The organism is Thiofaba sp. EF100 (genome assembly GCF_039822285.1).
In the GTDB taxonomy this organism is placed as follows: Bacteria; Pseudomonadota; Gammaproteobacteria; order Halothiobacillales; family Halothiobacillaceae; genus Thiofaba.
Genome location: NZ_JBAJEY010000004.1, coordinates 1 through 53759 on the forward strand (window position 1 = coordinate 1; position 53759 = coordinate 53759).

The 53759-nt window shown below is 64.0% G+C and carries 66 protein-coding genes; 60 read left to right on the forward strand and 6 right to left on the reverse strand.

Going from position 1 to position 53759, the window contains the following annotated elements; genetic code table 11:
• The 28 genes from tuf to rplQ form a co-directional block, all read left to right on the forward strand.
• A partial coding sequence (gene tuf / locus V6D91_RS07875) for an elongation factor Tu (protein ID WP_347319319.1) occupies positions 1–866 on the forward strand: 866 nt, incomplete at its 5' end.
• A gap of 6 nt (positions 867–872) precedes the next feature.
• Complete coding sequence (gene rpsJ, locus V6D91_RS07880; RefSeq protein WP_347319321.1) at positions 873–1184, forward strand: 30S ribosomal protein S10; 312 nt, start codon at positions 873–875, stop codon at positions 1182–1184.
• A 136-nt stretch (positions 1185–1320) separates the two neighbouring features.
• Positions 1321–1971, forward strand: a complete 651-nt coding sequence (gene rplC, locus V6D91_RS07885) for a 50S ribosomal protein L3 (RefSeq protein ID WP_347319323.1) — start codon at positions 1321–1323, stop codon at positions 1969–1971.
• Complete coding sequence (gene rplD / locus V6D91_RS07890) at positions 1971–2576, forward strand: 50S ribosomal protein L4 (RefSeq protein WP_347319325.1); 606 nt, start codon at positions 1971–1973, stop codon at positions 2574–2576. Before rplC ends, rplD begins: the two co-directional genes overlap by 1 nt.
• On the forward strand, positions 2573–2869 hold the full coding sequence (gene rplW, locus V6D91_RS07895) for a 50S ribosomal protein L23 (RefSeq protein ID WP_347319327.1): 297 nt from the start codon (positions 2573–2575) through the stop codon (positions 2867–2869). Before rplD ends, rplW begins: the two co-directional genes overlap by 4 nt.
• Positions 2870–2889: 20 nt before the next feature.
• Positions 2890–3714, forward strand: coding sequence for a 50S ribosomal protein L2 (gene rplB / locus V6D91_RS07900; protein ID WP_347319328.1), 825 nt, complete (start codon positions 2890–2892; stop codon positions 3712–3714).
• A 15-nt stretch (positions 3715–3729) separates the two neighbouring features.
• Positions 3730–4005 (forward strand): 30S ribosomal protein S19, encoded by a 276-nt coding sequence (rpsS, locus tag V6D91_RS07905; protein WP_347319329.1) that lies wholly within the window; start codon positions 3730–3732, stop codon positions 4003–4005.
• Between the two features lie 11 nt (positions 4006–4016).
• Positions 4017–4349, forward strand: a complete 333-nt coding sequence (rplV, locus tag V6D91_RS07910; protein WP_347319330.1) for a 50S ribosomal protein L22 — start codon at positions 4017–4019, stop codon at positions 4347–4349.
• Positions 4350–4362: 13 nt separating this feature from the next.
• Positions 4363–5037 carry a 30S ribosomal protein S3 gene (gene rpsC / locus V6D91_RS07915; protein WP_347319331.1) on the forward strand — a complete coding sequence of 225 codons (675 nt, stop codon included), beginning with the start codon at positions 4363–4365 and terminating at the stop codon, positions 5035–5037.
• A 14-nt stretch (positions 5038–5051) separates the two neighbouring features.
• Positions 5052–5465 (forward strand): 50S ribosomal protein L16, encoded by a 414-nt coding sequence (gene rplP / locus V6D91_RS07920; protein ID WP_347319332.1) that lies wholly within the window; start codon positions 5052–5054, stop codon positions 5463–5465.
• Entirely contained in the window at positions 5465–5656 is a 192-nt protein-coding gene (rpmC, locus tag V6D91_RS07925) for a 50S ribosomal protein L29 (RefSeq protein ID WP_347319333.1), read from the forward strand. The genes rplP and rpmC overlap by 1 nt, the downstream gene beginning before the upstream one ends.
• A gap of 2 nt (positions 5657–5658) precedes the next feature.
• Complete coding sequence (gene rpsQ, locus V6D91_RS07930) at positions 5659–5919, forward strand: 30S ribosomal protein S17 (RefSeq protein ID WP_347319334.1); 261 nt, start codon at positions 5659–5661, stop codon at positions 5917–5919.
• Between the two features lie 10 nt (positions 5920–5929).
• On the forward strand, positions 5930–6298 hold the full coding sequence (rplN, locus tag V6D91_RS07935) for a 50S ribosomal protein L14 (protein WP_347319335.1): 369 nt from the start codon (positions 5930–5932) through the stop codon (positions 6296–6298).
• A gap of 15 nt (positions 6299–6313) precedes the next feature.
• The gene (rplX, locus tag V6D91_RS07940) at positions 6314–6631 is read left to right on the forward strand and encodes a 50S ribosomal protein L24 (RefSeq protein WP_347319337.1); all 318 of its coding nucleotides are present in this window, start codon (positions 6314–6316) and stop codon (positions 6629–6631) included.
• Positions 6632–6641: 10 nt separating this feature from the next.
• Positions 6642–7181: a 50S ribosomal protein L5 gene (gene rplE / locus V6D91_RS07945; RefSeq protein WP_347319338.1), complete on the forward strand. Its 540-nt coding sequence runs from the start codon at positions 6642–6644 to the stop codon at positions 7179–7181.
• Between the two features lie 10 nt (positions 7182–7191).
• Positions 7192–7497, forward strand: a complete 306-nt coding sequence (gene rpsN / locus V6D91_RS07950; protein ID WP_347319340.1) for a 30S ribosomal protein S14 — start codon at positions 7192–7194, stop codon at positions 7495–7497.
• Between the two features lie 16 nt (positions 7498–7513).
• Positions 7514–7906, forward strand: a complete 393-nt coding sequence (gene rpsH / locus V6D91_RS07955) for a 30S ribosomal protein S8 (protein ID WP_347319342.1) — start codon at positions 7514–7516, stop codon at positions 7904–7906.
• A 19-nt stretch (positions 7907–7925) separates the two neighbouring features.
• Entirely contained in the window at positions 7926–8459 is a 534-nt protein-coding gene (gene rplF / locus V6D91_RS07960) for a 50S ribosomal protein L6 (RefSeq protein WP_347319344.1), read from the forward strand.
• Between the two features lie 9 nt (positions 8460–8468).
• Complete coding sequence (gene rplR / locus V6D91_RS07965; RefSeq protein ID WP_347319346.1) at positions 8469–8825, forward strand: 50S ribosomal protein L18; 357 nt, start codon at positions 8469–8471, stop codon at positions 8823–8825.
• Positions 8826–8836: 11 nt separating this feature from the next.
• Positions 8837–9343: a 30S ribosomal protein S5 gene (gene rpsE / locus V6D91_RS07970; protein ID WP_347319347.1), complete on the forward strand. Its 507-nt coding sequence runs from the start codon at positions 8837–8839 to the stop codon at positions 9341–9343.
• A gap of 4 nt (positions 9344–9347) precedes the next feature.
• Entirely contained in the window at positions 9348–9536 is a 189-nt protein-coding gene (gene rpmD / locus V6D91_RS07975; protein WP_347319349.1) for a 50S ribosomal protein L30, read from the forward strand.
• Between the two features lies 1 nt (position 9537).
• Positions 9538–9966 carry a 50S ribosomal protein L15 gene (gene rplO / locus V6D91_RS07980; protein ID WP_347319351.1) on the forward strand — a complete coding sequence of 143 codons (429 nt, stop codon included), beginning with the start codon at positions 9538–9540 and terminating at the stop codon, positions 9964–9966.
• Between the two features lie 3 nt (positions 9967–9969).
• The gene (secY, locus tag V6D91_RS07985; RefSeq protein WP_347319353.1) at positions 9970–11316 is read left to right on the forward strand and encodes a preprotein translocase subunit SecY; all 1347 of its coding nucleotides are present in this window, start codon (positions 9970–9972) and stop codon (positions 11314–11316) included.
• An 83-nt stretch (positions 11317–11399) separates the two neighbouring features.
• Complete coding sequence (gene rpsM, locus V6D91_RS07990) at positions 11400–11756, forward strand: 30S ribosomal protein S13 (RefSeq protein WP_347319355.1); 357 nt, start codon at positions 11400–11402, stop codon at positions 11754–11756.
• Between the two features lie 37 nt (positions 11757–11793).
• Entirely contained in the window at positions 11794–12183 is a 390-nt protein-coding gene (rpsK, locus tag V6D91_RS07995; protein ID WP_347319356.1) for a 30S ribosomal protein S11, read from the forward strand.
• Between the two features lie 14 nt (positions 12184–12197).
• A complete protein-coding gene (gene rpsD, locus V6D91_RS08000) occupies positions 12198–12827 on the forward strand; it encodes a 30S ribosomal protein S4 (protein ID WP_347319358.1) in 630 nt (209 codons plus the stop codon).
• Positions 12828–12844: 17 nt separating this feature from the next.
• Positions 12845–13846, forward strand: a complete 1002-nt coding sequence (rpoA, locus tag V6D91_RS08005; protein ID WP_347319360.1) for a DNA-directed RNA polymerase subunit alpha — start codon at positions 12845–12847, stop codon at positions 13844–13846.
• Between the two features lie 32 nt (positions 13847–13878).
• On the forward strand, positions 13879–14262 hold the full coding sequence (gene rplQ, locus V6D91_RS08010; protein WP_347319362.1) for a 50S ribosomal protein L17: 384 nt from the start codon (positions 13879–13881) through the stop codon (positions 14260–14262).
• Positions 14263–14407: 145 nt separating this feature from the next.
• Here the strand turns inward: rplQ and rpsT are convergent, their stop codons facing one another.
• Positions 14408–14671 (reverse strand): 30S ribosomal protein S20, encoded by a 264-nt coding sequence (gene rpsT / locus V6D91_RS08015; protein ID WP_347319364.1) that lies wholly within the window; start codon positions 14669–14671, stop codon positions 14408–14410.
• A gap of 118 nt (positions 14672–14789) precedes the next feature.
• Here rpsT and V6D91_RS08020 point away from each other — a divergent pair, with 118 nt between their 5' ends.
• The 3 genes from V6D91_RS08020 to V6D91_RS08030 all read left to right on the forward strand — a co-directional run bounded on the left by V6D91_RS08020 (position 14790) and on the right by V6D91_RS08030 (position 19490).
• On the forward strand, positions 14790–16979 hold the full coding sequence (locus tag V6D91_RS08020; RefSeq protein WP_347319366.1) for a primosomal protein N': 2190 nt from the start codon (positions 14790–14792) through the stop codon (positions 16977–16979).
• 78 nt (positions 16980–17057) lie between these two features.
• The gene (argS, locus tag V6D91_RS08025) at positions 17058–18818 is read left to right on the forward strand and encodes an arginine--tRNA ligase (protein ID WP_347319368.1); all 1761 of its coding nucleotides are present in this window, start codon (positions 17058–17060) and stop codon (positions 18816–18818) included.
• Positions 18819–18833: 15 nt separating this feature from the next.
• Complete coding sequence (locus tag V6D91_RS08030) at positions 18834–19490, forward strand: SPOR domain-containing protein (RefSeq protein ID WP_347319370.1); 657 nt, start codon at positions 18834–18836, stop codon at positions 19488–19490.
• Here the strand turns inward: V6D91_RS08030 and V6D91_RS08035 are convergent.
• On the reverse strand, positions 19487–19711 hold the full coding sequence (locus V6D91_RS08035) for a cupin domain-containing protein (protein ID WP_347319721.1): 225 nt from the start codon (positions 19709–19711) through the stop codon (positions 19487–19489). The genes V6D91_RS08030 and V6D91_RS08035 overlap by 4 nt on opposite strands.
• A gap of 132 nt (positions 19712–19843) precedes the next feature.
• Between V6D91_RS08035 and V6D91_RS08040 the strand changes: the two genes are divergently transcribed.
• Entirely contained in the window at positions 19844–20647 is an 804-nt protein-coding gene (locus V6D91_RS08040) for a UDP-2,3-diacylglucosamine diphosphatase (protein ID WP_347319372.1), read from the forward strand.
• An 8-nt stretch (positions 20648–20655) separates the two neighbouring features.
• Here V6D91_RS08040 and V6D91_RS08045 read toward each other — a convergent pair whose 3' ends face one another.
• From V6D91_RS08045 to V6D91_RS08055, 3 genes are read right to left on the reverse strand one after another with little or no spacing between them, the layout of a single operon-like run.
• A complete protein-coding gene (locus V6D91_RS08045) occupies positions 20656–22032 on the reverse strand; it encodes a sigma-54 dependent transcriptional regulator (protein WP_347319374.1) in 1377 nt (458 codons plus the stop codon).
• Complete coding sequence (locus V6D91_RS08050; protein ID WP_347319376.1) at positions 22029–23717, reverse strand: ATP-binding protein; 1689 nt, start codon at positions 23715–23717, stop codon at positions 22029–22031. The genes V6D91_RS08045 and V6D91_RS08050 overlap by 4 nt, the downstream gene beginning before the upstream one ends.
• Complete coding sequence (locus V6D91_RS08055) at positions 23714–23965, reverse strand: PP0621 family protein (protein WP_347319378.1); 252 nt, start codon at positions 23963–23965, stop codon at positions 23714–23716. The genes V6D91_RS08050 and V6D91_RS08055 overlap by 4 nt, the downstream gene beginning before the upstream one ends.
• Positions 23966–24064: 99 nt before the next feature.
• Between V6D91_RS08055 and sucC the strand changes: the two genes are divergently transcribed.
• The 22 genes from sucC (at position 24065) to V6D91_RS08165 (ending at position 45650) form a co-directional block, all read left to right on the forward strand.
• Positions 24065–25234: an ADP-forming succinate--CoA ligase subunit beta gene (sucC, locus tag V6D91_RS08060; RefSeq protein ID WP_347319380.1), complete on the forward strand. Its 1170-nt coding sequence runs from the start codon at positions 24065–24067 to the stop codon at positions 25232–25234.
• A gap of 1 nt (position 25235) precedes the next feature.
• Positions 25236–26114, forward strand: coding sequence for a succinate--CoA ligase subunit alpha (gene sucD, locus V6D91_RS08065; protein WP_347319382.1), 879 nt, complete (start codon positions 25236–25238; stop codon positions 26112–26114).
• 90 nt (positions 26115–26204) lie between these two features.
• Positions 26205–27887: an NAD+ synthase gene (locus V6D91_RS08070; protein WP_347319723.1), complete on the forward strand. Its 1683-nt coding sequence runs from the start codon at positions 26205–26207 to the stop codon at positions 27885–27887.
• A gap of 98 nt (positions 27888–27985) precedes the next feature.
• Positions 27986–29680, forward strand: a complete 1695-nt coding sequence (locus V6D91_RS08075) for a hypothetical protein (protein ID WP_347319384.1) — start codon at positions 27986–27988, stop codon at positions 29678–29680.
• Between the two features lie 135 nt (positions 29681–29815).
• A complete protein-coding gene (locus tag V6D91_RS08080; RefSeq protein ID WP_347319386.1) occupies positions 29816–31342 on the forward strand; it encodes a glycosyltransferase family 39 protein in 1527 nt (508 codons plus the stop codon).
• Positions 31339–31746 (forward strand): GtrA family protein, encoded by a 408-nt coding sequence (locus tag V6D91_RS08085; protein ID WP_347319388.1) that lies wholly within the window; start codon positions 31339–31341, stop codon positions 31744–31746. The genes V6D91_RS08080 and V6D91_RS08085 overlap by 4 nt, the downstream gene beginning before the upstream one ends.
• Entirely contained in the window at positions 31733–32698 is a 966-nt protein-coding gene (locus tag V6D91_RS08090; protein ID WP_347319390.1) for a glycosyltransferase family 2 protein, read from the forward strand. The genes V6D91_RS08085 and V6D91_RS08090 overlap by 14 nt, the downstream gene beginning before the upstream one ends.
• On the forward strand, positions 32695–34224 hold the full coding sequence (locus V6D91_RS08095; RefSeq protein WP_347319391.1) for a hypothetical protein: 1530 nt from the start codon (positions 32695–32697) through the stop codon (positions 34222–34224). The genes V6D91_RS08090 and V6D91_RS08095 overlap by 4 nt, the downstream gene beginning before the upstream one ends.
• Before the next feature lie 100 nt (positions 34225–34324).
• Positions 34325–34492, forward strand: a complete 168-nt coding sequence (locus V6D91_RS08100; RefSeq protein ID WP_347319393.1) for a Flp family type IVb pilin — start codon at positions 34325–34327, stop codon at positions 34490–34492.
• A gap of 68 nt (positions 34493–34560) precedes the next feature.
• Positions 34561–34728 carry a Flp family type IVb pilin gene (locus V6D91_RS08105; RefSeq protein ID WP_347319395.1) on the forward strand — a complete coding sequence of 56 codons (168 nt, stop codon included), beginning with the start codon at positions 34561–34563 and terminating at the stop codon, positions 34726–34728.
• A 113-nt stretch (positions 34729–34841) separates the two neighbouring features.
• A complete protein-coding gene (locus V6D91_RS08110; RefSeq protein WP_347319396.1) occupies positions 34842–35369 on the forward strand; it encodes a prepilin peptidase in 528 nt (175 codons plus the stop codon).
• A gap of 72 nt (positions 35370–35441) precedes the next feature.
• Entirely contained in the window at positions 35442–35837 is a 396-nt protein-coding gene (locus V6D91_RS08115; RefSeq protein WP_347319398.1) for a hypothetical protein, read from the forward strand.
• Positions 35838–36075: 238 nt separating this feature from the next.
• A complete protein-coding gene (locus tag V6D91_RS08120) occupies positions 36076–36357 on the forward strand; it encodes a hypothetical protein (protein WP_347319400.1) in 282 nt (93 codons plus the stop codon).
• Positions 36358–36407: 50 nt separating this feature from the next.
• Positions 36408–38036, forward strand: a complete 1629-nt coding sequence (locus V6D91_RS08125) for a Tad domain-containing protein (protein WP_347319402.1) — start codon at positions 36408–36410, stop codon at positions 38034–38036.
• A 31-nt stretch (positions 38037–38067) separates the two neighbouring features.
• Positions 38068–38499, forward strand: a complete 432-nt coding sequence (locus V6D91_RS08130; protein ID WP_347319404.1) for a TadE family protein — start codon at positions 38068–38070, stop codon at positions 38497–38499.
• Positions 38492–39043: a TadE/TadG family type IV pilus assembly protein gene (locus V6D91_RS08135; protein WP_347319406.1), complete on the forward strand. Its 552-nt coding sequence runs from the start codon at positions 38492–38494 to the stop codon at positions 39041–39043. The genes V6D91_RS08130 and V6D91_RS08135 overlap by 8 nt, the downstream gene beginning before the upstream one ends.
• Before the next feature lie 81 nt (positions 39044–39124).
• Positions 39125–40324 carry an AAA family ATPase gene (locus V6D91_RS08140; RefSeq protein ID WP_347319408.1) on the forward strand — a complete coding sequence of 400 codons (1200 nt, stop codon included), beginning with the start codon at positions 39125–39127 and terminating at the stop codon, positions 40322–40324.
• Between the two features lie 23 nt (positions 40325–40347).
• Positions 40348–41682, forward strand: a complete 1335-nt coding sequence (locus V6D91_RS08145) for a CpaF family protein (RefSeq protein WP_347319409.1) — start codon at positions 40348–40350, stop codon at positions 41680–41682.
• A gap of 8 nt (positions 41683–41690) precedes the next feature.
• The gene (locus V6D91_RS08150; RefSeq protein WP_347319411.1) at positions 41691–42680 is read left to right on the forward strand and encodes a type II secretion system F family protein; all 990 of its coding nucleotides are present in this window, start codon (positions 41691–41693) and stop codon (positions 42678–42680) included.
• Positions 42681–42692: 12 nt separating this feature from the next.
• Positions 42693–43685 (forward strand): type II secretion system F family protein, encoded by a 993-nt coding sequence (locus tag V6D91_RS08155; protein WP_347319413.1) that lies wholly within the window; start codon positions 42693–42695, stop codon positions 43683–43685.
• 26 nt (positions 43686–43711) lie between these two features.
• Complete coding sequence (locus tag V6D91_RS08160) at positions 43712–44743, forward strand: tetratricopeptide repeat protein (RefSeq protein WP_347319415.1); 1032 nt, start codon at positions 43712–43714, stop codon at positions 44741–44743.
• A gap of 1 nt (position 44744) precedes the next feature.
• Complete coding sequence (locus V6D91_RS08165; RefSeq protein ID WP_347319417.1) at positions 44745–45650, forward strand: tetratricopeptide repeat protein; 906 nt, start codon at positions 44745–44747, stop codon at positions 45648–45650.
• Between the two features lie 127 nt (positions 45651–45777).
• Here the strand turns inward: V6D91_RS08165 and uvrA are convergent, their stop codons facing one another.
• On the reverse strand, positions 45778–48609 hold the full coding sequence (gene uvrA, locus V6D91_RS08170; protein ID WP_347319419.1) for an excinuclease ABC subunit UvrA: 2832 nt from the start codon (positions 48607–48609) through the stop codon (positions 45778–45780).
• Between the two features lie 95 nt (positions 48610–48704).
• On the opposite strand from uvrA, the gene ssb reads away from it, so the two are divergent.
• The 6 genes from ssb (at position 48705) to V6D91_RS08200 (ending at position 53432) form a co-directional block, all read left to right on the forward strand.
• Positions 48705–49190, forward strand: a complete 486-nt coding sequence (gene ssb, locus V6D91_RS08175) for a single-stranded DNA-binding protein (RefSeq protein ID WP_347319421.1) — start codon at positions 48705–48707, stop codon at positions 49188–49190.
• A gap of 62 nt (positions 49191–49252) precedes the next feature.
• On the forward strand, positions 49253–49714 hold the full coding sequence (locus tag V6D91_RS08180; protein WP_347319423.1) for a glycine zipper 2TM domain-containing protein: 462 nt from the start codon (positions 49253–49255) through the stop codon (positions 49712–49714).
• Positions 49715–49765: 51 nt separating this feature from the next.
• Complete coding sequence (gene gmk, locus V6D91_RS08185; RefSeq protein WP_347319425.1) at positions 49766–50377, forward strand: guanylate kinase; 612 nt, start codon at positions 49766–49768, stop codon at positions 50375–50377.
• A gap of 57 nt (positions 50378–50434) precedes the next feature.
• Complete coding sequence (gene rpoZ / locus V6D91_RS08190) at positions 50435–50752, forward strand: DNA-directed RNA polymerase subunit omega (protein ID WP_347319427.1); 318 nt, start codon at positions 50435–50437, stop codon at positions 50750–50752.
• A 71-nt stretch (positions 50753–50823) separates the two neighbouring features.
• A complete protein-coding gene (spoT, locus tag V6D91_RS08195; protein ID WP_347319725.1) occupies positions 50824–52941 on the forward strand; it encodes a bifunctional GTP diphosphokinase/guanosine-3',5'-bis pyrophosphate 3'-pyrophosphohydrolase in 2118 nt (705 codons plus the stop codon).
• Between the two features lie 83 nt (positions 52942–53024).
• Complete coding sequence (locus V6D91_RS08200; protein WP_347319429.1) at positions 53025–53432, forward strand: RidA family protein; 408 nt, start codon at positions 53025–53027, stop codon at positions 53430–53432.
• Positions 53433–53759: the final 327 nt, after the last annotated feature.

A 53759-nucleotide genomic window follows, 5' to 3' on the forward strand; every position in this document is an offset into this window, starting at 1 on the left:
CGGACGGCCCGATGCCGCAGACCCGTGAGCACATCCTGCTGTCCCGTCAGGTGGGCGTACCCTACATCGTCGTCTTCCTGAACAAGGCCGACATGGTGGACGACCCCGAGCTGCTCGAGCTGGTGGAGATGGAAATCCGCGACCTGCTGTCCAGCTACGACTTCCCGGGCGACGACACTCCGATCATCGTGGGCTCTGCACTGAAGGCCCTCGAGGGCGACCAGTCCGAGATCGGCGTGAAGTCCGTTCTGCGCCTGCTGGAAGCTCTGGACACCTACATCCCCGAGCCGGAGCGTGCGGTGGATGGTGCCTTCCTGATGCCGGTGGAAGACGTCTTCTCCATCTCCGGTCGCGGCACCGTGGTCACTGGTCGTATCGAGCGCGGTGTGATCAAGGTCGGTGAAGAAGTCGAGATCGTCGGTATTCGTCCGACCGTCAAGACCACCGTCACCGGCGTTGAAATGTTCCGCAAGCTGCTGGACCAGGGTCAGGCGGGCGACAACGTCGGTCTGCTGCTGCGCGGCACCAAGCGCGACGAAGTCGAGCGCGGCCAGGTGCTGTGCAAGCCGGGCAGCGTCAAGCCGCACACCAAGTTCGAGTGTGAAGTGTACGTGCTGAGCAAGGACGAAGGTGGTCGTCACACCCCGTTCTTCAACAACTACCGTCCGCAGTTCTACTTCCGTACCACCGACGTGACCGGTGCGGTGCAGCTGCCGGAAGGGGTTGAGATGGTGATGCCGGGTGACAACGTGGCCATGACCGTCACCCTGATCAACCCGATCGCCATGGAAGAAGGCCTGCGTTTCGCGATCCGCGAAGGTGGCCGTACCGTCGGCGCCGGCGTTGTCTCCAAGATCATCGAGTAATTGAGCATGGCGAAGCAGACCATCCGTATCCGTCTGAAGTCGTTCGATCATCGCCTGATCGATCGTTCGGCCAGCGAGATTGTGGATTCCGCCAAGCGTAGCGGTGCGCGTGTGAAGGGGCCGATCCCCCTTCCCACTAAGACCGAGCGCTTCACGGTCCTTGTCTCCCCGCACGTCAACAAGGATGCGCGTGACCAGTACGAACTGCTGACGCACAAGCGCCTGCTGGAAATCGTGGATCCGACCGACAAGACGGTCGATGCACTGATGAAGCTGGATCTTGCTGCGGGCGTGGACGTACAGATCAAGCTTAACTAACAGAAAAAACTCTGTTATAGTGCGCGACTCGCTCGACCTGGAGGGTTAAGCCCCTCCGGGTCGATGCATTTTTTGTTGCATGAATTTTGGCTTGGCGCCGGTCAATCGTAATCGGCGCTGTAACGAGGAAAAAAACATGTCGCTAGGTGTTGTCGGTCGTAAGGTCGGCATGACCCGCGTCTTTGATGATGCGGGCGTGTCCGTCCCCGTCACCGTGATCGAGGTGGCACCCAACCGTGTGACCCAGGTGAAGACCATCGAAAACGATGGCTACACCGCCCTTCAGGTCACCACTGGTGTTCGTCGCGCGACCCGCGTGACCAGCGCCGCTGCCGGGCACTTTGCCAAGGCGGGCGTCGAGGCTGGTCGCGGTTTGTGGGAGTTTCGCGTCGATTCGGATGTGCTGTCCCAGTACGCCCCGGGGGCCGAGATCTCCGTCGATCTGTTCGCGGCCGGGCAGGCTGTGGATGTCACGGGTACCAGTATTGGTAAAGGTTTTGCCGGTACGGTGAAGCGTCACAACTTCCGTACCCAGGATGCCACCCATGGTAACTCCCGTTCGCACCGTGTGCCGGGTTCCATCGGTCAGCGCCAGACCCCGGGTCGTGTGTGGAAGAACAAGCGCATGGCGGGGCACATGGGTGATGAGCGCGTCACTGCGCAGAATCTGACTGTGGTTCGTGTGGATGTCGAGCGTGGTCTCCTGTTGGTCAAGGGGGCGGTTCCGGGCTCAGACGGTGGCGATCTGATCGTGCGTCCGTCCATCAAGGCGAAAGGGGCGAAGTAATGGAGATCAAACTTCAGAATGGTGGCTCCGTTCAGGTCGCTGATGGCGTCTTCGCCCGTGACTTCAACGAGGGTCTGGTGCATCAGGCGGTCGTGGCCTACATGGCGGCTGCTCGCGCCGGCACCAAGGCGCAGAAAACCCGTGCCGAAGTGCGTGGCGGCAACGTTAAGCCGTGGCGCCAGAAGGGCACCGGTCGTGCGCGTCACGGCTCGACCCGTACTCCGATCTGGCGTACCGGTGGCCGCGCCTTTGCGGCCCAGCCGCGTGATTACGAGCAGAAGATCAACCGCAAGGCCTATCGCGCGGCGATGAGCTCGATTTTCTCCGAGCTGGTGCGCCAGGGGCGTCTGGTTGTGGTTGATGCGATCGACGTCGAGGCGCCGAAGACCAAGCTTGTTGCCTCCATGCTCCAGGGTATGGGCCTGAAGGGCGTCACCCTGCTGGTTCCGGAGGTCGTGAGCGAAAACCTGTACCTCGCTGCCCGCAACCTGGGTGACGTGGGTGTGCTGGATCCGAGTGCGCTTGATCCTGTGAGCCTGGTGGGCTCGGATCAGGTGGTCATCACCGTGGGCGCACTGAAGATGGTTGAGGAGTGGCTGTCATGAATGCTGAGCGCATCCTGCAGGTCCTGCGTGCCCCGCACGTGACCGAAAAGGCTTCCCTGGTGAACGCCGTTGCCGGCCAGCACGTCTTCAAGGTTGCCACTGATGCAACCAAGCCGGAGATCAAGCAGGCCGTTGAAACCCTGTTCAAGGTCACTGTCGAGCAGGTCCGTGTGGTCAACGTCAAGCCCAAGCGCAAGCGCTTCCGTTTCAAGGAAGGCTCCCGCAAGGCCTGGAAAAAGGCCTACGTGAAGCTGGCTGCCGGTCAGACCATTGATTACGGCGTTGGCGCCTAAGCTTGCGAGGTTCGAAAGTCATGGCACTCAAGAAAGCAAAACCGACATCGCCGGGCCGTCGTGGCGCGGTGATGATCGACAAGTCCCACCTGTGGAAAGGGGCCCCCTGGGCCGCCCTGGTGGAGAAAAAGACCAAGACCGGCGGTCGTAACCACTTCGGTCGCATCACCACCCGTCACATCGGCGGTGGCCACAAGCAGCAGTACCGGATCATCGACTTCAAGCGCGACAAGGACGGTATTCCCGCGGTCGTCGAGCGTCTGGAGCACGATCCCAACCGTACGGCGCACATCGCGCTGCTGAAGTATGCCGACGGTGAGCGTCGTTACATTCTTGCGCCGAAAGGTGTGAGCGTGGGTGATGCGGTCGCCTCCGGTGTCGATGCGCCGATCAAGCCGGGCAATTGCATGCCGCTGCGCAACATGCCGGTCGGTTCCACCGTGCACGCCATCGAGCTCAAGCCGGGCCGTGGCGCCCAGCTGGCCCGCAGCGCCGGTGCATCGGCCCAGCTAGTCGCGCGTGAGGGCAGCTACGCCACCCTGCGCCTGCGTTCCGGTGAGATGCGCAAAGTGCACGTCGAGTGCCGCGCCACCCTGGGCGAAGTGAGCAACCACGAGCACAACCTGCGTAACTACGGTAAGGCGGGTGCCAAGCGTTGGCTGGGTGTGCGCCCGACCGTCCGTGGCGTGGTCATGAACCCGGTCGATCACCCGCACGGCGGTGGTGAGGGCCGTACCTCCGGTGGCCGTCATCCGGTCACCCCGTGGGGTATTCCGACCAAGGGTTACAAGACGCGCAACAACAAGCGTACTGACAAGTTCATCGTGCGTCGCCGCACGAAGTAATCGAGGGATTCCAAGGTGCCGCGTTCATTGAAAAAAGGTCCCTTCGTGGACCACCACCTTTTCAAGAAGGTTGAGGACGCCGTCCAGTCGGGCAACAAGCGTCCCATTAAAACCTGGTCCCGTCGCTCCATGATTCTGCCGAACATGGTGGGTCTGACCATTGCCGTACACAACGGCAAGCAGCATGTGCCGGTCCTGGTGACCGAGCAGATGGTGGGCCACAAGCTCGGTGAGTTCTCCCCCACGCGTACCTTCAAGGGCCACGTGGCGGACAAGAAGGCCAAGCGCTAAGGGGTGATGTGATGCAAGCTTATGCCGTACACAAATATGCGCATGTGTCGCCCCAAAAGGCCCGCCTGGTGGCGGACCTGGTGCGTGGCAAGCATGTCGCCGAGGCGCTGCAGATCCTCAAGTTCACCAACAAGAAGGCCGCTGGCCTGGTGCGCAAGGTGATCGAGTCCGCCATTGCCAATGCCGAACACAATGCCGGTGCCGATGTCGACGCCCTGCGCGTCGCCGCCATCTGCGTTGATGAAGGTCCCGTGATGAAGCGTCTGCACGCCCGTGCCAAGGGTCGTGCCAACCGCATCGTGAAGCGCACCAGTCACATCCGTGTGACGGTCGCCGAGAAATAAGGGAGTACTCGTTATGGGTCAGAAAGTACATCCGACGGGGTTCCGTCTCGGCGTATCCACGCAGTGGACATCCACCTGGTTCGCTGACAGCAAGTCGTTTCCGAAGTATCTCAACAACGACATCAAGGTCCGTGACTACCTCAAGAAGAAGCTTGCCCACGCCTCCGTGAGCAAGATCCAGATCGAGCGTCCGGCACGTTCCGCCTTCATTACCATTCACACTGCCCGTCCGGGGATCGTGATTGGCAAGAAGGGTGAGGACATCGAGCGCCTGCGCGCCGAAGTCGCCCCGATGCTGGGTCTGGACGTCGCCAATGTGAAGGTCAACGTCGAAGAGATCCGCAAGCCGGAGATGGACGCTCAGCTGGTGGCCGAGAGCATCACCCAGCAGCTCGAGAAGCGCATCATGTTCCGTCGCGCGATGAAGCGTGCTGCGCAGAACACCATGCGTCTTGGCGCCCAGGGCATCAAGATCATCATGTCCGGCCGTCTGGGGGGCGCGGAGATCGCGCGTACCGAGTGGATGCGCGAAGGGCGCGTGCCGCTGCACACCCTGCGTGCCGATATCGACTACGGCTTCGCCGAGGCGAAGACCACCTATGGTGTGATCGGCGTGAAGGTGCTGGTCTACAAGGGCGAGGTCTTTGGCGTCCAGGACGCGGCCGCAGCCAAGAAGGCCAAGGGCTGATTGAGGTTTAAGCCATGTTGATGCCAAAACGAACCAAATTCCGTAAGCAATTCAAGGGCAAGAACCGCGGCCTGGCGCAGAACGGCAACGAAGTCAGCTTCGGCGAGTTCGGTCTGAAGTCCATCGAGCGCGGCAACCTGACCTCCCGTCAGATTGAGGCCGCTCGTCGTGCCATCACCCGCCGCGTGAAGCGTGGCGGCAAGCTGTGGATTCGCGTGTTCCCGGACACCCCGATCACCCAGAAGCCGCTCGAGGTGCGTATGGGTAAGGGCAAGGGGAGCGTCGAGTACTGGGTGGCGAAGATCCAGCCCGGCAAGATGCTGTACGAAATCGAAGGTGTGACCGAGGAGATCGCGCGCGAGGCCTTCAGCCTGGCCGCCGCCAAGCTCCCGGTCAAGACCACCTTTGTGACCCGGACGGTGATGTGATGAATGTTAAAGAACTTCGTGGCAAGTCTGTGGACGAGCTGAATCAGGAACTCCTCGCGCTGCGCAAGGAGCAATTCAATCTGCGCATGCAGGCGGGCCTTTCCCAGGCCGTCAAGCCTCACCAGGTGCGCCAGGTGCGTCGCGACATCGCGCGCATCAAGATGGTGCTCGGCGAGAAGGCGGAGGGTTGATCATGACCGAAAATACCAAGCGAACCCTCACGGGAACCGTCGTAAGCGACAAGATGGACAAGTCCATCACTGTCCTGATCGAGCGTCGTGTCAAGCACCCGATCTACGGCAAGTACATGACCCGTTCCACCAAGCTGCACGTGCACGACGAGAACAACGAGTGCCGCACGGGTGACAAGGTGGAGATCGTCGAGTGCCGTCCGGTCTCCAAGACCAAGGCATGGAACCTGGTGCGCGTGATCGAACGCGCGACCGCAGGTTGAGGATAGATCCATGATTCAGATGCAAACCGTGCTGGATGCTGCTGACAACAGCGGCGCCAAGAAAGTGCAGTGTATCAAGGTGATCGGTGGCTCCCACCGCCGTTATGCTGGCGTGGGCGACATCATCAAGGTGAGCGTCAAGGACGCGATCCCGCGTGGCAAGGTCAAGAAGGGTGACGTGTACAACGCCGTCGTCGTGCGTACCGCCAAGGGCGTGCGCCGTCCCGACGGTTCCGTCATCCGCTTTGACGGCAATGCCGCCGTACTGCTGAACAACAAGCTCGAGCCCATCGGCACCCGTATCTTCGGACCGGTCACCCGCGAACTGCGTGGTGAGAAGTTCATGAAGATCGTGTCCCTGGCGCCTGAAGTGCTCTGAGCGGGGTGGCGATAGATGAATAAGATTCGCAAAGGTGACGAAATCATCGTCATCACCGGCAAGGACAAGGGCCGTCGCGGTACCGTCCTCAAGGTGGGGGCGGACAACCGCATCGTCGTGCAGGGCATCAACCTGGTGAAAAAGCACCAGAAACCCAACCCGATGGTCGGCATCCCCGGCGGCATCGTCGAGAAAGAGATGCCAATTGATATTTCCAATGTGATGCTGTTTAATCCCGCGACCCAAAAAGGGGACCGGGTGGGCTTCCGTACGCTGGACGACGGCCGCAAGGTCCGTTTCTTCAAGTCCAACGGCGAAGTCGTTGACGCATAAGGTGCGCCCCATGGCCAGACTTCAAGACTACTACCGCCAGACCGTTGTGAAGCAGCTTCAGGAGAAGCTGGGTATCACCAACGTCATGGCTGTTCCGCGCCTGGAGAAAATCACGCTCAATATGGGCCTGGGTGAATCCGCGCGCGACAAGAAAGTGATCGAAAACGCGGTCGCCGAGCTTGCCGCCATCACCGGCCAGAAGCCGGTGGTGACCTATGCACGCAAGTCCATCGCAGGGTTCAAGCTGCGTGAGGGCATGCCGCTCGGCGTCAAGGTGACGCTGCGCCGCGAGCGCATGTACGAATTCCTCGATCGCCTGATCTCCATCGCCACCCCCCGCATCCGTGACTTCCGCGGTCTGAACCCGAAGTCCTTCGACGGTCGCGGCAACTACAGCATGGGCGTGCGCGAGCAGATCATCTTCCCGGAAATCGATTACGACAAGATCGATGCCCTGCGCGGGATGGACATCACCATCACCACCTCCGCGCGTTCGGATGATCATGCCCGTGCGCTGCTCGAGGCTTTCGAATTCCCGTTCCGTCGCTGAGGGTTGAACGATGGCAAAGACTTCTATGCTGATGCGCGAGAAAAAGCGTCAACAGCTGGTTAATAAATACGCCGCCAAGCGTGCCGAGCTGAAGAAAATCATCGCCGACGAGTCGACCTCGTTCGAAGATCGCATGGCCGCCATGGCCAAGCTGAGCGCGCTTCCGCGCGACTCCAGCAAGTGCCGCCTGCGCAACCGCTGCGAGGTGACCGGTCGTCCGAAGGGTGTCTACCGCAAGTTCGGCCTCGCCCGCAACAAGCTGCGCGAACACGCCATGCGTGGCGAAGTTCCCGGCCTGCGCAAGGCCAGCTGGTAATCCGGAGAGCTAATACATGAGCATGAACGATCCGATCGCCGATATGCTGACCCGCGTGCGCAATGGTCAGGCGGCGCGCAAGGCCGAGGTAAGCATGCCGTCCTCCAAGCTCAAGCTGGCGATCTGCCAGGTGCTGAAGGACGAGGGCTACATCGCTGACTTCCAGGTCAGCGGCGATGTCCGCCCGGTGCTGACCATCAAGCTGAAATACTTCGAAGGCCGACCGGTCATCGATGCCATTCAGCGTGTCAGCCGTCCCGGCCTGCGCATCTTCCGTGGCGCCAATGAGCTGCCCAAGGTCCTGGGTGGCCTGGGTGTCGCCATCATCTCCACCTCCAAAGGCGTCATGACCGATCGTGCCGCCCGCGCCGGTGGTCATGGTGGCGAGGTGCTCTGCACCGTAAGCTAAGTCATTTAGGTAACAAGCAATGTCCCGAGTCGCTAAACAACCTATCACAGTGCCCAAAGGTGTCGAGGTGGTGCTGGATGGTCAGGTGCTGCGCGTAAAGGGCCCGAAAGGTGCCCAAGACCTCAGCATCAACCCGCAAGTCAAGGTCGAGCTGAACGACGGTGTTATCCAGTTCGCCCCTGCGAATGAGGCCGCGGCTTCCAACGCCCTTGCGGGAACCATGCGCGCGATTGCACAGAACATGGTGACCGGCGTAAGCGCTGGCTTCGAGCGTCGCCTTCAGCTGGTGGGCGTGGGCTACCGCGCCCAGGCGCAAGGCAACGTGCTGAACCTCGCCCTCGGCTACTCGCACCCGATCAACTACCAGCTCCCGGCCGGCGTCACCGCCGAGACTCCGTCGCAGACCGAGATCATCGTGCGCGGCATCGACAAGCAGGCCGTGGGCCAGGTCGCTGCGGAGATCCGTGGTTTCCGTCCGCCGGAGCCCTACAAGGGCAAGGGTGTCAAGTACGCGGATGAAACCATCCTGCGTAAGGAAGCGAAGAAGAAGTAAGGTGCCAGCATGAACGCCAAGAAAGAACAACGCTTGCGCCGTGCACGCCGCACCCGCGCAAAAATCAGCGAGCTCGGGATGCCGCGCCTTTGCATCTATCGCACCCCGCGCCATATCTACGCCCAGATCATCGCGGCTGATGGTTCGAGTGTGGTGGCAAGCGCCTCCACCGTCGCTGGGGATATCCGCAAGGCCGTGAATTACACCGGCAATGTGGATGCAGCCACTGCGGTGGGGCGTGCCATCGCCGAGAAGGCCAAGGCCGCGGGTGTCGAGAAGGTCGCCTTCGATCGCTCGGGTTTCAAATATCATGGTCGTGTCAAGGCGCTGGCTGAAGCCGCGCGTGAGCACGGTCTGCAGTTCTAAGAGGCATGACGATGAAGGTTGAAGCCGAAAACACCGCCACGGACGGCATGATCGAGAAGCTCGTCGCCGTCAATCGTGTATCCAAGACGGTCAAGGGTGGTCGTATTTTCTCCTTCACGGCGCTTACCGTGGTCGGTGATGGCAACGGGCGCGTGGGCTTTGGTTACGGCAAGGCGCGCGAAGTGCCGGCCGCAATTCAGAAGTCGCTGGAGAAGGCGCGTCGCAACATGTTCGATGTCGCCCTGAACGATGGCACCCTGCAGCACGAGACCAAGGGGCGTCACGGCGCGGCGAACGTGTTCATGAAGCCGGCCAGTGATGGTACCGGCCTGATCGCTGGTGGTGCGATGCGTGCCGTGTTCGAGGCTGTGGGCGTGCGTAACGTCCTGGCCAAGTGCGTGGGCACCCGCAACCAGATGAACATGATCCGTGCGACCATCAATGGCCTGCGCCAGATGGGCTCGCCCGAGCGCGTGGCTGCCAAGCGCGGCAAGCGCGTGGAAGATATCCTGGGATAATGTCATGAGCGAGAAAGCCAAACTCAAGGTCACGCTCGTCAAGAGCGTCGCCGGTCGCCTGGAGGCCCACAAGGCCTGCGTGCGCGGCCTTGGACTGCGTCGCATGCATCAGACGGTCGAAGTGATCGACACGCCTGAGAACCGCGGCATGATCAACAAGGTTTCTTACCTTCTGAGCGTGGAGGCCGTGTGACATGCGCCTGAATGATCTCAAGCCCGCAGAGGGCAGCAAGAAGGCACCGCGCCGTCTCGGTCGTGGCATCGGTTCCGGCCTTGGCAAGACGGGTGGCCGGGGTCACAAGGGCCAGCATTCCCGTACCGGTCATTTCAAGACCGGTTTCGAGGGTGGCCAGATGCCGATGCAGCGTCGTCTGCCGAAGGTCGGTTTCATCACCCAGAAGTCCCTGGTCAGCGCCGAGCTTCCGCTCTCCGCCCTGAACAAGGTCGCTGGTGATGAGGTGACGCTGGAGTCTCTGAAGGCAGCCGGTCTCGTTCGCCGTGATGTTCTCTACGTCAAGGTCGTGCTGTCTGGCTCCATCGCTAAGGCTGTGACCCTGAAGGGCATCAAGGCGACGAAGGGCGCCGTTGAGGCCATCACCGCCGCTGGTGGTCGGGTGGAGTAACACGTGTCGCGAACCGCAGGCATCACTGCGCTGGCTGGAGCCGGTAAGCTTACCGAGCTCCGCCAGCGCATTTTTTTCGTCCTGGGCGCACTGGTCGTGTTCCGCATCGGAACCTTCATTTCCCTGCCGGGCATTGATGTCCATGTCATGGAAGCGTTGTTTGACCAGGCGCGCGGGTCCATTCTGGACATGTTCAACATGTTCTCGGGGGGCGCGCTTTCACGGATGTCCATCTTTGCACTCGGTGTGATGCCGTATATCTCGGCCTCCATCATTGTGCAGTTGCTCACCGTTGTCGTGCCGCGCCTCGAGCAGTTGAAGAAAGAGGGAGATGCAGGGCGTCGCAAGATCACCCAGTACACCCGCTACGGCACCTTGGTCTTGGCGCTGTTCCAGGCCATTGGCGTTGCCATTGCGCTTCAGGGACAGCAGGTGAATGGCCAGGGGCTGGTCATCAATCCCGGCTATGGCTTCCTCGTGACCGCGACAGTGACCCTGGTCACCGGCACCATGCTGCTGGTTTGGCTGGGGGAGCAGATCACCGAGCGGGGTATCGGTAACGGTATTTCGCTGATCATCTTCGCGGGTATCGTAGCCGGTCTTCCTTCCGCGATTGGCGGCACCTTCGAGTTGGTGCGCACCGGCGAAATGAACCTTTTGGTTCTTTTCCTGTTGGTGGCGATGGCCGTTGTGGTGACGGGCTTCGTGATCTTCGTCGAGCGCGGCCAGCGCCGGATCACGGTCAACTACGCCAAGCGGCAGCAGGGGGGGCAGATGGTCGGTGGTCAAACGTCCCACCTGCCGCTCAAGCTGAACATGGCTGGCGTCATTCCGCCGATCTTCGCCTCGAGCATCATCCTGTTCCCGGCCACGCTGGGTGACTGGTTCGGGCGCTCCGAGGGCATGGGGTGGCTGAAGGACATTGCGTCCACACTGTCACCTGGCCAGCCCCTGTACGTGATGCTCTATGCTGCGGCGATCATGTTCTTTGCCTTCTTCTACACCGCGCTGGTCTTCAATGCGCGTGAGACTGCAGACAACCTGAAGCGTTCGGGGGCATTCGTCCCTGGCATCCGCCCTGGCGAGCACACAGCCCGTTACATCGACGGCGTGCTGACCCGGCTGACCTTCTGGGGTGCTATCTATATCACCCTCGTCTGTCTCCTGCCGGAGTTCCTGATCCTGTACTGGAATGTCCCGTTCTACTTCGGTGGCACGTCCCTGCTGATCATCGTCGTGGTGCTGATGGATTTCATGGCCCAGGTTCAGGCCCACCTCATGTCTCATCAGTATGAGGGGTTGATGCGCAAGGCTCACTTGCGCGGGCTGGGTGGGCTCGGCGGCCGCTGACGGCAGACTTAACTTAACCTATTGAATTAATGAGGCGCGGCGACTATACTCCCGCGCTTCCCGTTTTTCCTGGGGGAAAAATCATGGCACGTATCGCTGGTATTAACATTCCGGTGAACAAGCACACTGTCATTGCACTGACCTCGATCTATGGCATCGGTCCCACCCGCGCCAAAGAGATCTGTGCCAAGGCGGGCGTGCGTCCCGAGGCAAAGGTTCGCGATCTGGCGGAAGCCGAGGTCGAGGCCCTGCGCGCCGAGGTGGCAAAGTTCACCGTTGAAGGTGACCTGCGCCGCGAAGTCTCCATGAGCATCAAGCGTTTGATGGACATGGGGTGCTATCGTGGTCTGCGTCATCGTCGCGGTCTTCCGGTGCGCGGTCAGCGTACCAAGACCAATGCGCGTACCCGTAAGGGCCCGCGTCGCCCGGTCAAGAAGTGATCCGGGCTGAATACTTCTGATCACAGAGTAGGATTACATGGCTAAAGCATCGGCTCAGTCGCGCAAGAAGGTGAAGAAGGTCGTCACTGACGGTCTGGCTCACGTTCACGCGTCGTTCAATAACACCATCATCACCATCACGGATCGTCAGGGTAACACCCTGTCCTGGGCGACCTCCGGTGGCTCCGGCTTCCGTGGCTCCCGTAAGAGCACCCCGTTCGCGGCTCAGGTCGCTGCGGAGCGTGCGGGCGAGGCCGCCAAGGCCTACGGCCTGAAGAACCTGGATGTCCTCGTCAAGGGGCCGGGGCCGGGTCGCGAGTCCGCGGTGCGCGCCCTGAACAACGTGGGTTACAAGATCGGCAGCATCACTGATGTTACCCCGATCCCCCACAACGGCTGCCGTCCCCCCAAGCGCCGTCGCGTGTGATGGAGTATTGATCAATGGCACGTTATATCGGTCCCAAGTGCAAACTGAGCCGTCGCGAAGGCACGGATCTGTTCCTCAAGTCCGGCGTTCGCGCGCTGGACAGCAAGTGTCATCTGGATCGTGCGCCCGGCATGCATGGTGCTGCCGCCCGCCGTCCGAAGATGTCCGACTACGCCCTGCAGCTGCGTGAGAAGCAGAAGCTTCGCCGTATCTACGGTGTGCTGGAGCGTCAGTTCCGCAACTACTACAAGAAGGCCTCGGGTCTGAAGGGCTCCACGGGTGAAAATCTGCTGCGTCTCCTTGAATCGCGCCTCGACAATGTCGTCTATCGCATGGGCTTTGCAGCCACCCGCGCCGAAGCGCGTCAGCTGGTAAGCCACAAGGCGATCTCCGTCAATGGTCAGGCGGTCAACGTGCCGTCCTATCAGGTCCGTCCTGAGGATGTCATTGCGGTGCGTGAAAAGGCGCGCAAGCAGCAGCGTATCCAGGACTCCATCGAGATCGCTGCCCAGCGTGGCGGTGCCCCGGAGTGGATGACTGTCGACGCCTCTAAGTTTGAGGGTGTCTTCAAGCGTCTTCCTGACCGTGCCGACCTGCCTGCCGACATCAACGAGTCGCTGGTAGTCGAGCTTTATTCCAAGTAATCCTGGGGTCCAGCCTCATGCAGGACAAAATGAACGAACTGTTGAAGCCGCGCACAATCCAGGTGCAAGCCCACAGCCCGCGCCAGGCGCGGGTTGTGCTGGAGCCCCTGGAGCGTGGTTTCGGCCATACGTTGGGCAACGCCCTGCGCCGCATCCTGCTGTCTTCGATTCCGGGTGCTGCGGTCACGGAAGTCGAGATCGAAGGTGTCGTACACGAGTACACCGCGCTCGAAGGGGTTCAGGAAGACGTCATCGAGATCCTTCTCAACCTCAAGGGGTTGTCCATTGCGCTGCATGGCCGCGATGAGGCCACCCTCAGCGTGCGCAAGCAGGGTCCTGGCGTGGTCACCGCGGCCGATCTCAAGGGAGATGCTGCGATCGAGATCCTGAATCCGGATCATGTGATTGCCCATCTGAACAAGGAGGGGGCGCTCAACATGACCCTGCGGGTCGAGCGTGGCCGTGGTTATGTCCCGGCCTCTCAGCGTCGCTCCGAAGGTGAGGAGACTGCCTCCATCGGTCGTCTGCGTGTCGACGCATCCTTCTCGCCGGTGCGCAAGGTGGCCTATGCCGTCGAGCGTGCCCGTGTTGAGCAGCGCACCGACCTCGACTCCCTGGTGCTCGACATCGAGACCAACGGGGCAGTCTCGCCTGAAGATGCGATCCGCAAGGCGGCGGGTATCCTGCAGGACCAGCTGGCCGTCTTCATCGACCTGAAGGCCGAGAGTGTCGAGCGCCCCGCGGTGCGCGAGAGCGGCATCGATCCGGTCCTTCTGCGTCCGGTCGATGACCTCGAGCTGACCGTTCGTTCTGCGAACTGCCTGAAGGCCGAGAACATCTATTTCATCGGTGACCTGATCCAGCGTACCGAGATCGAACTGCTCAAGACCCCGAATCTGGGCAAGAAGTCTCTGACCGAGATCAAGGACGTGCTCGCCAAGCATGGTCTTTCTCTCGGTGTGAAGCTGGAAAACTGGCCGCCGGCCGAACTCCAAAACCTCTCCGACAAGTCCGCCTGATCAGGGCGGAAGTCTGCTGAAGGAATACGATAATGCGTCACCGTAATATTGGTCGTCAGCTGAGCCGCGATGCCGAGCATCGCAACCTCATGCTGCGCAACATGACCAACTCGCTGTTCAAGCACGAGGTCATCCGTACCACCCTGCCCAAGGCCAAGGAGCTGCGTCGCATCGCCGAGCCGCTGATCACCCTGGCCAAGGCAGACAGCGTTGCCAACCGCCGCCTGGCGTTTGCCCGCACCCGTGACAACGACGTGGTCGGCAAGCTGTTCACCGACCTGGGGCCGCGCTTCAAGAGCCGCCCGGGTGGTTACATCCGCATCCTCAAGTGTGGTTTCCGCGCTGGCGACAATGCCCCGATGGCCTACGTCGAGCTTGTTGATCGTCCGGTTGCGGCTGAGGCTGCTGCTGAGTAATCCATCGCTCTCGGCCTCCGCTTGCTGAGGCCTGAGTATAAGAAAGCCGGGTATTCCCGGCTTTTTTTGCGTTTGGTCTTGGGGAGTCGGCAGGCATAAAAAAACCGGCCAGAGGCCGGTTTCTTCATGTGCGCTTACAGCTCGATCAGGCCATGGCCTTGATGTTGCTGTTCAGGCGGCTCTTCGCGCGCGCTGCGGTGTTCTTGTGCAGGATGCCCTTGTTCACCATGCTGTCGATGACCGGCTGGGCTTCCTTGTAAGCGGCTTGGGCGGCGGCCTTGTCGCCGCTCCAGATCGCCTTCAGGGTCTTCTTAATGAAGGTGCGAACCCGCGAGCGCAAGGCGACGTTGCGGGCGCGATTCTTCTCATTTTGACGAATGCGCTTCTTGGCTGATGCGTTGTTGGCCACGGGGGCTCTCCTAAGAATTCGGGATTGAACAAATCGAGGCGGTGCATTATCCGGTTATTGACAGGCATGTCAAATGCAGGATGCTGCATGCGGAGTTGGTCTGCGATACAGTGCCTGGATGAATGGTCCTCTGACTCGCGTTCGTGTTGCCGTTGCGGCCCCGGTCGATGGCACGTTCGATTATGTGGTGCCCAGTGAGGCCGAGGCAGCATGCTGTGTCCCCGGTGGGCGTGTTGAGGTCCCGTTCGGCGCGGGGCGGCGGATGGGCGTGGTCGTCGAGCAGTTAGGGGACGAGGAGTGCGCGGTCGAGACGCTGAAGGAGGTGCTGCGCATTCTTGACGATCGTCCTGCCCTGGGTGCGGCTGAGTTGCGCCTTGGGGCTTGGCTTGCGTCCTACTACCACGCGCCCTTGGGCGAGGTGCTTGCCCTGATGCTCCCCTCAGCCTTGCGTGATGGCGGCACACTTGATGTGCCTGTCGCCATGGGGTGGCGTCTTGCCGAGGGGGCCCCCGCTGTGCTGCCACGCGCACCGCGCCAGAATGCGGCGTTGCAGCGGCTGCGGGAGGCCGGGGGGGCGCTCCCGGATGAGGCCCTGCGTGCCCACGCCGCGGCCCTCCGTACCCTTGCCGCACGTGGCTGGGTTGAGCGGGTGGAGGTCGCGGCGGGGAGGGGGCGGGAGGAGCCGCACGTTCCTGCCCATGACGTGGTGCTCAATGCGGCCCAGGTCGAGGCCCATCGGGCCGTACGGGATGGCCTCGGCTCCTTCGCGCCTTTCCTTTTGTATGGCATCACCGGCAGCGGAAAGACCGAAGTCTTTCTCGCTGCCATGGATGACGTGCTGGCCGAGGGGGGGCAGGTGCTGGTCCTTGTGCCCGAGATCGCTCTGACGCCCCAATTGGTGGCTCGCTTCAGCGCGCGGCTGGGTGGTGGCTTGGTCGTGTTTCATTCCGGTATGACCGATCGGGCGCGTCGGGATGCCTGGCTCATGGCCCGTGACGGCCGCGTGCGGGTGGTGCTGGGGACACGTTCTGCCGTGTTTATCCCCCTGCCGCGCCTCGGGCTGATCGTGGTCGATGAGGAGCATGACGCCTCCTACAAACAGCAGGAAGGGATGCGTTACCATGCGCGCGACGTGGCCGTGGTGCGCGCCAGCCAGTGTGGCGTCCCGATCGTTCTCGGCTCGGCCACCCCGTCGCTCGAGACCCTGCACAATGCAAGGCAGGGGCGCTACCGTCTGTTGCGTCTGGACGCCCGTGCCGCGGGAGCGGTCCCGCCGCGTCTCGAACTGCTCGACGTCCGGCGCCGCCCCATGCGCGAGGGTCTGTCCGCCCCGCTGATCGATCGCATGCGCGGACACCTCATGGCGGGGGGGCAGGTCCTGCTGTTCCTCAACCGGCGCGGCTATGCCCCGGCCCTGACCTGCCATGCCTGCGGTCACGTCGAGCACTGTCGCCAATGCAGTGCGCCGATGATCGTGCATCGTGCACACGGCCGGCTGGTCTGCCACCACTGCGGTGCCGAGCGGCCGTTGCCGGCGCATTGTTCCGCCTGCGGCTCGGCGGAGCTGGAGATGCAGGGGGTGGGCACCGAGCGGTTGGAGATGGCCCTGCAGGGGCTGTTTCCTGAGTTCCCGATCGAGCGTATCGACCGCGACACGACCCGGCGCAAAGGCGCGCTCGAGGGCAAGCTCGCACGCGCACGGAGCGGTGAAGCACGCATCCTGCTCGGTACGCAGATGCTGGCCAAGGGGCACGATTTTCCGGGGGTGACCCTGGCGGTGGTGCTGGATGCCGATCGGGGACTGTTCAGCAGCGATTTCCGCGCCCCCGAGCGGCTGGTGCAACTGATCGTGCAGGTGGCCGGGCGGGCCGGGCGGGCTGAACGCCCGGGCGAGGTGCTGATTCAGACCCACCAGCCCGACCATCCTCTGCTGCAGGCCCTGCTGCGTGGGGGCTTCGATGCCTGCGCCGAGGCTCTGCTGCACGAGCGCCGCCTGGCGGCTCTGCCGCCCTTTGCCCATCTGGCCTTGCTGCGCGCCGAGGCGCGGGGTGCCGAGCGTGCCCGCGCGCTGCTCGAACGGGTCGCGGCCTGGCTTGCTGAGATCCGTGCCGGAGTGGTCGCCCACGGTCCAGCTACGGCACCCCTCGAACGTCGGGCTGGGCGCTTCAGGTACCAGCTGTTGTTGTCGGCCCCCCGCCGCGATCAGCTTCACCCGCTGCTGGATCGCCTGCTGTCCGAGCTGCGCACTTGGCCCGAGGGGCGGGGCGTGCGCTGGTCGCTGGATGTCGATCCTCAGGATATGGGCTAAAAAGGTACCATGGGACTCCACGCCAGGCGTCCGGCTGGTTAGAATGACCGATTGCATTCAGTCCTTGTGGGTAGATCCGTGAAAGAACAGCTTGAAAGCCTCCTGTCCCGTGCGCTGGATACCTTGCGTGCCGAGGGGCTGGGCCTGCCGGATGTCGTCGCCCCCCAGGTCTCCCGTGCCAAGGACCGTGCGCATGGTGACTTCGCCTCCAACATCGCCATGCAACTGGCCAAGCCAGCGGGCTTGCCTCCTCGCGTATTCGCCGAGCGCCTGATCGCCGCCTTGCCGCAGGCTGCCCTGCTGGAGAAAGTTGAAATTGCCGGCCCGGGCTTCATCAACTTCTACGTGCGCGAGTCGGCCGTCTTCGACGTGGTCCGCCAGGCGCTGAAGGCCGGCGAGGCCTTTGGCCGCTCCGCGCATGGTGCCGGCCGCAAGGTCATGGTCGAGTTCGTCTCCGCCAACCCGACCGGCCCGCTGCATGTCGGCCATGGTCGCGGCGCGGCCTACGGCGCGGCAGTGGCCGACCTGTTGGCAGCGGTCGGCTATGACGTGCACCGCGAGTACTACGTCAACGACGCCGGCCGCCAGATGCACATCCTCGCCACCTCCATCTGGCTGCGCTATCTGGAGTTGTGCGGTGCCCGCTTCGCCTTCCCCTCCAACGGCTACAAATCGACCGGCTACATCTACGACATTGCGCGCAAACTGCATGCCGAGCATGGCGAGGCTTATGCCGTGTCGATCGAGCAGGTCTTCGAGGGCGTGCCCCCGGACGAGCCGCAGGGTGGCGACAAGGAGTTGCACATCGATGCCCTGATCGCCCGCGCGCAGGAGCTGCTGGGCGACGTGCGCTATCGCTACGTGTTCGACCTTGGCCTGAATGACATCCTCGATGACATCCGCGACGACCTCGGGGGTTTCGGCGTGCGCTTCGAGCACTGGTACTCCGAGCGCGGACTGGCCGAGCGCGGGGCGGTCAACCGCGCCATCGAGCAGCTGCGCGAGCGCGGTCACATCTACGAGCAGGAGGGGGCCCTGTGGTTCCGCTCCACCGACTTCGGGGATGAGAAGGACCGCGTGGTGCAGCGCGCCAACGGCCAGATCACCTATTTCGCCTCCGACATCGCCTACCATCTCGAGAAGTACGAGCGTGGCTTTGAGCGCATGATCGACGTCTGGGGCGCCGATCACCACGGCTATGTGCCTCGCGTGAAGGCGGCCCTGACCGCGCTCGGGTATGACGCCAGCAAGCTCGACGTCTTGCTGGTGCAGTTCGCCATTCTCTACCGCGGCGGTGAGCGGGCGCAGATGTCCACCCGCTCCGGCGAGTTCGTCACCCTGCGCGATCTGCGCGCGGAGGTGGGCTCGGATGCCGCCCGCTTCTTCTATGTCATGCGCAAGAGCGAGCAGCACCTGGACTTCGACCTCGACCTCGCCAAGAGCCAGTCGAACGACAACCCGCTGTACTACATCCAGTATGCCCATGCCCGCGTGTGCAGCGTGATGCGTCAGCTGCAAGCCAAGGGCCTGGCGCATGACCGCGCACGCGGTGAGGCGGCGGTGGCGTGCCTGAACCTTCCGGCCGAGGCCGAGCTCGCCCGTCAGATCGGTCAGTTCCCCGAACTGGTGCTGCGCGCCGCCCAGGCCTGTGAGCCGCACCAACTGGTGCACTACCTGCGCGAACTGGCTGGCCAGTTCCATGCCTACTACAACGGCCACCAGTTCCTGGTCGATGACGCGGAGCTGCGCGATGCGCGCCTGAACCTGATCCTCGCCGTGCGCCAGGTACTCGCCAACGGCCTGGGGCTGTTGGGCGTGTCTGCGCCTGAGAGCATGTAAGCGGAGGGCAGGGCGATGGCGCGTGCCAAGCAGGCCAGTCGCCGGCGCTCGCCGGCCCGCCCCGCGGTGCCGCGTGCACTCTGGGTGATGGTCGGGGCGGTCGTCGTCCTGTTCGCTGCCCTGCTGGCGTGGCTGGGCACGCGCGAGCCGCAGCCAGAGACGGTGTCGCAGAGCGTGCCGGCCAAGGAATCCGCGCCTCCCGCAGCACAACAGCAGGAGGCTCGCGCGGTGGCTAAGCCACCGGCCAAGGAGGTGGTGCCGCCTCCGCCGCGCTATGAGTTCTACAACATGCTGCCGGCGCAGAAGGTCGAGGTGCCCCCCCCGCCTCCAGCCGCGGTCCAGGCCCCTGCCGCCAGCACCCCGCCCGCGGACATGCCCCCCGTCGCCGCCCCCCCTCCCGCACCCGATGCAGCCGTCCCCGCGCCGTCGGCGGCGAGCACGACCCGTTACGAACTGCAGGTCGGGTCCTTCCGACGGTACGAGGAGGCCGACCGGCGCAAGGCCGAGCTTGCCATGTTGGGCTTTGCCTCCACCATCCAGTCCGCGAACGTCAGCGGCGAGACCTGGCATCGGGTCAAGATCGGCCCCTTGCCCGAGGCTGAGGCGCGCAAGGCACGCGATCGTCTCAAGGCCGTCGGCATGAACCCCCTGCTGGTCAAGCAGGGCGGCTAGCTGAAGCGGTAGTGTTTAAGCACCGGCTCGTGGACATCCCAAACACATGACATCCCGGCCGGGAAGGTGACCAGCTCGCCCGCCCGGATCTCCACCGGCACGCCATCCTCCGGTGTCACCGTCACCCGCCCCTCGATCAGGTAGCAGGTCTCGTTCGTGTCGTAGGTCCAGGGGAAGCGCGACACACCCGTCCCCCAGGTCGGCCAGCGGTCGATCCCCATGCGGCGGCATTCCTCCAAGTCGATCGGTCGTTTCTGGATCGTCTTTCCCATCATCGCTCCTTCATCAAAACTCCATGCGAAGGTAACACGCCCGTGGCGCAATGAGCCCGAACTGACCCTCGGGGGCGCCCCATGCTGAGCTACCGTAGCGTGTTCATCTCCGATCTCCATCTCGGCACCCGCGATGCCAAGGTGGATTACCTGATCGACTTCCTCACCCATGTGCGCTGCGAGCGTCTCTATCTCGTCGGCGACGTCCTCGACGTGTGGCGCCTGCGCTCGGGCGGCTGGCGCTGGCCGCGCATCAAGCACGAACTGATCCAGTTGCTGCTGCGGCGCGTGCAGGAGGGGGTGGAGATCATCTACGTGCCGGGCAACCACGATGAAGCCGTGCGCCTGCTCGGGGCGGGCGAGGCCTTCGGTGTGCGCATCCTGCCGGAGGTGATTCATGAGGGGGCCGACGGCCGGCGCTGGCTGGTTGTGCACGGCGATGGTTTCGATGCGGTGTTGCACTGCGATCCGCTCATGCGCCGGGTGGGGGACATCGGCTACGAGGCGCTGATGCGTCTTGCGCGCCTGATCCACGGTGCGCGCCGTCTGTTGGGGCTGCCCTACTGGTCCTTGGCGGCGCATGTGAAGGGGCGGCTGAAAGATGCCATGCGCTACGTCGAACAGTACGAGGCGGCCGCCCATACCCACGCGCGCGAGCACGGTTTCGACGGCATCATCAGCGGCCATATCCATCACGCCTGCCTGCGCGAGTGGGACGGGGTGACCTATGCCAACTGTGGCGACTGGGTGGAGAACTGCACGGCCTTGGCCGAGGATGCGACCGGGCAACTGCATCTGCTGCACTGGGCGCGCGACCATCTGGAGCTGCTGGATGGGGTCAAGGAGCTGGCGCGGGTGAAGGCCGCCTCTCCGCAGCTGGGGTGAGCCTGGGGCTACTTGAGCCCCATCTTCGCCAGGCGGTAGCGCAACTGACGCAGGGTCAACCCGAGCGCCTCGGCCGTGCGGGTCCGGTTCCAGCGGTGGGCCTCGAGGGCCTGCAGGATGGTGGCCCCCTCTTCATCCGTCCTCGGCGCGGGGGGGAGGGCGGAGGAAGGTTCGTTGGCGCCTTCCGGGGCCGGGGGGAAGGAGAGATCCCCGGCATGGATGACCGCACCTTCCCCGAGCGCGACTGCGCGTTCGAGGATGTTCTCCAGCTCGCGCACGTTCCCCGGGAAGTCATACCCCTGCAGTCGCCGCAGCGCATCCTCGCCGAGCTGGCGCGGCGGTTGCCCGTCGCGCTCGGCCAGTCGGCGCAGGATGTCGCGGGCGAGGGCTGGGATGTCCTCCGGGTGCTCGCGCAGGGCGGGGGCGTTGAGCTGGATCACGTTCAGGCGGTAGAACAGGTCCTGGCGGAACCCACCGTCCTGCACGCGGCGGGCGAGGTCCTTATGCGAGGCCGAGACGATGCGCACGTCCACCGCCTCCTCGCGCGTCGCCCCCACCGGGCGCACCGCGCGCTCCTGCAGGGCGCGCAGCAGCTTCACCTGCACCGGCAGCGGCAGGTCGGCCACTTCATCGAGGAACAGGGTGCCGCCGTGGGCGGCCTGAAACAGGCCCTGCTTGTCGCTCGTGGCCCCGGTGAAGCTACCCTTGCGGTGACCGAACAGTTCGCTCTCCATCAGCTCCGCCGGAATGGCGCCGCAATTGATCGGCACGAAGGGCTTGCCCGCGCGCGGGCCGAGGTCGTGGATCAGGCGCGCGATCACCTCCTTGCCAGTGCCTGACTCGCCCTGAATGAAGACCGGGGCCTGGCTGCGGGCTACCTTGGCAATCTGCGCCCGGAGCTGGCGCATCACCGGGGTCTCGCCGATCAGGCGGTCACCGCCTTCGGTGGCCGGGGCGCCCCCCACCGGGGGCGCAGGTGGCGTGGTGTCAGCAGGCAGGGGAGGAAGGCGGAGTGCGGTTTCCACCATCGCCCGCAGGCGCTCGAGGTCCAACGGTTTGTTGACGAAGTCGAAGGCACCGGCCTTGAGCGCGTCGATCGCGCTCTGCATGTCGCCGTGTGCGGTGATGATCGCGACCGGCAGGCCGGGGTGATGCTGCTGAATGTGGCGGACCAGCATCAGGCCGTCGCCATCCGGCAGGCGCAGGTCGGTCAGGCAGAAGTCGAAACGCTCCTGACCCAGGGCCGACAGGGCCTCCTGCACGCTTGCGGCCGGGCGGGTCTCGACTCCCATGCGGCCGAGGCTGATGGCGAGCAGGGTGAGGATGTCCGGTTCATCATCGACGATCAGCGCTCGGGGCATGGCGGCAGGCGTGGGGGCGGTCATTCCATGAACTCCTGGCGTGGAAAGCTGAGGCGGAAGCGGCTTCCGCCTTGCTCCGCGGCATGATAGTGGAGGCCGAGCTGGTTGGCCTCCGCCAGCTCCCGCGCCACGAACAGGCCCAGACCATGGCCTTGGGCGCTGGTGGTGAAGAAGGGCTCGAACAGGTGTTCCTGCACCTCGGGCGCTACGCCCGGGCCGCGGTCCACGACATCCAGAACGGGCAGGCGGCGGGGCCCTTGGCGGTGGGTCTCGATGCGCACGAACCGCTCGCCGGAGGGGGCTCGCCCATGCTGGAGTGCGTTGTCGAGCAAAATGGTCAGGATCTGCTCGAGGTGTCCCGTATCGACGCGCACGTTCATGTCGGCATCAGTCGCGAGCTCGATTTGCGGGGCCTCGTCCTCGTGCAACTGGCGGTAATGGCGGAGGAAGTCCTCCAGCCAGGGGCCGAGCGCCACCGGCTCGGGGTGGGCGAGCTTGCGTCGGGAGGTGGCGAGCACGTTCTCGACGATGCGGTCGATGCGCGCCACCTGCTTGCGGATGATGTCGAGCAGCTGCCTCTCCTGCACATCATGCAGGCCTTCCTCGAGGAGCTGGCCGGCATGGCCGATGGCGCTCAAGGGGTTGCGGATCTCGTGGGCGATGCTCGCGGTCAGCCGTCCCAGCGCGGCCAGTTTGGCTTGCTGAAGCTGCTCCATCAGACTCGCATCATCCTCGAGGAACAGGGCAACGGGGCCGTGGGGCGAGGCGTCGAGGGGGGTGATGCGCACCTGCAGCCGCTCGGGTTGTTCGATGCGGAAGGTGGCCTGCCCGTCCTCCGGCTGCTGGCGCCAGGCCCGTAGCGCCTCCAGCAGTTCCGGATTGATCTCGGTCAGCGGCTTGCGCCGTTCGGCGGTATCCAGCCAGGGATTCCGTCCCACCGGCATGGTCTCGGCTTCTCCCTGAGGTGGTGCCGCGGGCGGAGTCTCGCAGTGCAACAGGCGCAGGGCGGCCCGGTTGGCATGGCGGGCGAAGTCGTCGCCATCCACGATCAGCACCCCTTCGTCGGTGCGCTCCAGGATCAGCCGGTTGAGCTGCGTCTCGTTGGCGAGGTCGACGCCGCGCTGCTCGGCGAGCCGTTGGCTCGCCTCCAGGCGGCGGGCGAGGGTGCGGGCGAGGATGGCCACCGCGAACAGGGCCATGCCGATCACGCCGGCATGGGTGAACAGCACGTCGGCGCGCCCGTCGTTCCGGGCTTGCAGGGAGGCCAGGATGAGCAGCCAGACGCTGGCGAGGGCAGCGAAGGCCAGCGACTCGCGCCCGCCAAGCAACAGGCTGGCATAGGCGACGTTGGCCACCATCAGGATATGGATGTTTTCGTGGGACGTGCCTTGGGAGAAGCCGAGCAGGCCGAGAGCCAGGATGTCGATGGCCAGGCCAAGCTGCAGGCGCAAGGCGTAGCCCCCCAGGCGCAGCTCGTCCAGGGTCAGCAGCACGAAAGCGGCCAGCCCGTAGGCCGCGGTGATGAGCATGAACGGGTCGGCGCGCGGCAGCGTAAGAGGGTCGGTCTCGCCCAAGAAGGTGTGGATGGCCATCAGCAGGGCGGCGAGGGTCAGGCGGTAGGCGTTGAAGAAGCGCAGGGCGCGCCAACTGGGGGCGGGGGTGCCCTGGCCCTCGCCGAAGGTCAGGTCACTGCGTTCAGCCGTGCTCATCGGGGATGACGCTCCTGCCATCGGTGCGCATGCTGGGCCGAGCAGAAGGCCCTCCCGTTCAGCCGCACGGATTCCTTCTCGGGCAGCACCAGTCCGCACTCGGCGCAGCGCACGGTGCGGATGGGGGAGGCTGGGGGCGCCTGCGGCGGGCTTGCGCAAGCGTCGCGCGGCGGGCGTCCGCGGGTGCGTCGCCAGCGATAGAACAGGACGGCGCCGAGGATCAGGCTGAGCAGGATGACGTAGCGCATGGGCTAAATGTACTCCAGCTGATCGGCGTTGTCCCCGCTGCCCGATTCCATCAAAATGTCACGTTCATTCGAAATCACTCCTGTAAGGCGGAATGCGCGATGAATCTGCACGAATATCAGGCCAAGGCCCTGCTGCGTGAGGCGGGGGTGACGGTGCCCGAAGGGCGTGTGATCCGCGCGATCGAGGATGTGGATGCGGCGCTCGATGCCCTGGGCGAGGGGCCCTGGGTGATGAAGGTGCAGGTGCACGCCGGTGGGCGCGGCAAGGCGGGCGGGGTGCGCGTGGTGCGTAGCCTCGATGAGGCCAAATCCTTTGCCGATGGCTGGTTGGGGCGCCGCCTGGTCACCCTCCAGACCGGCCCCGCCGGCCTGCCGGTCGAGACGCTCTACCTCGAACCCGCCACCGCGATTGCGCGCGAGCTCTACCTGAGCCTGATCATCGACCGCGCCACCTCGAAGGTGACCTTCATCGCCTCCGACGCGGGCGGCATGGACATCGAGGAGGTCGCAGCGAAGACCCCCGAGCGCATCCATGCCCTGAGCGTGCACCCCGCCGCGGGGCTGATGCCGTTTCATGCGCGCAGGCTTGCCTTTGCCCTCGGCCTCGAAGGCGCGCAGGCCAAGGCCTTCGGCCAGATGCTCAAGGGCCTGTACGAGGTCTTCACCCGCAAGGACGCGAGCATGCTTGAGGTCAACCCGCTGGCGGTGACCGAGGCGGGCGAGCTGCTCGCCCTGGACGCCAAGTTCGTGCTCGATGACAACGCCGGCTTCCGTCAGAGCGCCATCCTCGAGATGCGCGACGAGGCCCAGGAAGACCCGCGCGAGCGCGAGGCGGTCAAGCACGGCCTCAACTACGTCACCCTCGACGGCGACATCGCCTGCATGGTGAACGGCGCGGGCCTCGCCATGGCGACCATGGACCTCATCCAGCTCGAGGGCGGCAGGCCGGCCAACTTCCTTGACGTGGGCGGCGGCGCGACTGCCGAGCGCGTGGCCGAGGCGTTCAAGCTGATCCTCTCGGATGGCAAGGTGCGCGCCATCCTCATCAACATCTTTGGTGGCATCGTGCGCTGCGACCTGATCGCCGAAGGCATCCTGCAGGCGGTGCGCGAGGTGGACCTGCGGCTGCCTCTGGTGGTGCGCCTGGAAGGCACCAACGCCGAGCAGGGCCGCGCCCTGCTGGCGCAGTCCGGCCTCACCATCATCGCCGAGACCGATTTGACCCGTGCCGCGCAGGCGGCCGTCCGCGCGGCCCAAGGGGAGATCTGACATGGCCATCCTCGTCGACAAAAACACCCGCGTCATCTGCCAGGGCTTCACCGGCAAACAGGGCACCTTCCATTCCGAGCAGGCCATTGCCTACGGCACCCGCATGGTCGGCGGCGTCACCCCGGGCAAGGGCGGCAGCACCCATCTGGGACTGCCCGTGTTCGACACCGTGCATGATGCCGTGCGCCAGACCGGGGCGGAGGCGAGCATGATCTACGTGCCCGCGCCGTTCGCCGCCGACGCCATTCTCGAGGCCGCCGACGCCGGCATCCGCCTGATCGTCTGCATCACCGAGGGCATCCCGGTGCTGGACATGCTCAAGGTCAAGGCGGCGCTGAAGGACTACCCGGACACCCGCCTGGTCGGCCCGAACTGCCCCGGCGTGATCACGCCGGGGGGCTGCAAGATCGGCATCATGCCGGGATATATCCACAAGCCGGGGGCGATCGGCATCGTCTCCCGCTCCGGCACCCTGACCTATGAGGCGGTGCACCAGACCACCGGCGCGGGCCTTGGGCAGAGCACCTGCGTGGGGATCGGCGGCGACCCCATCCATGGCATGAACTTCATCGACTGCCTGCGGCTGTTCGAGGCCGACCCGCAGACCGAGGGCATCATCATGGTGGGTGAGATTGGCGGTAGCGCCGAGGAAGAAGCGGCCGAGTTCATCCAGGCGGAGGTCAGCAAACCGGTGGTGGCCTACATCGCCGGGGCCACGGCGCCCAAGGGCAAGCGCATGGGCCACGCCGGGGCGATCGTCGCAGGCGGGCAGGGCACCGCCGAGGCCAAGTTCGCTGCCCTGGAGGCCGCAGGCGTACACATCGTGCGCTCCCCCGCCCAGATGGGCGCCAGGATGGCCGAAGTCTTGGGGCGTGGCTGATTGAGCGGGGTCTTGGCTCCCCTCCCCCTTGACGGGGGAGGGGCTGGGGGAGAGGGTGAGTCGCGTCGGACTTCGTCGCAAGGTCTCCGTATCGCCCTCGCCCAGCTCAACCTGCTGGTGGGCGACATCGACGGCAATGCCAGCAAGATCATCGCCTGGACCCGCCATGCGGTCGAGCAATACCAGGCCGATCTGATCCTCTTCCCCGAGCTGGCCCTGACCGGCTACCCGCCGGAGGATCTGCTCAAGCGCGCCGACTTCATGACCGCCTGTGAGGCGGCGGTGGAGCGCCTGCGGCGTGAGATCCCGCACGGCATCACCGTGGTCCTCGGCCTGCCCGAATGGTGTGAGGGCCAACGCTACAACAGTGCCCTCGTCCTGCGTGATGGGGCCATCCTCGCCCGCTACCGCAAGCAGCACCTGCCCAACTACGGGGTGTTCGACGAGCTGCGCTACTTCACCCCGGGCACCGAGCCTTGCGTCTTTGCCCTGCAGAGGGGGGAGGGTGAGCCGCTGAGCTTCGGCCTGACCATCTGCGAGGACATCTGGCACCCCGAGCCCATCGCCCAGGCCAAGGCCGCGGGGGCGCAGCTCATCCTCAACCTCAATGCCTCCCCCTACCAGCACGACAAACCCAGTCTGCGCGAGCAGGCCCTGCGCGCCCGCGCAGCCGAGACCGGTCTACCCATCGTCTACGTTAACCTGATCGGCGGGCAGGACGAACTGGTGTTCGATGGCGGCTCCCTGGTCATGGATGCCGAGGGCTGCATCATCCACCGCCTGCCCATGTTCGAGGAGGCGCTGGGCTGCATCGAACTCTCCCCCCTCTCCCTTGAGGGGAGAGGGGCCGGGGGAGAGGGTGAAGAGCTTTCTCCCAAGGCTCAACGTTTTGCCATACACCCCATCGACGGCCTCACCGTCGCCCCCCTCGACGAAACCTGCGCCATCTACCGCGCCCTGGTCCTCGCCATCCGCGACTACGCCCACAAAAACGGCTTCAAGGGCGCTTTACTGGGCCTCTCCGGCGGTATCGACTCAGCCCTGACCCTGGCGCTGGCCGTCGATGCCCTGGGTGCGGACCAGGTCGAGGCGGTGATGATGCCCAGCCGCTACACCGCCGACATCAGCCAGCTCGACGCTGCAGCCGAGGCCCAGGCCCTCGGCGTGGCCTACCACGTGGTGCCCATCGAACCTGCCTTCACCGCCTTCCAGCAGATGCTCGCCCCAGTGCTGCACGGCCGCCCCTCGGGCACCACCGACGAGAACCTCCAGGCCCGCTCGCGCGGCGTGGTGCTGATGGGGCTCTCCAACGCCACCGGCAAGCTCTTGCTCACCACCGGCAACAAGAGCGAGATGGCGGTCGGCTACGCCACCCTCTACGGCGACATGGCCGGCGGTTTCGCCCCGCTCAAGGACGTGCCGAAGATGCTGGTCTTCCGCCTGGCCCGTTACCGCAACACCCTCGCGCCCGTCATCCCCGAGCGGGTCATCACCCGCCCCCCCTCCGCCGAACTGCGCCCCGACCAGAAGGACGAGGACAGCCTGCCGCCCTATCCGGTGCTGGACGCCATCCTCGAGGCCTACATCGAGCGCATGGAAGGCCTCCCCGAAATCGTCGCCCGCGGTTTCGACGAGGCGCTCGTTGCCCGCGTCATCCGCATGGTGGACCTGGCCGAATACAAGCGCCGCCAGGCCCCGCCTGGGGTCAAGATCACTTCCCGCGCCTTCGGCCGCGAACGCCGCTTCCCGATCACCAACGGGTTCAGGCGCTGAGGGCCAGTCCCCCTTCGCCTTGTCTGCTAGATTTTGAGAGTGCCCCTTGGTGAAGGCTCAGGGCACTTTTCAATGCATGCGTGAGCTGGGGGAGGGTGATGGCCGGATCATGGCATCCAGCCCGGTCAGGGGGCGGGCAGCCTGAGCTTCTGTCATGGGGGCCGTGGATCGCGGTCCTGTTCGCCTGCCTGCCTTATGCCCTCGGCTTCCCCCAAGGGGATGACGGCGGTCGTGAGGCGGTGCGCATCGCGGAGTATCTGCATGCGCTGGAGGATGGCCAGTATCCCCCCTATTGGGCCTCCAATTTTTACGGCGGGTATGGCTCGCCGGTCTTTCTTTATTACGCCCCTCTTTTTTCCTTCGTTGCGGCGATCTTGTCGAAGGTGACGCACTCCTTCGCATCAGGCGGCATTCTGGCGGCCTGTTTCTTTACTGCGGTAGCCGCCGTCTCCATGCATGCCTTGATGCGGGAGATCCTGGGGCGGGGTGATGCGGCCGCTGAGGCAGGCGCGCGGATCTCCGTCTACTTCTATGTGCTGAGTCCCTATCTCCTGGTGGACAAGTTCGTGCGCGGGGCCAATGCCGAATTTACTGCGCTGGCCCTTCTGCCCATCGTCCTGTTGGGGCTTCTGCGCGTCGGGCGGGAGCCCTTGCAGGGCGTCCTGATCCTCTCCAGCGGTCTGGCGCTCGTGATTCTTGCGCACAATCTGACCGCCTTGATCGCGTTAGCCCTGCTTGCGCTCGCAGCCGTCGTGCTTTATCGCCCCTGGGATGATGGGGGCTGGCGCGGACTCGGATACGTGGCTTTGGGGGTGGCCTTCGGGCTCGCTCTCTCGGCTTTTTTCTGGTGGCCGCTCATCGTTTTCTTGCCCGGGGTGAGGATGGGCGACCTCACGGGGTTGTTCGCCTTGGATGCCTTCATGACGCCGCTCGCGTTGTTCGGAGTTGGGCATCCTTTTACGTTTGGTCCGCTCATCCCCTTCATCCTGGTCCTCGCCGTGATGATCTACTTCCAGGGAAAAGTCGAGGGGCGTACACAACAGGTGCTGCTTTTCGCCCTGAGTACAGCGGGTTTGAGTTTGTTTCTCCAGTGGCCCATCAGTCTCCCCCTTTGGGAATCGATCGAAGCCTTGAAGATGTTCCAGTTTCCTTGGCGCATGATGGGAGTCTTGGCTCTTGTCTCGGCCATGGCGGGCGGCATGATCGTCTATGCCTGGGGGCAGGTCTGGACCAACCGGTCCCGAGGCGTGCTTGAGTATTTGATTTTGGCGCTTGCCGTAAGCGTCGCCATCATGGGGCTCATGCGGACCCTTCCATTCATTTGGAGATTGGATATGAGCCTTGAGGGACTCTCAGCGCACGCTGTGCGCGAACGCGATGTGCGTGCGACCTCCCGTCATGAATATCTTCCCCCGGGCGCCCAGCTGGAGAGCCGGAGTCCTCCCTCGCAGGTCGAGATCAGAACGGGTGATCGGCTCGAGGCGGTCATTCTGGCCTGTCGGGAGGGGGGGGAGATGGCGTTGACGGTAGATTTGAATGAGCCAAGGTCGCTTCGATTTCCCGTATGGGGGGCTGATGTGTGGGCGGTCAGGCTCAATGGCAGGGGCGTCGCCTATCGAACCGATGAAATCGGCAGTATGGAGGTCGATCTTCCCGCGGGGCACCATGAGGTGCGCCTGATGTCGCGCCCTCCACAAGCCAGGATATGGGGTGTAGGAGTCAGCATGGTCTCATGGGGGGTGTGGCTCATCCTGGCCCTGCATGGTTGGAGGCAGCGTCGAGAGACGACTTGATTGCCTTGTCCATCAGCACGTTAGCCGGCCCTGACGCTTCGCTCGTGTGGCAGCTTGAGACGTGAGCGCGCCCGTTGATTGGCGCGCTGTGGATGTCTGAACTATCCTCGATCCCAGGATGGCTTGGAGCGGGGGATGCAAGGGGTCAAGATTGATGTAGGGCGTTTTGATCTGGCAGGGCTTGCTCTCTTGACGCTGCTCACCCGCGTGCCATTCATGAGCAGCGCGCCGTATGACATGGACTCCGTCAACTTTCTCCTCGGTATCGCCCACTACAGCCCAGAGCTGCACCAGCCTCATCCGCCCGGCTATTTCCTCTACATCATGGCGGGACGGCTCATCGCCGCTCTGGTGGGGGATGCCCATCTCGCCCTCCTGATCCTATCCATCGTGGCTACCATGCTCGCGGCGTGGGGCGTCTATGCCTTGGCGAAGCTTTGGTATGGCGTGTTGGCGGCCCGCTTCACTGCTCTGATCCTGATCTTTTCCCCTTTGGCCTGGTTCCATGGCGAGGTGGCGTTGACCTATGCCGTGGAAATGGCCTTTTCGGCATGGATCGGATGGTGGGCGTGGCGGTTGTGGCAGGGCGAGCAGCGTTTGGCGATCCCTCTTGCCCTCCTGCTGGCGCTCGCGGCCGGCTTTCGTCAGTCCACGGCGCTCTTTCTCCTTCCGCTGCTGGTGCTCGCGCTCTCCACATCCTCGTGGCAGGTAGGATGGCGTGCGGTGCTGGCCTTCGTTCTCGGCTGCTTGGCCTGGTTTATTCCCATGGTGGAGGCTGCTGGCGGCGGAGCGGTGTATTTCCAGTCCCTCATCGACTTGTGGGAGCGTGTGCCGGCATCCCGCACGGTCATGTCTCACGATGTGGATGGCTTTGAGCTGGCGCTCACAAGGCTCGCGCTTGTGGTGACCGGGATGGTGCTCGCGCTCGGTGCGACGGTCATGCTCCTTATGCCGAGCTATCAGCCCGCGATCGGGCGCTCAAGGAAGGTGTTCCTTCTGGTGTGGATGGTTCCCGCGCTGGCGTTTTTTGTGCTTGTGTTTCTCCATGCCGCGAACATGGGCTACCTGTTGTTATTGGCGCCGCCCTTGTTCGTCCTTGCCGGTGGCGCGTTGGCGCATTTGTGGCAGAAGGATGTGGCAACTCCCTTGGGGGGAAAGATCTCCATCCTGCTCGTCGCAGGAGTGATCAACGGGGCGATCTTTATCGCATCGCCAGCTTATTTGTCCTATGCATCCATTGCCCAGCATGATCGGTTCATGCAGTCCCTTCCTCTCATGATCCAGCGTCATGGTGGGGCGGGGGTTGATGCCGTTATTGCGCTGGATGAGCATTTCTACGGCTTCCGGCATCTTGGCTATGTTTTGCCAGATCGACTGACGCTGCTGTTCCCGGAGATGGACTCAAGGGGGCAATGGCGGATTTTCTCCATGAATCATGGGGAAACACGGTGGCTTGAGTGCCTTCCACGGGAGGGCTTTTCTTTGCTCGTCGCCTCGCTGGCCAACCGGCCGAAGATCGACTATTTCCAGACCATCCTGCCGTCGGATCAGGTGACGTGGTCTGAAGAGTCCGGCATTGTCCTGATTCATCTGCCCTCCTCCCTGCTTCCCCGTTTGTATCCCGAGTTCGCCCGCCAGTCAGTCTGCGGGGGTGGTGCATGATGGCCCTCCGGCCTCTGGCCATCGCCTTCGTGCGCTTTTCCGGCGTTGGAGCAGTGGCCACGGCGGTTCATTTCGGCGTCCTGACCCTTCTGGTCGAGGCACAGATGGCTGCGCCACTGGCAGCCTCTCTGGTGGGGTTCGTGAGCGGAGCGCTGGTGGCCTACGTGATGAATTATTACCTCACCTTCGGTTCCGACCTGCCTCATCGGCACACGCTGTGGCGTTTTCTCGTTGTGGCCTTGGTCGGCATGCTGCTCAACATGGCGCTCATGGCGATCATGCTCAATCTGGCCGGGGCTCATTATCTGCTTGCACAGGTGATGGCGACCGCCGTGGTTCTGCTGTGGAACTTCCTCATGAATCTTGTTTGGACTTTCCGTGGGACGGCCCATGCTGCGAGATGAATTGCCGCTGATTTCTGTCATCGTGCCGTTCTTCAATGAGGAGGACGGTCTTGTCCGTCTCCATGAGCGGCTCAATGCAGTGTTGCTTGCGTTACCGGTGCGCTCGGAAATTCTCTACGTGGATGATGGCAGCACCGATGATGGGCGGCGGATCGTGGAGCAACTGAGGTCGCAGGACCCTCGCATCGCCCTTCTGTGTCTTTCGCGCAATTTCGGCAAGGAGATCGCCATGACCGCCGGTCTCGACCATGCGGCAGGTGATGCCGTGGTGATCATCGATGCCGACCTTCAGGATCCGCCCGAGCTCATCCCTCAGCTGCTGGAGAAGTGGCGGGAAGGCTATGACGTGGTCTACGCCACGCGTATGGAGCGGGAGGGGGAGACCTGGCTGAAGAAGGCCTCTGCCAGCGCGTTTTATCGCGTCATCCACCACGCCGCCAATTTCGACATCCCGCGCGACACGGGGGATTTCCGCCTGCTCAGCCGCAGGGCGGTCGATGCCCTGAAGCGTCTGCCGGAGCAGCATCGTTTCATGAAGGGGCTGTTTGCCTGGATCGGTTTCCGCCAGATCGGGGTGCCCTATCACCGCGAGCCGCGTCATGCCGGGGCGACGAAATGGAATTATTGGAAGCTCTGGAATTTCGCCCTGGAGGGCATCACCTCGTTCACCACGGCCCCCTTGCGGCTGGCCTCCTACCTCGGCGGAGTGATTGCTTTGCTGGCCTTCGCCTACGGTTTGTGGATCGTGATTGACACCCTGGTTCATGGCAACCAGGTGCCCGGTTACCCCTCCCTGATGGCCGTGGTGCTGTTCCTCGGGGGCATCCAGCTGATCTTCATCGGCATCCTCGGTGAATACCTCGGTCGCATGTTCGACGAGAGCAAGCGGCGCCCCCTCTATCTGGTGGCGGACTACCATCCTTCATCGCAATCTTTGTCGGATAAGGCATGAAACTCACCCCTGTCCTCGCCTGGTTTACCCTACCAAGACTCGCCTTTGCCATTCTCTTCCTTGCCCTGTTGGTGACCCGCGACCTGTGGGATCCGGACTATTTCTGGCATCTGGTGACGGGGCAGTACATCGTCGAGCATGGCGAAATCCCCCGCGCCGACATCTTCTCCTTCACCCAGCCGGGCAAGCCTTGGGTGGCCCATGAATGGCTGTTCCAGGCGTTTCTTTACTTGATCCACGCAGGTTTTGGGGATTGGGGCGTGAAGTTCATCACCGCCTTCCTGCCGATGCTTGCCTTGTATCTCGCCTATCTCGCCGCCCGCATCGTCCAGCCGTCGGGGTGGATGCCCCTGATTCTCGCTCTGGGGCTCTTGATCTTGCTGACCAGCTTCAGCTCGCCCCGCCCCCAGCTGATCAGTTTTGTCATGTTCGCGGCCTATCTTCTGGTGCTCATCCGCATCAAGTACGCCGGGGCGTCCCTCCGCTCCCTGCTCTGGCTGCCGCCGTTGATGGCGGTGTGGGTCAATATGCATGGCGGGTATGTGGCCGGGTTTGCGTTGGTGACGCTGTTCGCGATGACCGAAGCCATCCAGGCATGGTACGGCGGATGGCGGAAGGATGACGGCGTACGGCTGCGGATGATGGCCCTCGTCCTGCTTGGTATGCTGCTCGCCTCGGCCGTCAACCCCGATCATGTGCGGCACTGGCTCTATCCCTTCGAGGTCATGGCCATGGAGGCCTCACGCAGCATGATCAGCGAGTGGGCCAGCCCCGACTTCCACGATTTGTCGGGGAAGTTCTTCCTGATGTTGGTGTTCGCCTACTTCTTCCTCTCTGCTTGGCGTACCTCCCGTCCTGACCTGACCGAATTGGCCTTGCCGGCGTTTTTCATTCTGGCAAGCCTGGTGGCCGTTCGACATCAGCCCTTGGCCTTGCTGGTCTTGCTGCCGTTCATGGCTCGGGCCTGGCAGGACCTGCCCTTCCAGGCGGTGCAGCAGCGGTTTGGCCCGCTCGTGCGGTGGTGGCAGCGGCGACGGGGCAGCGAACTGGGCGCGAAGGAGGGGGCCCTCAATGTGCTCCTTCTGCTGGTCGTCGTGATGGTGCTGGTGGCGTACTACCCTGCCCATCAGCAGTCCTGGCAGGAGCGGCGCGATCGTTTCGCGCCATTTAGCGCGGTCGATTTCATTGAGTCACAGCACCTCAAAGGCAGGATCTTCAGCACCTACCACTATGGAGGTTATCTGATCTACCGGCTCTATCCGGGGCGCAAGGTGTTCATTGACGGTCGGGCGGACATGTACGGGGACGACTTCCTCAAGGAGCATGGGCGGATCTATGGCGGTCAGGTGGGGTGGGATAAGGACTTCGACAAGTGGGACATTGATCTTGTCCTGACCGAGCTGGACGCACCGATCAGGCAATTGCTGCTGGCCCGGGGCGACTTTGTGTCCGTCTACCAGGATGAGTACAACGGCGTGCTTGCTCGGCGCACCATGGTTGAACAGGCGAGCAAAAATCGTCCTTGACGGATGCCGGGATGGCTTCTAGAAGATAACTGAGAGGTTGAGAATCCTTTCCCGTCGGTTCTACTGGCGGCGTCCCCAAGTCGTTCAAGAGGATCATGAGATGAAAGCACTGATGAACAAGTTTATGCGCGATGAATCAGGCGCAACGATGGTCGAATACGCCATCCTGGTTGCCTTGATTTCCGTTGCGGCGATCGTGGTCATTCAGGTTCTTGGCGCGAAGATCAACAACGTCTTCAACAACGTGCAAAGCAAGATCAACGCCTGATCGTGCTGGTGAGGGGGTTCGCCCCCTCACTTGTTTCTGCCATGTATTAAAAATGTGGATGTGCAGGCATGGTTAAGCGTTTTCTTCGTGACGAATCCGGCGCGAGCATGGTCGAGTACGCCATCCTGGTCAGCCTGATCTCCATCGCGGCCTACGCGGTCATTTACACCCTTGGGGTCAAGCTGGAGGCGTCCTACAACAGCTCCACCCAGAAAATGACCAATGCCGGCATCTGATCCCCCTCCCCGAAAGGCCTTTCCTGCCCCCATGGGTCGCCATGGCGCTGCGTGGGGAGAGGTTTTCCGGGGCGGCGATTCGGGACATTCCCTGACGACCACGAGAAGTTTTCTTGCACGACGCTGTTTATCTTGGGCTGCTGGCAGCCCTCTTCATTCCCGCCGTCATCACTGACATCCGTGACCGGCGCATCCCCAATGTCCTGACCCTGCCGTTCTGGTTCATCGGTATTGCCGCGCACGCTGTCCTGGACGGGTTGCCGGGGCTGAAGGAGGCCGGGCTCGGCTGGCTGATCCTCTTTGCCATGACCTTACCGTTCTGGTTGCTGGGCTGGATGGGGGCGGGGGATGTGAAGCTCATGGCGGCCGTCGGGGCGCTGGTCGGGGCGGACCTTGCCCTGGATGTCCTGCTCGGCATCGTCTTGACCGGCCTTATCCTGGCCGTCATCCAGCTCATCCGCCATGGCCTGTTGCTGCAGTCCCTGCGCAGGTTCATCGCCATCTTCGGCTTCAGTATGGCAGCGGGTCGCCCGACCTACATCGAACCCGAAAGCCGCGAGCGTGGCCTGATTCTCCCTTACGCCATCCCTATTGCCATCGGCACCCTCGCGGCGCTGGTTTTTAGGCTATACATCTATTGAGGCGCCCGTGGGGTGCCGGGGTCATGTGGGCGTTCCCTGCATGATGCGAACAAACAGGGAGAGCACCTGCGTATGCCGTACGACGATATGCCGGCCACGTCGGAAACCGCGTCACTGTTCAGTCATTTCCGACACAAGAAACTCGGGATCTCCGGAGCGCCTCGGGCGGTCATGGGGACGGTGTTCCCGTCCGCGCCCCTGTCGTTTGGCGATCTGGGGGTCGGCCCATCGCTGCTCAACAAGTTGATCCTCAAGCATCTGCTGGTCGGGGGGGCGCTGCGCAACGATGAGCTGGCCCAGCGCCTTGCCATCCCTCTCTCCCTGCTCGACGAGCCGACCACCTTCCTGCGCAAGGAAATGATGGTCGAGGCGCGTGGTGAGGGCTCGGCCGGCATATCGGGCGTGATGCGCCTGAATTTGACGGAGCGGGGATACCAGCGGGCCCGCGCCTACCTGGAGGAAAACTGAACTGGTGATTATCGTCACCCCGCGCCTGGTCAAGCCCGTACCTGCGGGACAACTGAAGACCCCGGCCGACCAGTTCGTGCCCCCGAGTGACTTTGACCAGTATCTGATGGGGACACTGGAAGGCCCACGCTCGGCAGCTCCTGCTCCGGCAGCGAAGGAGCAGGGCGCCGGGACGCCCGCTTCCCGGGGCGGTGGCACCGATGGCACCTATGGACATCAACTCTAAGGGGATGAGGACATGCGCAAGACCAACACCGTGATCGCCCTCATCATCCCGCTGGCCCTTATCGGGCTGGCGGGGTGCACGGGCAACCAACAGACCCTGCGCGCCGATTTCGGTGAAGCCGTCAAGGCCAATACCGCCATGCAGACCATCAATCCGACGGCCGGGCAGGCGGAGGTGCCGGTAGCCACCCGCGATGGGCAACGCACCGAAAACATCATGGATGCCTACCGGAAGGATACGGGCAAGCCCGATACCACGACGACGGGCACGCGCATCATCCAGGGGATACGTTAACGCCGGACCTGAGGGCGCAGTCCCCACAAGACGGAGGTCGAGGAGACGCTATGAACATCATCGGACCCATGCGAGTCACCCAGCGCGGGGCGGTGCTCGTCTTTCTCGCGATCGGCATCGCCCTGTTGATTGGCGTGGCGGCCCTGGCGGTCGACCTGGGGCGCCTCTTCGTCCTCCACACGCAGATGCAGAACGCCGTGGATGCCGCGGCGCTGGCCGCAGCGACCGAGCTCGACCAGTACGACAATAGCCAGGATGGTGGGCGGGGTGGGGCGCGTGATCGCGCCCGGCGGGCGGCGCGCGACCTCCTCAGTCATCAGAGCGCCTTGGTCAAGGCGGATCCGCAGCTATTGCAGGATCTGGATGTCAGCGCAACTTCGCCTAACTTCCGGTTTTACTGCTATATCGGCGAATCGACCGCTTCGCTGACCGAATCGTGCGACTTGGCCACGCCGGTGCCCGCACCGGGCGAGCCGGGGAAATATCTCGCCTCCAGCGATCATGACGCGCATTACGTCCGTGTCACCTTGAACGAGCGCAAGATCGACCTGTTCTTCCTGCCGGTGCTGCAGGCCTGGCCGATCAACGCCGCCGCACCGACCGAGGCGGCCCGCAAGACCACCGCCCTTGCCGGCAGGCGCTGGTATGCCTGCAACTACCCGCCGCTGATGATTTGCGACCCCTTCGAGAACAACGCTGCAGGCACGGGCAGCCGCAACCTTGCTGAGGCGGTGGCGCGTGGTGATTTGAACAAAGGCGATGTGGTGGTGCTGAAATACCAGGCCAATTCATGGGCCCCGGGGGATTTCGCCTTCCTCCTCCCCGGTGTGCCTGGGAGTTACGACACAGGGGCCAAGTCATTGGGGGACTACATTGCCAACCCCAGTAAACAGGCCTGTACCCCTCCCCTGGTGCATACCCGCACCGGTTCGGTCCAGAGCTGGCCGAACTGGGCGCTCGACACCTACTTCGATATCTACAAGAGCTACACCCCAGGCGACTCCAAGGCGGCCCCCAATGTGATCAACTTCCCGCCTCGGACCCTGGCCGATTACTCCGATGCCTCGGCCGTCAATGGCGCTTGGAAAGCTTACGATGCGGGGCGTGGGCGCTTCGCCAACTCGGCCTGGGATCGGGATGCCTATTGGGCGACTTATCATGCGCCCTTGGGGCATAGCAAACCGGGCACTTGGACGGTGGGGGCGCAGAGTGTCAACTGGAGCACGGCCTCCCGTTGGGAGGTCTACAACTGGGAGATCAGCGAAGGCAAGCTGCCCTGTACCGCTAACCCCACCAATGCGGATGGTACGCCTTATACCGACAAGGGAACGCCAGTCACCGTGGATTGCAGCCTGCCCAACCCGGCCGATGCCGAGAAGAACCCCGTCTGGTCCAAGTATCAGGCGGATGTGAGTGCCTCCTGGGTGGATGGCAAGCCTGAGCCTGGGCGCTTCGTCAACGATCCGAACCGCCGGGTGCTCTATGTGGCGGCCATCGACTGCGTCACCCAGAACATCAACGGCAGCAAGCCGGCGGTGGCTTCGGCCTTCGCCAAGTTCTTCATCCTCCAGGACTCGCAGGATTCGGCCAGTGAGAAAGTGAACTTCATCGCTGAGTTCATGGGGTTGGCGAACGAGAACGATGATGTCATCCACCATGAAGTGGTGCTGTATGAATAGGCCGCATCCAAGGCCCTCGCGCGGGGCCGTGATGGTCGAGTTCGCGCTCACGGTGATGATGCTGGTGGCTCTTGTGTTCGGCATCACGGAGTTGGGACGTGCGCTTTATCAATGGAACACCTTGACCAAGGCAGCCGAGGTCGGGGTGCGCTTTCTCAGCCGCGCCTACGATCAGCTCGACCCCCTGACCTGTGCCCCCAAGGCAGGGTGGGCGTCCAGTGTGACCAAGGCCAAGAACCTGGTCGTCTATGGTCAGGAGACGGCGACACCGCCGGCCCGCCTCCCTGGTTTGGCTCCCGCCAACGTATCCGTTCAGGTCTTGCCCTACAACGCGAGTTTCAAGGCTTGTCCGCTGCGCATCGACGTGACCGGGGTGCCCTTCGACTCCCCGGTCCTTGTCGGCCTGTTCGGATTCAATATCACCCTATCGGCGCATGCCGAGGAGAGGTACATCGGTGAATAGCCCCGCACGCAACAAGGGCCACCGTGCCATGCGCGGGGCCGCCCTGGTGGAGATGGCCATCAGCATCGTCCTCTTCCTGGTGCTCGTGTTCGCCATCATCGAATTCGCCCTGATCATCTTCGACTGGTCGCGAGTGGTGGAGGCCACCCGCGCGGCCACGCGCTTTGCGGTGGTCAATAACTCCGGCGTGACCTTACCGGACTGCCGGGATGCCACTGGGGCGTATCAGCCCAATACCATCACCATCGCCATCCCCTTCAACTGCACCACGGCGACGGATGCCTGCGCCATCGCCAAGCGCGTGCAGGGCATCGTCAACCTGGGCCTGCTCGATTCCTCGGCGGCATCCCTGAAAGTGACCTATAAGTGTTCTGACACCGGGTTTTCGTTGAGGCCCAACAGCATGGCGATCTACGAGGTCACGGTGGAGAGTCAGGGCTTCAAGCATCCCTTGGTCGTTCCGAAATTGCTGGGGCTTGCGGCGACATGGACCATCCCCGCGTTCTCCACCACGCGAGTCAGTGAGGACATGGAAACGCAGTGAGAGGTTTGCGGTGCAGCGGGACAGGAATGCAGGCGGTCAATGGACGGGTTGCATACAACATAGGAAAACCAGGATACAGCCATGATGAATTTGAAAGTGGTCGCACTGGTGATTCAGGAGTCCACCGCGCAGCAGTTGTTCTCATCGCTATCGCGCCTTGAGGGTGTTGACTTCGACCTGCGCATGCACAGGGAGGATGAACGGCCTCTTTCCTCCGTCGGCGTCGAAGAGTTGCCCGATGTGGTGATCCTGGAGATCAATGGACATCATGCCGAAGACATCACGGATGTAGAGCGCATCCTGCACGATCATGGCGACAAAGTGACCGTGTTTGTCACCGTCAAGGACGGAAACATAGACATCATTCGTCGCCTGATGCGGGCGGGGGTGCGGGATGTGTTGGTCCAGCCGATCCAGACCCAGGAGTTGGTCATCGAGATTACCCGCATCCTCTCCGAGAAGCGTGCCCGCCAATCCGCGGAGCAAGGACGGCAGGGGCACATCCTGTCCTTCCTCAATGCCAAGGGCGGCAGCGGTGGCTCGACGCTGGCGGTCAATGTCGCCCACGCCTTGGCCTCTCAATTCGATCTCAAGGTCGTCCTCGTCGACCTCGACCTCCAGTTTGGTGTCTGCGCCCTGTTTCTGGACCTCAAGCCGCAGGCCACGGTGCTCGAGGCACTCAACAACCCGGCGCGTATCGATCCGGTGTTCGTGCAGGCACTGCTGACCCCCTATGAAGGCGGATTGCGTGTGCTGGCCTCTCCGGCGGATGTCTCCATCTCGCCAGACATGGATCCGGATACCGTCAGCGCCTTGCTGCATGCCCTAGCGGCCGAGGCGGATGTTGTGATCGTCGATCTGCCTCGCCAGCTGCGGTCCTGGACCCTCGCGGTCATGCAGCTGTCCGATCCGTTGATGCTGGTGATCCAGAATACGCTCTCCACACTGCGCGATGCGCGTCTGCTTTTGGATGCGCTGCCTCGTCTGGGGGTGACGACCGAGCATGTCGAGTTCGTCAACAACCGCGCCATGGCGGACTCGCCCAGTGTCAGCATCGATCATCTGAAGGAGACCCTGTCCCGGCAGCAGATTCATCGCGTGCGCAATGACTTCGAGCTCGCCGTGCATGCCCAGGACATCGGCAGGCCGCTGGCCAAGGTCTCTGAGCGATCCCCCCTGACCAAGGATGTGTTTTCGCTTGCCGAACAGATCGCGGAACGCTATGGGGCGCAACCTGCATCCTCCCCGGGCTTGCTTAAGCGCCTCTTCAATATTCACTAACGAAAAGGATCGAGGGAAACGCCATGGCCATGTTCTCCCAGAACAGCAATCCCATGCCGGCCGCAGCCAAGCAGGTCGAGTCGACCCCTCAGATGCAGGAGATCAAGGGGCGGATTCATCGCCGCCTGCTGGATCGGCTCAACCTCAAGATCATCGATCAGCTCGAGGCGGGGGTCGTGCGTGCCCAGATCGGGGACATCGTGCGCGACCTGCTGGACGAGGAATCGATTCCGCTCAATGCGTCCGAACGGGCGCGCCTGATCGCCGAGATTCAGGACGAGGTGCTGGGCCTGGGGCCGCTGGAACCGCTGCTCGCCGACCCCTCCGTCTCCGACATCCTGGTCAACACCTACAAACAGGTGTACGTGGAGCGACGCGGCAAACTGGAAAAGACCAACGTCGTCTTCCAGAGCGACGACCACCTGCTGCGCATCATCGACAAGATCGCGAGCGGGGTCGGCCGCCGCATCGATGAGTCCTCACCGATGGTGGATGCGCGTCTGGCGGATGGTTCGCGCGTGAACGCGATCATCCCGCCCGCGGCGGTCGATGGCCCGATCCTCTCGATCCGCAAGTTCAGCGTGGACCCTTACATCATGAAAGATCTGGTGGGGTTCAAGTCCCTGACCCCGGGCATGGCCGAATTCATCAGTGCGGCGGTGAGGGCGCGGGTGAATATTCTCATCTCCGGGGGCACCGGCTCGGGTAAGACCACACTGCTCAATGCCCTCTCCGGTTTCATCCCGGACAACGAGCGTGTGATCACCATCGAAGACTCGGCCGAGCTTCAGCTGCAACAACCGCACGTGGTGCGCCTGGAGACCCGTCCCCCTAACATTGAGGGCAAGGGAGAAATCACCCAGCGTGACCTGGTGCGCAACGCCCTGCGCATGCGCCCCGACCGCATCATCGTCGGCGAGGTGCGTGGTGCTGAGGCACTGGACATGCTGCAGGCCATGAACACGGGCCATGATGGCTCGCTGACCACCATCCACGCCAACAGCCCGCGCGATGCGCTCACCCGCCTCGAGCACATGGTCGGCATGAGTGGTGTCCCCATTCCGCCGCTGGTGGTGCGTCAGCAGATTGCCGCGGCACTCAACCTGCTGATCGACGTGGAGCGCCTGATGGACGGCCGGCGCGTCATCACCAGTATCTCCGAGATCACCGGCATGGAAGAGTCGGTGGTGAACATGCAGGATATCTTCCGCTTCAACCAGAAGACGGTGGACGAGCATGGCCGGGTCATCGGCGAGTTCCGGGCCACGGGTATCCGTCCCATCATGCTCAAGCGCTTCCGCGAGCGCGGCATCGTGCTGGATGACGCCCTGTTCGATCCCGAACGCGTCTATCAATAGGGGGCGACATGGACAACACGCTCGTCATCATCGCATCCATCCTCGCCTTCATCGCCGTGGTCGTGCTGGTGGAAGGCATCTACCTTCTGGCGCGAAGTGTCCAGGAGGAAGGCGTGGCGCGTGTGCAACAACGCCTGCGCAACCTGTCCGCAGGAGGGGGGCATGGTGAGGACGTGGTGAAGCACCTGATCAAACAGCGCCTCCTCAGTGAAACGCCCGCGATCAACCGCCTCCTGCTCATGGTGCCCCGCGTCCACGCCGTCGACCACATGCTGGAGCAGTCCGGCCTTGATCTGACGGTCATGCGTTACATGGGCCTTCAGTTCATGCTGTCGGCCATGTTTTTCGCGGCCGGGATGCTGCTATCGAAGCTTCCCATGCCCGTGGTCCTGGGAGTGGCGGTGGTGGCGGGCTTCCTGCTGCCCCATTTCTATGTCGTCTCTCGGATGCGCAGGCGTCGCCTCAAGTTGACCGAACAACTGCCGGACGCGTTGGACTTCATTGCCCGCAGCCTGCGGGCCGGCAACCCCTTTTCCGCCTCCCTCAAGGCGGCGGCCCAGGAGATTCCGGATCCTCTGGGCAAAGAGTTCGGCATCACGTTCGACGAGCTGAATTATGGTCTTCCCCTCGAGGATGCCCTCCATAACCTTGGGCACCGGACCGGCAGCGAGGAAATGCATTATTTCATTACCGCCGTGATCATCCAGCGACAGACGGGCGGCAATCTGGCGGACGTGCTGAACCGCATTGCCGAGGTCATGCGCGCGCGTGCGCGGACCTTCCGTGAGATCCAGATCCAGGCAGCGGAAATGAAACTGTCGGCCCGCGTCCTGATCGGCTTGCCGTTCTTCGTGGCCGGCGTGCTCAGCATCTTCAATCCGAGTTATCTTGCCATCCTCTTCACCGAGCCGGCCGGGCGGGTCGTCATTGCGCTCCAGCTGTTCCTCATGCTGGTGGGCTACCTTGTGGTTCGCCGCATGATCAATTTCCGCGTGTAGGGGGAGGGAGCCATGCAGGATTTTTTCAACATGATGCCGGGTTTGCCCGAGGGCTGGCTGACCACGCTGAGTCTCATACTCGCCTTCCTTGCCACGGTGCTTCTGGTGATGGGGGTTCTCTCCGTTCTCATGGGCGGGCCGACGCCGATTGAGCGGCGTCTCGACTACGTGAAACGTCAGAGCGAGCAGCCCGAAAGACACCGTCGGACCCCCCACCAGGAAGGTGGGTTCGAAGTGCGTTGGTTGGAACCGGCCATGAAGCTGGCCCTGCCTTCCGAAGCCTGGAAGCGCTCAGAGACCCGGACGAAACTGATTCAGGCTGGCATCCGGCATCCCAACGGGGTGGCCTATTACTACGGTTTCAAGTTTTTGTTGGCCGTCGCGTTGCCCCTTCTTGCCTTGGTTCCGGTGCTGGTGATGGGGTATTTGGGCACCGTCGACAGGGTGACCTTGATTGCCATGGTCGTGCTGGCGGCCGTGGTGGGGTTCTATCTGCCCAACTTTTACGTTGCGCATCGCCGGGAGAAGCGCCAGCTCGAGTTCAGCGAAGGCTTTCCAGACGCGATGGACATGCTAGTGGTGTGCGTCGAGGCGGGGCTGGGGCTGGATGCGGCGATCCAGCGGGTGGGGGAGGAGATTGCCTTCGCCCACCCCGAACTCGCGATTGAGTTCCAGTTGGTCAGCCTGGAATTGCGTGCGGGAAAGAGCCGGGAGGATGCCCTCCGTTCGCTTGCCCTGCGCACGGGCATTGAAGAGGTCCAGGCGCTGGTCACGCTGTTGATCCAGGCTGAGCATTTTGGCACCAGCATCGCCGCAGCCCTGCGCACCCATGCGACCGAAATGCGCTCCAAGCGGATCGACCGGGCGCGCGAGAGGGCAGCCAAGCTGCCGGTCAAGCTGATCTTCCCGATCATCCTGTTTATCTTCCCCGCGCTCTTTCTCGTGGTGCTCGGGCCGGCGGTGGTGAGCATCTACAAGGGCTTTGTGACCGGTTTCGGGGGCTAGTTCACCGACCGGGAAGGAGTAAGGCTATGAACGCACGAGTTTCCAATCGGCCCCTTCTGGCGGCGGTGGGCGTTGTGATGGGTTCCCTGCTGGCTGGCTGTGCTGGCGAACCCATCATGCAGACGGAGGTGCGTCCCGTCTACCGGGTGCAGGGGGATGCGGCGGTGATGAGTTCCGGCTATGAGGCGGGATTGGCCCATTACGCTGCAGGTCGCTACGGTCTGGCGCTCGAGTCTTTCCAACAGGTGCTCGCCCGCCACCCCAACTCCATCAAGGCACTCAATGCCGTGGCGGCCTGCTATGACCGGCTGGGGCGGTTCGATGTGGCGATGCAGTACTACCACCGAGCCCTGGACATCGATCCGCGCTCGGCCCAGACCCTCAATAACATCGGCTATTCCCTCCTTTTGCAGGGGGAGAAGGAGAAGGCCGGACGTTATTTCGATCAGGCCCTTCAGGCCGAACCGGGGAATGTCCACGCCGAGGCCAACAAGGGGCTGCTGGCGAAGCCGGCTTCCGCTCCGCCCGAGCCTGCGGTCCCATCCCCGCAGCCGCAGCCGCAGCCGCAGCCGCAGCCGCAGCCAGCAGTGCAGCCAGCAGTGCAGCCAGCAGTGCAGCCAGCAGTGCAGCAGCCTGTCGTTCAGCTGTCCGTTGCGCAGACACCCTCTCCATCGCCGGCTTCCGTGGCGGGCGAATCCCGAGCCGCTGCCGCTGTGCCGTCCGAGGAGCCCTCTGGGCTGACGCTGGAGGTGTCCAACGGCAATGGTCGCACCGGCATGGCAGCCTTGGTGCGCGAAGTGATGCGCGCAAGGTTCGGCGAGCAGGTGCCGCACATCACCAATGCGGACCGCTTCAGCTATCCGCGTACCCAGATCCTCCATCGCCCGCAAGCGGCGGCGCTTGCCCGTCGCCTCGCAGAGCGCCTGGGCGTCGATGCCGAGCTGCGCGAGGTGGCTGCGGATGCCGGGCGCACCGATGTCAAGGTCATCCTCGGCCGCGACGTGCTGCCGCGCGAGGGAGCGCTGAGGGCGATGGTGACCGAAGCGAAGCGCCATTGAGATGGGGGGGCATCTGCCGATACAGCGCCTGCTCTTTCCGCTCCTCGGGCTGACCGTTGCCCTGCTGGCCACGGGCTGCGCCACGCTGCCCGAGGGTAAGGATGGTTCCAATTCGTCCGTCGCCCTGACCACTCCGGATCGGCTGCATGAGGCTGAGCTGGCCGCGCAGGAAGGGCGCCTGGACGATGCCGGTCGCCGTTATCGCGAGATCCTCGCTGTGGAGCCCGACCAGGCCGAGGCCTTGCTGGGCTTGGCCAACGTGGAGATGCGTCTGGAGCGATGGCGGGATGCAGAGGTTCTCTATGCCCGCCGCCTCCGCCTGAATGACAGGGATGCCAATGCCCTGGAGGGGCGGGGCTTGAGCCTGATGCGCCTGCGTGAACCTGCGGAAGCGAAGGTGATGCTTGAGCGCGCGGTGGCCGTCGATCCCATGCGCTGGCGGGCATGGCATGCCCTCGGGCTGCTTGCCGACCGGGCGGGGACGCATGCAGAAGCGGAGGCGGCCTACCGCAAGGCTCTAGAGGTTATGCCCGCGCATCCGGCCCTCATGAACAGCCTAGGGTACTCGCTGATCCTCGCCCGCCGCTTCGATGAGGCCGAAAGGGTGCTGCGCGAGGCCTTGCGTCATGCCCCGGACAGCCCCCGGCTGAAGGGCAACCTGGCCCTGTCCATCGCCTGGCAGGGGCGTTATGAGGAGGCGCTCAAGCTGCTACGCGGTGATACCGACCGTGAGGCGGCCATGGCCTACAACGACGTGGGCTATGTGGCGATGCAGCGTCAGGATTGGCCGACGGCGATCCGCTTTTTCGAGAAGGCCCTGGATCTTAGTCCCACCTATTACCAACGCGCCGCGGACAATCTCGAGCGCGCGCGGCAACAGGCCCGCGAGGCGCGACCGGCCCCATAGCTTCGGCCACCATCGCTCCTCGCAGCCTCGCCATGACTCCCACCGTTGTAGGAGGCCCGCCCCGGGCCGATGAACCGGCGTTCGTTCGCGCCGGGGGCGGCGCTCCTACGGATCCCCGCTGCCTGTCCTACGACGCCTCGAAGAACCGCCGCAGATAACGCCCGGTGTGCGAGTGTTCCATCCGGGCCACCTCGCGCGGGGTACCCTCGGCAATGATCCTCCCGCCGCCCTTGCCGCCCTCGGGGCCGAGGTCGACGATCCAGTCGGCGGTCTTGATCACGTCCAGATTGTGCTCGATGACCACCACCGTGTTGCCGGCATCGCGCAGGGTATGGATCACGCGCAGAAGCTGGGCCACGTCGTGGAAGTGCAGGCCGGTGGTGGGTTCGTCGAGGATGTAGAGGGTGCGCCCGGTGTCGCGCTTGGACAGCTCCTTCGCCAGCTTCACCCGCTGGGCCTCGCCGCCGGAGAGGGTGGTGGCGTTCTGCCCCAGGCGCAGGTAGCCAAGCCCCACCTCCTGCAGGGTCTGCAGCTTGCGGGCAATGGCGGGCACGGCGGAAAAGAACGCGACCCCGTCCTCGACCGTCATCTCCAGCACATCGGCGATGGTCTTGCCCTTGTAGCGGATGTCCAGGGTCTCGCGGTTGTAGCGCTTGCCGCGGCAGACCTCGCACTCGACGTACACATCGGGCAGAAAGTGCATCTCCACCTTGAGCACGCCGTCGCCCTCGCAGGCCTCGCAGCGGCCGCCCTTCACGTTGAAGGAGAACCGCCCGGGGCCATAGCCGCGTGCGCGCGCCTCGGGCGTGCCGGCGAACAGCTCGCGGATGGGGGTGAACAGGCCGGTGTAGGTCGCGGGGTTGGAGCGCGGGGTGCGGCCGATGGGGCTCTGGTCGATGTCGATGACCTTGTCGAAGTGCTCGAGCCCGTGCACCGCCGTGTACGGCGCGGGGGAGGTGCTGGCCCCGTTGAGGCGTTGCGCGGCGAGCGGGAAGAGGGTGTCGTTGATCAGGGTGGATTTGCCGGAGCCGGAGACGCCAGTGATGCAGGTGAACAGCCCCACGGGCAGGCGCAGGGTGTCGCCCTTCAGGTTGTTGCCGCGCGCGCCTTCCAGCACCAGCATCCTGGCAGGATCGGCGGGGGTGGTCTGCGCGGGCGGCAGGATGGCGAGGCGTCCTGCGAGGTAGGCCCCGGTCAGCGAATCCTCCCGGGCGGCGACCTCCTCCGGCGTACCGGCGACGATGATCTGACCGCCATGCACCCCCGCGCCGGGGCCGATGTCCACCACGAAGTCGGCACTGCGGATGGCATCCTCGTCGTGCTCGACCACGATCACGGTGTTGCCGAGATCCCGCAGGCGGGTGAGGGTGGCCAGCAGGCGGTCGTTGTCGCGCTGGTGCAGGCCGATGGAGGGCTCATCCAGGATGTAGGTGACGCCGACCAGCCCCGAGCCGATCTGGCTCGCCAGGCGGATGCGCTGCGCCTCGCCGCCGGAGAGGGTGTCGGCGTTACGGTCCAGCGAGAGGTAGTTGAGGCCGACGTTGACCAGAAAGCCCAGTCGGGCGTGGATCTCGCGCACGATCTTCTCGGCAATGGCGGCCTTCTGCCCCGGCAGCTCGAGTTTGGCGAACCAGTCCGCCGCCTGGTCGACCGGGAGATGGGTGATGGCGGGCAGGTTCAGCTCGCCCACCCGCACATGCCGCGCCGTGCGGTTGATGCGCGCCCCTTCGCAGGCCGGGCAGGGCTGCTCGGAGAGGTACTTGGCGAGTTCCTCGCGCACCGCCAGGCTGTCGCTCTCCCGGTAGCGGCGCTGCATGTTCGGCAGCACCCCTTCAAAGACATGGGTGCGCTTGATCGTGGCGCCGCGCTCGCCGAGGTAGTGGAATTCGATTTCCTCTTTGCCCGAGCCGTGCAGGATCACCTCGCGCACCTTGGGCGGCAGGTCCTGCCAGCTGGTCTCCGGGTCGAAGCCGTAGTGGCGCGCCAGGCTCTGGATGATGGCGTAGTAGTAGGCATTGCGCCGGTCCCAGCCGCGGATCGCGCCGCCGGCGAGGGAGAGTTCGGGGTGGCCGACCACCTTGGCGGGGTCCATGAAGCTCTGCACGCCAATGCCGTCGCACACCGGGCAGGCGCCCTGCGGGTTGTTGAACGAGAACAGGCGCGGCTCCAGTTCGGTCAGGGCGAAGCCACACACCGGGCAGGCGTGGCGGGCGGAGAAGGTGAGCTCGATGCCGCCCGCATCCATGCTCACCACCCTGGCCACGCCCTCGGCGAGGTTCAAGGCGGTCTCGAACGATTCCGCCAGGCGCTGGGCCATGTCGGGCCGGACCTTGAAGCGGTCCACCACCACCTCGATGCTGTGCTTGGCCTTCGGGTCCAGTTCCGGCACCGCATCCAGCTCCACCACCTCGCCATTGACCCGCGCGCGCAAAAAGCCCTGGCCGCGCAGCTGCTCGAACAGGCGGCGGTATTCCCCCTTGCGGGCCTGGATCACGGGGGCGAGCAGCATCAGGCGGCTGTCCTCCGGCAGGGCCAGCACCTGGTCGACCATCTGGCTGACGGTCTGGGCCTCGAGCGGCAGGTCATGGTCCGGGCAGTAGGGCGTGCCAGCGCGGGCGAACAACAGGCGCAGGTAGTCGTAGATCTCGGTGACCGTGCCGACGGTCGAGCGCGGATTGTGCGAGGTGGTCTTCTGCTCGATGGCGATCGCCGGGGAGAGGCCCTCGATCAGGTCCACGTCGGGTTTGTCCATCATCGACAGGAACTGACGCGCGTAGGCCGACAGCGACTCCACATAGCGGCGCTGTCCCTCGGCGAAGATCGTGTCGAAGGCGAGCGAGGATTTGCCCGAACCCGACAGGCCGGTGAACACGATCAGTTTCTCGCGTGGCAGGTCGAGATCGATGTTTTTGAGGTTGTGGGTGCGGGCACCGCGTATGCGAATCAGATGCGTGCTCATGAAAGGCCACTGGCAGCGGGTGAAGTCGGTTAATATAACGCGTTGACTAGGCAAGCACCCCGCAGTTTCAAGGGGCGCATTTCGGGAGAGAAGGCATGGCGCGTGGCGTGAACAAGGTGATTCTGGTGGGCAACCTGGGCGCGGACCCGGAGACCCGTTACATGCCGAGCGGTGGCGCGGTGACCAACCTGCGCATCGCCACGAGCGAGAACTGGACCGACAAGAGCGGTGAGAAGCAGGAGCGCACCGAATGGCACCGCGTGGTGCTGTTCGGCAAGCTGGCCGAGATCGGTGCCGAGTACCTGCGCAAGGGCCAGCAGGTCTACATCGAGGGCTCCCTGCGCACCCGCAAGTGGCAGGACAAGGAAGGCCGCGACCAGTACAGCACCGAGATCGTCGCCAACGACATGCAGATGCTGGGTGGCCGCGGTGGCATGAGCAGCGACAGCGGCTTCGACGCCCCGCAGCGCAGCGCGGCGCCGCGTCAGGCGCCGTCCCGCCCGCAGCAGGATTCCCGCCAGCCCGCCCCGCAGGACAGCGGTTGGGGTGGAGGGTTCGACGAGGACGACATCCCCTTCTAAGCCCGAACCCCGGGCCGCGTTCGGCATCTAAACTTGCAACATACCTCTTGCGGAGTATCGATATGAACCGAGTGGTCGCGAGTCTTATGGCCGTTGTGGCAGTGGCCGTCCTTTCCGGCTGCGCGTCCAGCCTGTCCGGTGGCGCTTATTCGCGCGATCAGGCGCGGGTGGCGCAGGAGGTGGAATACGGCCGCGTCGAGGCGGTGCGGGTGGTCGCCATTGAGGGCACCAAGAGCAACATTGGCACCGGGGCGGGGGCCATTGCGGGCGGCGTGGCGGGGTCGGGCATCGGCTCCGGCAGCACCACCCGCACCGTGGGCGCCCTGGCCGGGGCGATTATCGGTGGCATGGCGGGGGCGGCGGCCGAGGAGGGCATCACCCGCCAGGACGGGCTGGAGATCACGGTGCGGCTGGATTCCGGTCGCACCATCGCTGTGGTCCAGGCCGCCGACGTGCAGTTCCGTCCGGGCGATCGGGTGCGGGTGCTGTACGGCCGCGATGGCACCACCCGTGTGACTTACTGAGTCGGCCAGACTCGCTGCCCTGGGCTGGCTGGATCAACGTTCGAGAGAGATATGCGAGGACAGCTCTACGTCATCTCCGCCCCCTCCGGGGCGGGCAAGACCAGCCTGGTGAAGGCCCTGCGCGAGACCCTGCCGGGCCTCGCCGTGTCCGTCTCCCACACCACCCGCGCCATGCGCCCGGGGGAGGTGGATGGGGTGCACTACCACTTCGTCGACCATGCGACCTTCGAGCGCATGGTCGAGCATGGTGACTTCCTCGAACATGCGCGCGTGTTCGACAACTACTACGGCACCTCGAAGGTGGCGGTGGAGACGGGGCTCGCCGCCGGGCAGGACGTGATCCTCGAGATCGACTGGCAGGGGGCACGGCAGGTGCGCACCCTGTTCCCCGAGGCGCGTGGCATCTTCATCCTGCCCCCGGCGCGCGCGGTGCTGGAGGCGCGCCTGCGCGACCGCGGCCAGGATGGCGAGGAAGTCATCGCCCGCCGCATGCGTGACGCGGTGACTGAGATGCGGCACTACGACGAGTTCGACTACGTGGTGGTCAACGACGTGTTCGACGAGGCCCTGCATGAGCTGGCCTGTATCTTCCGCGCCGAGCGCCTGCGCCTGGCCCGCGCGCAGGCGAGGCATGCAACCCTGATCCAGGACCTTCTGGCCTGAGGTCGATGATTTTCTATACAATGTGCGGTTTGCACATTTGACGATCGGAGAATTCCCATGGCACGCGTGACTGTCGAAGACTGCCTGAAAGACGTCGACAACCGCTTTCAACTGGTGGTAATGGCCGCCAAGCGCGCTCGCCAGATCGAGGCCGGTGCCCAGCCGCTGGTCGATCCCGAGCGCGACAAGCCGACCGTGATCGCCCTGCGCGAGATCGCCGAGGGTAAGGTCACCCAGGCCGTTCTGGATGAGGTCCATGTCCATCAGCCGATTCGCTCGCGCATCTCCGACTTCGAGATCCGTGATGAACTGAGCGAATTCCGCGGCGAGGACGAGGACACCGCCAAGCCGCGTCTCGCGGCCAGCGAGGACTAAGTTCCGCCGTGGCCGAGGCCAGGCCGCAGCCCGCTGCATCCCCCATGCACGTCGTTGATCAGGCGCCGGGCATGGGGGATGCCATTTTCGCCCCCCTGGAGCAAGCCCTCAGCGAGTACATGGAGCCCGCCTGCATCGAGCGGGTGGCGCAGGCCTATGCCTTCGCAAGAGAGGCCCACGAGGGGCAGCTGCGTGTCTCCGGCGAGCCTTACATCACCCACCCGGTGGCGGTGGCGGGGATCCTTGCCGACCTGAGGCTGGACGAGAAGACCATCATCGCGGCCCTGCTGCACGATGTGATCGAGGACACTCCGACCGCGCGGGATCAGATCGCCGCCGAATATGGCGACGAGGTCGCGCACCTGGTCGACGGGGTGAGCAAGCTCGACCAGATCCGCTTCAAGTCCAAGGCCGAGCAGCAGGCGGCCAACTTCCGCAAGATGATGATGGCGATGGTGGAGGATGTGCGGGTCATCCTCATCAAGCTCGCGGACCGCCTGCACAACATGCGTACTCTGGGGGTGATGCGGCCGGACAAACGCCGCCGCATCGCCCGGGAGACGCTCGAGATCTACACCCCGATCGCCCAGCGCCTCGGCCTCAACAGCCTGCGTCATGAACTGGAGGATCTCGGCTTTCAGGCCATGCATCCGCTGCGCTACCGCGTGCTCGAGGCGGCGGTGCGCAAGGCGCGCGGCAACCGCCGCGAGGTGATGCAGAAGATCGAGGACGCCTTCAACGCCCGTCTGGCGGAGGAGGGCATCCGCGCCGAGGTCCAGGCGCGCGAGAAGCGGCTCTACAGCATCTACCGCAAGATGGTGCAGAAGCACCTCCCGTTCGAGGAGGTGTTCGACGTCTTCGCCGTGCGCATCGTGGTGGAGAACGTTGATACCGCCTACCGCGTGCTTGGGGTGGCGCACAACCTGTACAAGCCCCTGCCTGGGCGGTTCAAAGACTACGTCGCGATCCCCAAGGCGAACGGCTACCAGTCCTTGCACACGGTGCTGTTCGGTCCGCACGGCATTCCGCTCGAGGTGCAGATCCGCACCCGCGAGATGCACCAGTTCGCCGAGAGCGGCATCGCCGCCCACTGGCTGTACAAGGCCACCGGCGACGCCAGCAGTACCACCCAGGCGCGGGCCCGCGAGTGGCTGCGCGAGCTCTTGGAGATCCAGCGCCAGGCCGGCAACCCGCAGGAATTCCTCGAGAGCGTGAAGGTCGACCTCTTCCCGGACGAGGTCTATGTCTTCACCCCGATGGGCGAGATCATGGAGTTGCCGCGCGGGGCCACGCCGGTCGACTTCGCCTACGCGGTGCACACCGGCGTGGGCAACACCTGCGTCGCGTGCAAGATCGACCGCCAGTTCGCCCCACTCTCGAGCACCCTCCACAACGGCCAGACGGTGGAGATCATCACCGCCCCCGGCGCCACCCCGAACCCGAACTGGCTCAGCTTCGTTGTCACCGCCCGGGCGCGCACCCACATCCGCGGTTTCCTCAAGGGGATGCGCGAGGAGGAGGCTGTGCAGCTGGGGCGCCGTCTGCTGGACAAGGCGCTCAACCAGTTCGGTTCGGAACTGGCCCGCATCCCGCCCGAGCGGCTTTCGGCATGTGTGGCCGAGTACCATCATGCCAGCCTCGACGAGCTGTACCGCGAGGTCGGCCTCGGTAACCGGTTGGCCTCTCTGGTGGCCCACTGGCTCACCGCAGAGGGTGAGGCGCGGGGGGGCGAGAGCCGCAACGGGGCGCATCCGCCGCTGGTATTGAGTGGTGCCGAAGGCATGGTGGTCAGCTTCGCCAAGTGCTGCCACCCGCTTCCGGGCGATGAGGTGGTCGGCTTCGCCAGCACCGGGCGCGGTATCGTGGTCCACCGTCGCCAGTGTAAGAACACCGCCGAGCTGGCGAGCCAGCCGGAGAAGTGGCTGCCGGTGGAGTGGGCGGCCGAGGTGAGCGGCGAGTACCAGGCCGAGATTGGCATCAACGCCAAGAACCTGCGCGGCGGCCTTGCGCGCATGGCGGGCGCCATCGCCGAACTTTCGGCGGACATCGACGACGTGCGTTTCGATGACCGCGACCACAATGTCACCGTCATCACCTTCCTGGTGCGCGTGCGCGACCGCATCCATCTCGCCCACATCATGCGCCGCCTCAAGCGCGAGCCGGGCATCCTCAAGGTTTGGCGCACCTGAATGGTGGGGGCCGAAGGCGCCTCCTACACGGAACCCGGCTTCCGGTTTATCCTCGTTGGACGAACAACCATGAGGAAGCCGCGATGTCCCGCATCACCATCCACACCGACAAGGCCCCGGCGGCCATCGGCACCTACTCCCAGGCCGTGCGCGTGCACGACACGGTCTATCTCTCCGGCCAGATCGCCCTGGACCCGGCGACCATGCAGATGATGCAGGACTCCATCGAGGACGAAATCCACCAGGTCTTCAAGAACCTGCGAGCGGTGTGCGAGGCCGCGGGCGGTTCGCTGAACGATGTGGTGAAGCTCAACGTCTTCCTGACGGATCTTGGCCATTTTGCCACCGTCAATGCCATCATGGCCGAGTACTTCGCCCAGCCCTATCCGGCCCGTGCCGCCGTGGGGGTAGCCAGCTTGCCGCGCAGCGCGCGCGTCGAGGCAGATGGGGTCATGGTGCTCGGTGGGCGGGCGGCGGATGTGATGCCCTGAGAGGTTGTTTACAAAACCAAGGTTTTCTGGACAGGTAGCCCCCCCTCTCCCTCAGGGAGAGGGATTGGGGGTGAGGGGCTGCCCCCCTTTGGGGGGCGCCATGGACGGGGTTGTGGAGGCGGGGCGGCCCGGTCGGAGCGGCCCCGGCCATGGCTTGCCCGAAGGGCGCTCCCGCGGGGGGGCTTTCTTTGGGCAAACCAAAGAAAGCCACTCGCCCGCCCGCACTTGCGGAGACTCGGAGTGCCGGTCGTGAAGCGGGCGAAATCACCCAGCATAGCTGAGGGAAAGGACGTTCAAATCACCTTTGAAGGTTTCATTTCGCCCGCC

What these genes read in the sequence shown, in the direction of transcription:
- sucC (WP_347319380.1), top strand. Translation starts at nt 24,065, where the DNA reads ATGAATCTGCACGAATATCAGGCCAAGGCCCTGCTGCGTGAGGCGGGG.
- uvrA (WP_347319419.1), bottom strand. Translation starts at nt 48,609, where the DNA reads ATGAGCACGCATCTGATTCGCATACGCGGTGCCCGCACCCACAACCTC.
- rpoA (WP_347319360.1), top strand. Translation starts at nt 12,845, where the DNA reads ATGCAGGACAAAATGAACGAACTGTTGAAGCCGCGCACAATCCAGGTG.
- rpmC (WP_347319333.1), top strand. Translation starts at nt 5,465, where the DNA reads ATGAATGTTAAAGAACTTCGTGGCAAGTCTGTGGACGAGCTGAATCAG.
- V6D91_RS08080 (WP_347319386.1), top strand. Translation starts at nt 29,816, where the DNA reads ATGCAAGGGGTCAAGATTGATGTAGGGCGTTTTGATCTGGCAGGGCTT.
- rpsC (WP_347319331.1), top strand. Translation starts at nt 4,363, where the DNA reads ATGGGTCAGAAAGTACATCCGACGGGGTTCCGTCTCGGCGTATCCACG.
- rplX (WP_347319337.1), top strand. Translation starts at nt 6,314, where the DNA reads ATGAATAAGATTCGCAAAGGTGACGAAATCATCGTCATCACCGGCAAG.
- rpsK (WP_347319356.1), top strand. Translation starts at nt 11,794, where the DNA reads ATGGCTAAAGCATCGGCTCAGTCGCGCAAGAAGGTGAAGAAGGTCGTC.
- V6D91_RS08085 (WP_347319388.1), top strand. Translation starts at nt 31,339, where the DNA reads ATGATGGCCCTCCGGCCTCTGGCCATCGCCTTCGTGCGCTTTTCCGGC.
- rpsE (WP_347319347.1), top strand. Translation starts at nt 8,837, where the DNA reads ATGAAGGTTGAAGCCGAAAACACCGCCACGGACGGCATGATCGAGAAG.
- V6D91_RS08125 (WP_347319402.1), top strand. Translation starts at nt 36,408, where the DNA reads ATGAACATCATCGGACCCATGCGAGTCACCCAGCGCGGGGCGGTGCTC.
- V6D91_RS08120 (WP_347319400.1), top strand. Translation starts at nt 36,076, where the DNA reads ATGCGCAAGACCAACACCGTGATCGCCCTCATCATCCCGCTGGCCCTT.
- ssb (WP_347319421.1), top strand. Translation starts at nt 48,705, where the DNA reads ATGGCGCGTGGCGTGAACAAGGTGATTCTGGTGGGCAACCTGGGCGCG.
- rpsD (WP_347319358.1), top strand. Translation starts at nt 12,198, where the DNA reads ATGGCACGTTATATCGGTCCCAAGTGCAAACTGAGCCGTCGCGAAGGC.
- rplO (WP_347319351.1), top strand. Translation starts at nt 9,538, where the DNA reads ATGCGCCTGAATGATCTCAAGCCCGCAGAGGGCAGCAAGAAGGCACCG.
- rplE (WP_347319338.1), top strand. Translation starts at nt 6,642, where the DNA reads ATGGCCAGACTTCAAGACTACTACCGCCAGACCGTTGTGAAGCAGCTT.
- rplB (WP_347319328.1), top strand. Translation starts at nt 2,890, where the DNA reads ATGGCACTCAAGAAAGCAAAACCGACATCGCCGGGCCGTCGTGGCGCG.
- rpoZ (WP_347319427.1), top strand. Translation starts at nt 50,435, where the DNA reads ATGGCACGCGTGACTGTCGAAGACTGCCTGAAAGACGTCGACAACCGC.
- V6D91_RS08145 (WP_347319409.1), top strand. Translation starts at nt 40,348, where the DNA reads ATGGCCATGTTCTCCCAGAACAGCAATCCCATGCCGGCCGCAGCCAAG.
- rpsN (WP_347319340.1), top strand. Translation starts at nt 7,192, where the DNA reads ATGGCAAAGACTTCTATGCTGATGCGCGAGAAAAAGCGTCAACAGCTG.
- V6D91_RS08030 (WP_347319370.1), top strand. Translation starts at nt 18,834, where the DNA reads ATGGCGCGTGCCAAGCAGGCCAGTCGCCGGCGCTCGCCGGCCCGCCCC.
- rplF (WP_347319344.1), top strand. Translation starts at nt 7,926, where the DNA reads ATGTCCCGAGTCGCTAAACAACCTATCACAGTGCCCAAAGGTGTCGAG.
- V6D91_RS08020 (WP_347319366.1), top strand. Translation starts at nt 14,790, where the DNA reads ATGAATGGTCCTCTGACTCGCGTTCGTGTTGCCGTTGCGGCCCCGGTC.
- rplC (WP_347319323.1), top strand. Translation starts at nt 1,321, where the DNA reads ATGTCGCTAGGTGTTGTCGGTCGTAAGGTCGGCATGACCCGCGTCTTT.
- V6D91_RS08140 (WP_347319408.1), top strand. Translation starts at nt 39,125, where the DNA reads ATGATGAATTTGAAAGTGGTCGCACTGGTGATTCAGGAGTCCACCGCG.
- V6D91_RS08155 (WP_347319413.1), top strand. Translation starts at nt 42,693, where the DNA reads ATGCAGGATTTTTTCAACATGATGCCGGGTTTGCCCGAGGGCTGGCTG.
- spoT (WP_347319725.1), top strand. Translation starts at nt 50,824, where the DNA reads ATGGGGGATGCCATTTTCGCCCCCCTGGAGCAAGCCCTCAGCGAGTAC.
- V6D91_RS08200 (WP_347319429.1), top strand. Translation starts at nt 53,025, where the DNA reads ATGTCCCGCATCACCATCCACACCGACAAGGCCCCGGCGGCCATCGGC.
- rpsQ (WP_347319334.1), top strand. Translation starts at nt 5,659, where the DNA reads ATGACCGAAAATACCAAGCGAACCCTCACGGGAACCGTCGTAAGCGAC.
- rplN (WP_347319335.1), top strand. Translation starts at nt 5,930, where the DNA reads ATGATTCAGATGCAAACCGTGCTGGATGCTGCTGACAACAGCGGCGCC.
- V6D91_RS08055 (WP_347319378.1), bottom strand. Translation starts at nt 23,965, where the DNA reads ATGCGCTACGTCATCCTGCTCAGCCTGATCCTCGGCGCCGTCCTGTTC.
- rpsJ (WP_347319321.1), top strand. Translation starts at nt 873, where the DNA reads ATGGCGAAGCAGACCATCCGTATCCGTCTGAAGTCGTTCGATCATCGC.
- V6D91_RS08100 (WP_347319393.1), top strand. Translation starts at nt 34,325, where the DNA reads ATGAAAGCACTGATGAACAAGTTTATGCGCGATGAATCAGGCGCAACG.
- V6D91_RS08040 (WP_347319372.1), top strand. Translation starts at nt 19,844, where the DNA reads ATGCTGAGCTACCGTAGCGTGTTCATCTCCGATCTCCATCTCGGCACC.
- V6D91_RS08090 (WP_347319390.1), top strand. Translation starts at nt 31,733, where the DNA reads ATGCTGCGAGATGAATTGCCGCTGATTTCTGTCATCGTGCCGTTCTTC.
- rplR (WP_347319346.1), top strand. Translation starts at nt 8,469, where the DNA reads ATGAACGCCAAGAAAGAACAACGCTTGCGCCGTGCACGCCGCACCCGC.
- rplW (WP_347319327.1), top strand. Translation starts at nt 2,573, where the DNA reads ATGAATGCTGAGCGCATCCTGCAGGTCCTGCGTGCCCCGCACGTGACC.
- rplQ (WP_347319362.1), top strand. Translation starts at nt 13,879, where the DNA reads ATGCGTCACCGTAATATTGGTCGTCAGCTGAGCCGCGATGCCGAGCAT.
- V6D91_RS08150 (WP_347319411.1), top strand. Translation starts at nt 41,691, where the DNA reads ATGGACAACACGCTCGTCATCATCGCATCCATCCTCGCCTTCATCGCC.
- rpsM (WP_347319355.1), top strand. Translation starts at nt 11,400, where the DNA reads ATGGCACGTATCGCTGGTATTAACATTCCGGTGAACAAGCACACTGTC.
- rplP (WP_347319332.1), top strand. Translation starts at nt 5,052, where the DNA reads ATGTTGATGCCAAAACGAACCAAATTCCGTAAGCAATTCAAGGGCAAG.
- V6D91_RS08035 (WP_347319721.1), bottom strand. Translation starts at nt 19,711, where the DNA reads ATGGGGATCGACCGCTGGCCGACCTGGGGGACGGGTGTGTCGCGCTTC.
- V6D91_RS08095 (WP_347319391.1), top strand. Translation starts at nt 32,695, where the DNA reads ATGAAACTCACCCCTGTCCTCGCCTGGTTTACCCTACCAAGACTCGCC.
- gmk (WP_347319425.1), top strand. Translation starts at nt 49,766, where the DNA reads ATGCGAGGACAGCTCTACGTCATCTCCGCCCCCTCCGGGGCGGGCAAG.
- rplD (WP_347319325.1), top strand. Translation starts at nt 1,971, where the DNA reads ATGGAGATCAAACTTCAGAATGGTGGCTCCGTTCAGGTCGCTGATGGC.
- rplV (WP_347319330.1), top strand. Translation starts at nt 4,017, where the DNA reads ATGCAAGCTTATGCCGTACACAAATATGCGCATGTGTCGCCCCAAAAG.
- rpsH (WP_347319342.1), top strand. Translation starts at nt 7,514, where the DNA reads ATGAGCATGAACGATCCGATCGCCGATATGCTGACCCGCGTGCGCAAT.
- V6D91_RS08130 (WP_347319404.1), top strand. Translation starts at nt 38,068, where the DNA reads ATGGTCGAGTTCGCGCTCACGGTGATGATGCTGGTGGCTCTTGTGTTC.
- V6D91_RS08105 (WP_347319395.1), top strand. Translation starts at nt 34,561, where the DNA reads ATGGTTAAGCGTTTTCTTCGTGACGAATCCGGCGCGAGCATGGTCGAG.
- sucD (WP_347319382.1), top strand. Translation starts at nt 25,236, where the DNA reads ATGGCCATCCTCGTCGACAAAAACACCCGCGTCATCTGCCAGGGCTTC.
- rpmD (WP_347319349.1), top strand. Translation starts at nt 9,348, where the DNA reads ATGAGCGAGAAAGCCAAACTCAAGGTCACGCTCGTCAAGAGCGTCGCC.
- V6D91_RS08115 (WP_347319398.1), top strand. Translation starts at nt 35,442, where the DNA reads ATGCCGTACGACGATATGCCGGCCACGTCGGAAACCGCGTCACTGTTC.
- V6D91_RS08075 (WP_347319384.1), top strand. Translation starts at nt 27,986, where the DNA reads ATGGCCGGATCATGGCATCCAGCCCGGTCAGGGGGCGGGCAGCCTGAG.
- V6D91_RS08160 (WP_347319415.1), top strand. Translation starts at nt 43,712, where the DNA reads ATGAACGCACGAGTTTCCAATCGGCCCCTTCTGGCGGCGGTGGGCGTT.
- V6D91_RS08050 (WP_347319376.1), bottom strand. Translation starts at nt 23,717, where the DNA reads ATGAGCACGGCTGAACGCAGTGACCTGACCTTCGGCGAGGGCCAGGGC.
- V6D91_RS08045 (WP_347319374.1), bottom strand. Translation starts at nt 22,032, where the DNA reads ATGACCGCCCCCACGCCTGCCGCCATGCCCCGAGCGCTGATCGTCGAT.
- V6D91_RS08180 (WP_347319423.1), top strand. Translation starts at nt 49,253, where the DNA reads ATGAACCGAGTGGTCGCGAGTCTTATGGCCGTTGTGGCAGTGGCCGTC.
- V6D91_RS08165 (WP_347319417.1), top strand. Translation starts at nt 44,745, where the DNA reads ATGGGGGGGCATCTGCCGATACAGCGCCTGCTCTTTCCGCTCCTCGGG.